General features: G+C 67.5%; 52 protein-coding genes (2 of these 52 running past the window's edge). 35 read left to right on the top strand and 17 right to left on the bottom strand.

Features of this window, described 5'->3' with window-relative positions; all coding sequences use genetic code 11:
- From GGQ63_RS04690 to GGQ63_RS04655, 8 genes are all read left to right on the top strand, one after another.
- Positions 1-148 carry the end of a sugar transferase gene (locus GGQ63_RS04690; RefSeq protein WP_246429618.1) on the top strand. The gene continues 1163 nt to the left of window position 1, outside the view, so the window shows 148 of its 1311 coding nt (coding positions 1164-1311); the start codon falls outside the window, past its left edge; the stop codon is at positions 146-148.
- Positions 149-175: 27 nt separating this feature from the next.
- The gene (locus tag GGQ63_RS04685; RefSeq protein WP_183853070.1) at positions 176-1162 is read left to right on the top strand and encodes a UDP-glucuronic acid decarboxylase family protein; all 987 of its coding nucleotides are present in this window, start codon (positions 176-178) and stop codon (positions 1160-1162) included.
- Positions 1163-1281: 119 nt separating this feature from the next.
- On the top strand, positions 1282-2076 hold the full coding sequence (locus tag GGQ63_RS04680; protein ID WP_183853068.1) for an FkbM family methyltransferase: 795 nt from the start codon (positions 1282-1284) through the stop codon (positions 2074-2076).
- 129 nt (positions 2077-2205) lie between these two features.
- Entirely contained in the window at positions 2206-4083 is a 1878-nt protein-coding gene (asnB, locus tag GGQ63_RS04675) for an asparagine synthase (glutamine-hydrolyzing) (protein WP_183853066.1), read from the top strand.
- A gap of 9 nt (positions 4084-4092) precedes the next feature.
- Positions 4093-5157 (top strand): glycosyltransferase family 4 protein, encoded by a 1065-nt coding sequence (locus GGQ63_RS04670; protein ID WP_183853064.1) that lies wholly within the window; start codon positions 4093-4095, stop codon positions 5155-5157.
- Between the two features lie 4 nt (positions 5158-5161).
- Positions 5162-6031, top strand: a complete 870-nt coding sequence (locus tag GGQ63_RS04665) for an ABC transporter permease (RefSeq protein ID WP_210308387.1) — start codon at positions 5162-5164, stop codon at positions 6029-6031.
- Positions 6031-7257, top strand: a complete 1227-nt coding sequence (locus GGQ63_RS04660; RefSeq protein WP_183853062.1) for an ABC transporter ATP-binding protein — start codon at positions 6031-6033, stop codon at positions 7255-7257. Before GGQ63_RS04665 ends, GGQ63_RS04660 begins: the two co-directional genes overlap by 1 nt.
- 120 nt (positions 7258-7377) lie before the next feature.
- Entirely contained in the window at positions 7378-8592 is a 1215-nt protein-coding gene (locus tag GGQ63_RS04655) for a peptidoglycan binding domain-containing protein (protein ID WP_183853060.1), read from the top strand.
- 74 nt (positions 8593-8666) lie between these two features.
- On the opposite strand, the gene GGQ63_RS04650 is transcribed toward GGQ63_RS04655, so the two are convergent.
- Positions 8667-8891, bottom strand: coding sequence for a hypothetical protein (locus tag GGQ63_RS04650; RefSeq protein WP_183853058.1), 225 nt, complete (start codon positions 8889-8891; stop codon positions 8667-8669).
- A gap of 53 nt (positions 8892-8944) precedes the next feature.
- Between GGQ63_RS04650 and GGQ63_RS04645 the strand changes: the two genes are divergently transcribed.
- The 25 genes from GGQ63_RS04645 to GGQ63_RS04525 all read left to right on the top strand — a co-directional run bounded on the left by GGQ63_RS04645 (position 8945) and on the right by GGQ63_RS04525 (position 34951).
- Positions 8945-9865 (top strand): hypothetical protein, encoded by a 921-nt coding sequence (locus tag GGQ63_RS04645; protein ID WP_183853056.1) that lies wholly within the window; start codon positions 8945-8947, stop codon positions 9863-9865.
- Complete coding sequence (locus tag GGQ63_RS04640; protein ID WP_210308386.1) at positions 9802-10935, top strand: glycosyltransferase; 1134 nt, start codon at positions 9802-9804, stop codon at positions 10933-10935. Before GGQ63_RS04645 ends, GGQ63_RS04640 begins: the two co-directional genes overlap by 64 nt.
- On the top strand, positions 10935-11951 hold the full coding sequence (locus GGQ63_RS04635; protein WP_183853054.1) for a glycosyltransferase family 2 protein: 1017 nt from the start codon (positions 10935-10937) through the stop codon (positions 11949-11951). The genes GGQ63_RS04640 and GGQ63_RS04635 overlap by 1 nt, the downstream gene beginning before the upstream one ends.
- The gene (locus GGQ63_RS04630) at positions 11948-13246 is read left to right on the top strand and encodes a glycosyltransferase family 4 protein (protein WP_183853051.1); all 1299 of its coding nucleotides are present in this window, start codon (positions 11948-11950) and stop codon (positions 13244-13246) included. The genes GGQ63_RS04635 and GGQ63_RS04630 overlap by 4 nt, the downstream gene beginning before the upstream one ends.
- The gene (locus GGQ63_RS04625) at positions 13239-14198 is read left to right on the top strand and encodes a glycosyltransferase family 2 protein (RefSeq protein WP_183853049.1); all 960 of its coding nucleotides are present in this window, start codon (positions 13239-13241) and stop codon (positions 14196-14198) included. Before GGQ63_RS04630 ends, GGQ63_RS04625 begins: the two co-directional genes overlap by 8 nt.
- Positions 14195-15232, top strand: a complete 1038-nt coding sequence (locus tag GGQ63_RS04620) for a glycosyl transferase (protein WP_183853047.1) — start codon at positions 14195-14197, stop codon at positions 15230-15232. The genes GGQ63_RS04625 and GGQ63_RS04620 overlap by 4 nt, the downstream gene beginning before the upstream one ends.
- A gap of 2 nt (positions 15233-15234) precedes the next feature.
- Complete coding sequence (gene glf / locus GGQ63_RS04615; RefSeq protein WP_183853046.1) at positions 15235-16401, top strand: UDP-galactopyranose mutase; 1167 nt, start codon at positions 15235-15237, stop codon at positions 16399-16401.
- The gene (locus GGQ63_RS04610) at positions 16398-17546 is read left to right on the top strand and encodes a hypothetical protein (RefSeq protein WP_183853044.1); all 1149 of its coding nucleotides are present in this window, start codon (positions 16398-16400) and stop codon (positions 17544-17546) included. Before glf ends, GGQ63_RS04610 begins: the two co-directional genes overlap by 4 nt.
- Complete coding sequence (locus tag GGQ63_RS04605) at positions 17543-18487, top strand: glycosyltransferase (RefSeq protein ID WP_183853042.1); 945 nt, start codon at positions 17543-17545, stop codon at positions 18485-18487. The genes GGQ63_RS04610 and GGQ63_RS04605 overlap by 4 nt, the downstream gene beginning before the upstream one ends.
- A gap of 1 nt (position 18488) precedes the next feature.
- Positions 18489-19517 carry a glycosyltransferase family 2 protein gene (locus GGQ63_RS04600; RefSeq protein WP_183853040.1) on the top strand — a complete coding sequence of 343 codons (1029 nt, stop codon included), beginning with the start codon at positions 18489-18491 and terminating at the stop codon, positions 19515-19517.
- Positions 19514-20389, top strand: a complete 876-nt coding sequence (locus GGQ63_RS04595) for a class I SAM-dependent methyltransferase (protein WP_183853038.1) — start codon at positions 19514-19516, stop codon at positions 20387-20389. Before GGQ63_RS04600 ends, GGQ63_RS04595 begins: the two co-directional genes overlap by 4 nt.
- A 3-nt stretch (positions 20390-20392) precedes the next feature.
- The gene (locus tag GGQ63_RS04590; RefSeq protein ID WP_183853036.1) at positions 20393-21415 is read left to right on the top strand and encodes a glycosyltransferase family 4 protein; all 1023 of its coding nucleotides are present in this window, start codon (positions 20393-20395) and stop codon (positions 21413-21415) included.
- A 100-nt stretch (positions 21416-21515) separates the two neighbouring features.
- Complete coding sequence (locus GGQ63_RS04585; RefSeq protein WP_183853033.1) at positions 21516-22757, top strand: glycosyltransferase family 4 protein; 1242 nt, start codon at positions 21516-21518, stop codon at positions 22755-22757.
- A 110-nt stretch (positions 22758-22867) separates the two neighbouring features.
- Entirely contained in the window at positions 22868-23965 is a 1098-nt protein-coding gene (locus GGQ63_RS22190; protein ID WP_183853031.1) for a glycosyltransferase, read from the top strand.
- A gap of 110 nt (positions 23966-24075) precedes the next feature.
- On the top strand, positions 24076-24261 hold the full coding sequence (locus GGQ63_RS04575) for a hypothetical protein (protein ID WP_183853029.1): 186 nt from the start codon (positions 24076-24078) through the stop codon (positions 24259-24261).
- Positions 24258-25547, top strand: a complete 1290-nt coding sequence (locus GGQ63_RS04570) for a glycosyltransferase (protein ID WP_183853027.1) — start codon at positions 24258-24260, stop codon at positions 25545-25547. Before GGQ63_RS04575 ends, GGQ63_RS04570 begins: the two co-directional genes overlap by 4 nt.
- Positions 25548-25585: 38 nt before the next feature.
- Complete coding sequence (locus tag GGQ63_RS04565; protein ID WP_183853025.1) at positions 25586-26737, top strand: glycosyltransferase; 1152 nt, start codon at positions 25586-25588, stop codon at positions 26735-26737.
- Positions 26738-26907: 170 nt separating this feature from the next.
- Positions 26908-28317 carry a hypothetical protein gene (locus GGQ63_RS04560; RefSeq protein ID WP_183853023.1) on the top strand — a complete coding sequence of 470 codons (1410 nt, stop codon included), beginning with the start codon at positions 26908-26910 and terminating at the stop codon, positions 28315-28317.
- An 11-nt stretch (positions 28318-28328) separates the two neighbouring features.
- The gene (locus GGQ63_RS04555) at positions 28329-29486 is read left to right on the top strand and encodes a glycosyltransferase (RefSeq protein WP_183853020.1); all 1158 of its coding nucleotides are present in this window, start codon (positions 28329-28331) and stop codon (positions 29484-29486) included.
- Between the two features lie 42 nt (positions 29487-29528).
- Positions 29529-30083: an LbetaH domain-containing protein gene (locus GGQ63_RS22310; RefSeq protein WP_210308385.1), complete on the top strand. Its 555-nt coding sequence runs from the start codon at positions 29529-29531 to the stop codon at positions 30081-30083.
- A gap of 64 nt (positions 30084-30147) precedes the next feature.
- Positions 30148-30996 carry a glycosyltransferase gene (locus GGQ63_RS04545; RefSeq protein ID WP_183853017.1) on the top strand — a complete coding sequence of 283 codons (849 nt, stop codon included), beginning with the start codon at positions 30148-30150 and terminating at the stop codon, positions 30994-30996.
- A gap of 1 nt (position 30997) precedes the next feature.
- Positions 30998-31981 (top strand): UDP-glucose 4-epimerase GalE, encoded by a 984-nt coding sequence (gene galE, locus GGQ63_RS04540; RefSeq protein ID WP_183853015.1) that lies wholly within the window; start codon positions 30998-31000, stop codon positions 31979-31981.
- A complete protein-coding gene (locus GGQ63_RS04535; RefSeq protein ID WP_183853013.1) occupies positions 31978-32169 on the top strand; it encodes a hypothetical protein in 192 nt (63 codons plus the stop codon). Before galE ends, GGQ63_RS04535 begins: the two co-directional genes overlap by 4 nt.
- A gap of 161 nt (positions 32170-32330) precedes the next feature.
- A complete protein-coding gene (locus GGQ63_RS04530; RefSeq protein ID WP_183853011.1) occupies positions 32331-33635 on the top strand; it encodes a hypothetical protein in 1305 nt (434 codons plus the stop codon).
- Positions 33636-33712: 77 nt separating this feature from the next.
- On the top strand, positions 33713-34951 hold the full coding sequence (locus GGQ63_RS04525; protein ID WP_183853998.1) for a glycosyltransferase: 1239 nt from the start codon (positions 33713-33715) through the stop codon (positions 34949-34951).
- 13 nt (positions 34952-34964) lie between these two features.
- On the opposite strand, the gene GGQ63_RS04520 is transcribed toward GGQ63_RS04525, so the two are convergent.
- The 11 genes from GGQ63_RS04520 to GGQ63_RS04470 form a co-directional block, all read right to left on the bottom strand.
- Positions 34965-35930, bottom strand: a complete 966-nt coding sequence (locus GGQ63_RS04520; protein ID WP_183853009.1) for an NAD-dependent epimerase/dehydratase family protein — start codon at positions 35928-35930, stop codon at positions 34965-34967.
- A 7-nt stretch (positions 35931-35937) separates the two neighbouring features.
- Positions 35938-36765, bottom strand: a complete 828-nt coding sequence (locus GGQ63_RS04515) for a creatininase family protein (protein ID WP_183853007.1) — start codon at positions 36763-36765, stop codon at positions 35938-35940.
- A gap of 2 nt (positions 36766-36767) precedes the next feature.
- The gene (locus GGQ63_RS04510; RefSeq protein ID WP_183853005.1) at positions 36768-37805 is read right to left on the bottom strand and encodes an ADP-ribosylglycohydrolase family protein; all 1038 of its coding nucleotides are present in this window, start codon (positions 37803-37805) and stop codon (positions 36768-36770) included.
- The gene (locus GGQ63_RS04505; protein WP_183853003.1) at positions 37802-38731 is read right to left on the bottom strand and encodes a carbohydrate kinase family protein; all 930 of its coding nucleotides are present in this window, start codon (positions 38729-38731) and stop codon (positions 37802-37804) included. Before GGQ63_RS04505 ends, GGQ63_RS04510 begins: the two co-directional genes overlap by 4 nt.
- A complete protein-coding gene (locus tag GGQ63_RS04500) occupies positions 38728-39816 on the bottom strand; it encodes an ABC transporter ATP-binding protein (RefSeq protein WP_183853000.1) in 1089 nt (362 codons plus the stop codon). Before GGQ63_RS04500 ends, GGQ63_RS04505 begins: the two co-directional genes overlap by 4 nt.
- Entirely contained in the window at positions 39813-40646 is an 834-nt protein-coding gene (locus GGQ63_RS04495; RefSeq protein ID WP_183852998.1) for a nucleoside phosphorylase, read from the bottom strand. Before GGQ63_RS04495 ends, GGQ63_RS04500 begins: the two co-directional genes overlap by 4 nt.
- Positions 40643-41449, bottom strand: coding sequence for an ABC transporter permease subunit (locus tag GGQ63_RS04490; RefSeq protein WP_183852996.1), 807 nt, complete (start codon positions 41447-41449; stop codon positions 40643-40645). Before GGQ63_RS04490 ends, GGQ63_RS04495 begins: the two co-directional genes overlap by 4 nt.
- Positions 41446-42306 (bottom strand): ABC transporter permease, encoded by an 861-nt coding sequence (locus GGQ63_RS04485; protein ID WP_183852994.1) that lies wholly within the window; start codon positions 42304-42306, stop codon positions 41446-41448. Before GGQ63_RS04485 ends, GGQ63_RS04490 begins: the two co-directional genes overlap by 4 nt.
- A 486-nt stretch (positions 42307-42792) precedes the next feature.
- A complete protein-coding gene (locus tag GGQ63_RS04480; protein ID WP_183852992.1) occupies positions 42793-43827 on the bottom strand; it encodes an extracellular solute-binding protein in 1035 nt (344 codons plus the stop codon).
- 78 nt (positions 43828-43905) lie between these two features.
- Positions 43906-45432: a class I adenylate-forming enzyme family protein gene (locus GGQ63_RS04475; RefSeq protein ID WP_183852991.1), complete on the bottom strand. Its 1527-nt coding sequence runs from the start codon at positions 45430-45432 to the stop codon at positions 43906-43908.
- An 87-nt stretch (positions 45433-45519) separates the two neighbouring features.
- The gene (locus tag GGQ63_RS04470; RefSeq protein ID WP_246429616.1) at positions 45520-46497 is read right to left on the bottom strand and encodes a LysR substrate-binding domain-containing protein; all 978 of its coding nucleotides are present in this window, start codon (positions 46495-46497) and stop codon (positions 45520-45522) included.
- A gap of 346 nt (positions 46498-46843) precedes the next feature.
- On the opposite strand from GGQ63_RS04470, the gene GGQ63_RS04465 reads away from it, so the two are divergent.
- A complete protein-coding gene (locus GGQ63_RS04465; RefSeq protein WP_183852988.1) occupies positions 46844-48388 on the top strand; it encodes an amidohydrolase family protein in 1545 nt (514 codons plus the stop codon).
- 1367 nt (positions 48389-49755) lie between these two features.
- Here the strand turns inward: GGQ63_RS04465 and GGQ63_RS04460 are convergent.
- On the bottom strand, positions 49756-50943 hold the full coding sequence (locus tag GGQ63_RS04460; RefSeq protein ID WP_183852986.1) for an MFS transporter: 1188 nt from the start codon (positions 50941-50943) through the stop codon (positions 49756-49758).
- 74 nt (positions 50944-51017) lie between these two features.
- On the opposite strand from GGQ63_RS04460, the gene GGQ63_RS04455 reads away from it, so the two are divergent.
- Positions 51018-51989 carry an AraC family transcriptional regulator gene (locus GGQ63_RS04455; protein ID WP_183852984.1) on the top strand — a complete coding sequence of 324 codons (972 nt, stop codon included), beginning with the start codon at positions 51018-51020 and terminating at the stop codon, positions 51987-51989.
- Between the two features lie 6 nt (positions 51990-51995).
- Here the strand turns inward: GGQ63_RS04455 and GGQ63_RS04450 are convergent, their stop codons facing one another.
- The 4 genes from GGQ63_RS04450 to pdxA form a co-directional block, all read right to left on the bottom strand.
- On the bottom strand, positions 51996-54107 hold the full coding sequence (locus GGQ63_RS04450; protein ID WP_183852982.1) for an MGH1-like glycoside hydrolase domain-containing protein: 2112 nt from the start codon (positions 54105-54107) through the stop codon (positions 51996-51998).
- A 144-nt stretch (positions 54108-54251) separates the two neighbouring features.
- A complete protein-coding gene (locus GGQ63_RS04445; RefSeq protein WP_425502059.1) occupies positions 54252-55892 on the bottom strand; it encodes an ABC transporter substrate-binding protein in 1641 nt (546 codons plus the stop codon).
- An 85-nt stretch (positions 55893-55977) separates the two neighbouring features.
- Complete coding sequence (locus tag GGQ63_RS04440; protein WP_183853992.1) at positions 55978-56883, bottom strand: dihydrodipicolinate synthase family protein; 906 nt, start codon at positions 56881-56883, stop codon at positions 55978-55980.
- Positions 56884-56888: 5 nt separating this feature from the next.
- Positions 56889-57494: the 3' portion of a 4-hydroxythreonine-4-phosphate dehydrogenase PdxA gene (pdxA, locus tag GGQ63_RS04435; RefSeq protein ID WP_183852980.1), read on the bottom strand. The gene runs 408 nt beyond the window's last position; 606 of the gene's 1014 nt are visible here — the last part of the coding sequence; its start codon lies beyond the right edge, outside the window; its stop codon occupies positions 56889-56891.

Raw genomic sequence — 57494 nt, 5'->3', positions numbered from 1 at the left:
CAACCAGGGCAATGTCGCCGAGGTCGCCGCGGCGACCGAGAAACTACATTACGACTTCTACTACATCAAATACTTCTCCCCCTGGCTCGACTTCCTGATCGCGCTGCGCACCATCCGGACAGTGTTGACCGGCCACGGCGTGCGCTGAGCCGTCCTCCGTTCTCCGGATCCCGAAATGTCCTCGCGTGCCGATCAAGCTCTCGCTGCCAACCGCCGCACCGTCCTCGTCACCGGCGGCGCCGGATTTCTCGGCTCGCATCTCTGCGACCGGCTGATTGCCGAGGGCCACGATGTCATATGCCTCGACAACTTCTTCACCGGCCGCAAGCAGAACATCGAACATCTGATCGGCCACCCGCGCTTCGAGCTGGTCCGCCACGACGTCACCTTCCCGCTCTATATCGAGGTCGATGAGATCTACAATCTCGCCTGTCCCGCCTCGCCGGTGCACTACCAGCACGACCCGGTGCAGACGACGAAGACGAGCGTGCACGGCGCCATCAACATGCTGGGCCTCGCCAAGCGCTTGAAGTGCCGGATCTTTCAGGCCTCGACCTCGGAGGTCTATGGCGACCCCTTCGTCCATCCGCAGACCGAGGATTACTGGGGCAACGTCAACCCGATCGGCCCCCGCTCCTGCTATGACGAGGGCAAGCGCTGCGCCGAGACGCTGTTCTTCGACTATCACCGGCAGCACGGCCTCGAGATCAAGGTCGCGCGCATCTTCAACACCTACGGCCCGCGCATGCATCCGAACGACGGCCGTGTCGTCTCGAACTTCGTCGTGCAGGCGCTGAAGGGCGAGCCGATCACGATCTATGGCGACGGCAGCCAGACCCGCTCCTTCTGCTATGTCGACGACCTGATCGAGGGCTTCGTCCGCCTGATGCGGTCGCCCGGGTCGGTCACCGGTCCCGTCAATCTCGGCAATCCGGGCGAGTTCACCATCCGCGAGCTCGCCGAACTGGCGATCGAGATGACCGGCTCGGCGTCGACGCTCACCTTCATGCCACTGCCCCAGGACGACCCGCGCCAGCGCCAGCCCGACATCACCCGCGCCCGCGACCAGATCGGCTGGGAGCCGAAAGTCGCGCTGCGTGACGGATTGCGCCACACGATCGGCTATTTCGACCGTCTGCTGTCCGCGGGCGTGCCGGCGTGAGGTCGCGCGTGAGGCCAGCCCGGGCGCGCCGCGAACGCTAGGACCGGCTCAGGACCTTGCGTACACCGTTCCCGACCTTGCGGTTCATCCTGGACCATCCGCTCGCCGCGCGACGACCCGTGGCTGCCCTTGGTCGCTACGTCGGCTGGCAGTTGCGCAGCCGCCTGCAGCAGGAGATCGAAGTCTCCTGGATCGAGGGGGCGAAGCTGGTCGTCCGGCGGGGGATGACGGGCGCGGCCGGCAATCTCTATTGCGGGCTGCACGAATGCGCCGACATGGCCTTTCTTCTCCATCTGCTCCGTCCCGGCGACCTTTTCGTCGATGTCGGAGCGAATGTCGGCAGCTACACGGTGCTCGCCTCCGCGGTCTGCGGCGCGCGATCGATCGCCATCGAGCCGGATCCGCTCACCGCGCAAGCCTTGCGGCGGAACGTCGAAGCCAACCGGATGGTGGACCGGGTGACGGTGGTCGAGGCGGCGGTCGGGGCGGATGAAGGGACCGTTTCCTTCACGACCGGGCACGATACGACCAATCATGTGGCACGGTCCGGTGAGGCGGGGACGCGCGAGGTTCCGCTGCGCACCCTCGACCGGCTGCTCGCCGGCGAGGATCCCCTGCTGATCAAGATCGACGTGGAAGGCTACGAGCCTTCTGTTTTCGCCGGCGCGCGGCGCGTGATCGAAGGCGATCGTCTCGCCGCCGTGATCGCCGAGACGGTCGACGCTGCGATGCGGTCGCAGCTCGCGCAGGCGGGCTTCGTCGAGGTCCGCTACGAGCCGTTTCAAAGGAAGATCGTGAGCGGGCGGGCCGGACCGGCTGCTGCTGAGGGAAACCGGCTTTTTGTCCGGGAGAATCTCATTCGCGGCCGGCTCGAAGCGGCTCCCCACCGTCGGATCGCCGGGGTCGCGGTGTGACCGCTTCCGCGTCCAACCCGATCTTGGCTTTCCACCTCCGGGCGGACGTTGGCGAACGGCCCGGGTCGATCTGTCGAGGCGAGCTCCTGTTTGCCGGGGCCGATCGCCGCTTGCGATCGGTGCCGTAGCGTGTGCGGCATCAACGGCATTTTCGCCTATCACTATGCGGCGAACCCGATCGGCGAGGCCGAACTGTTGCGCACGCGCGACCGGATGGCGGCGCGGGGGCCCGACAGCGCGAACGCCTGGTGCTCCGAGGACGGGCGCGTCGGCTTCGGCCATCGGCGACTGTCGATCATCGATCTGTCGGACGGCGGCCTGCAGCCGATGGCGAATGACGACGGGTCGCTACGGATCGTCTTCAACGGCGAGATCTACAATTATCGCGCCTTGAAGGCCGAGCTGACCGCCAAAGGGCACGTGTTCCGGACGAGTTCCGACACGGAAGTGCTGCTCCATCTCTATGCGGAGCGGGGCGCCGCGATGGTCGATGCGTTGCGGGGCATGTTCGCCTTCGCGATCTGGGACGAGCGCCGCCGGCAGCTCTTTCTCGCCCGCGACCCCTACGGCATCAAGCCGCTCTATTACGCCGACGACGGCTGGACCTTCCGCTTCGCCAGCCAGGTCAAGGCGTTGATCGCCGGCGGCGCGGTGTCCGCCGATCTCGATCCCGCCGGCCGGGTGGGCTTCTATCTCTGGGGCAGCGTCCCCGAACCCTTCACCATCCACGAGAGCATCCGGGCGCTTCCCGCCGGGGCGACACTGCTGGTCGACCGGCTCGGTGCGGGTGAGCCGCGCCGTTACCATTCGGTCGCCGAGGTCTATCGCGCTGCCGAAGAGGCGTCCGGGCGCGGGGTGCCCCCCTCCGCGGCGGGCGAGGCGATCCGCGAGGCGCTGCTCGACAGTGTCCGGCATCATCTGGTCGCGGACGTTCCGGTCGGCCTGTTCCTCTCGGCGGGAATCGATTCGGCAGCCCTGCTCGGTCTGATGCGGGATGCGGGGCAGGACGAGATCGAGACCGTGACGCTCGCCTTCGCGGAATTCCGGGGGCGGCCAGAGGACGAGGCGCCGCTCGCCGCCGAAGTGGCGCGGGTCTACGGCGCGCGCCATACCGTGCGGATCGTCGACCGAGCCGAGTTCGAAGCCGATCTCCCGCACATTCTCGATGCGATGGATCAGCCGACCATCGACGGGATCAACAGTTGGTTCGTCGCCAAGGCGGCGCGCGAGCGCGGGCTCAAGGTCGCCCTGTCGGGCCTCGGCGGCGACGAGCTGTTCGGCGGCTATCCGTCCTTCACCGACCTGCCCAAATGGGTGCGCCGCGCGGCCGTTCCGGCGCGGATCCCCTTCCTCGGCCGTGCGGTCCGGGAGGTGGCGCGCCGCAGCGGCTCGATCGGCCGATTGGGCCCCAAGGCGGCGGGCGCGCTCGAATATGGCGGCGACTATGCCGGGGCCTATCTGCTGCGCCGCGGTCTCTTCATGCCGTGGGAGCTCGACGGCCTGCTCGCCCCCGAAATCGTCGAGCGGGGCATGCGCCGGCTCGCGCCGCTCGCGCTCGTGCGACAGGCCCTCACCCCCGCGCCACGGACCGCATACGGCCGGGTCGCGACGCTCGAATCGACGCTCTACATGCGCAACCAGTTGCTGCGCGACACCGACTGGGCGACCATGGCCCATTCGCTCGAGGTCCGCACGCCGCTGGTCGACCCGGTGCTCCTCGCCGCGATCGCGCCCTATCTGGCCGCGGCCGGACGCCCGGCGGGCAAGGGCGATCTCGCCGCGGCGCCGCGCGTGCCGCTGCCGCAGGGGATTACGGGGCGCGCCAAGACCGGCTTCACGACGCCGATCCGCAACTGGATGCGGCAGGCCGCCGCGGCCGGGGCGGGCGCGTCGTCTGCGCGAGCGGAGCGCCCTTGGGCGCGCGACTGGGCGCTCCGTGTCGCAGCCGCCCCGAACGCGGCTCCGGCTCTCGTCGGTGTGGGCGGGACCGATCGGGCGGCCGCCTGAGTGCGGCTGTTGGCGCTGGTCACCGAGGCGTTCGGCGGTCATGGCGGCATCGCCCGTTACAATCGCGACCTGCTCACGGCCTTGTCGCGGTCCTCCCCGGTCGAGGCGGTGATCGTGGTGCCCCGGTTCGGCGATGTCGAGGCGGACTTGCCGCCCCGGGTCGCGCAGCGGGCTGCGAGGCCGGGCCGGCTCGGCTGGAGCGCCGCCGCGACCGAAGCGGCTCTGCGCATGCGCCCGGACGCGATCTTCTGCGGCCATCTCAACGCCGCGCCGCTCGCCGCCGCCCTGTCGCGGGTCCTGCGCCGCCCGCTCTGGCTGCAGCTGCACGGCATCGAGGCATGGCCCGATCGCGGCCGGACGATGCGGCGAGCCGCGCGGGCCGCGTCGCTCGTCACCGCGGTGAGCCGCCATACGCGGCGGCGCTTCCTCGGCTGGTCGGACCTTCCGCCCGAGCGGGTGCGGGTGCTGCCGAACACGCTCGATGCGGTCTACCGGCCGCGGCCGCGCCGGGCCGATCTCGTCGGGCGCTACGGGCTCGAGGGTCGCAGGGTGGTGCTGACGGTCGGCCGGCTCGCCCCGTCCGAGCGCTACAAGGGCCATGACCGGGTCATCGCGGCGCTGCCGCGGATCCTCGCCAGAGTGCCCGACATGGTCTATCTGATCGTCGGCGGCGGCGAGGACCGTGCCCGTCTGGAGGCGCTGGCGCGCACGGGCGGGGTCGCGTCCCATGTCGTCTTCGCCGGCCGGGTTGCCGATGGCGATCTGCCGGATCACTATGCGCTGGCCGACGTGTTCGCCATGCCCAGCACCGGAGAGGGTTTTGGAATTGTCTTTCTCGAAGCGGCCGCCTCGGGTCTCGCCGTCATCGGCGGTGACCGCGACGGCAGTCTCGACGCGCTCGCCGATGGGGCCATCGGCCGGGCGATCGATCCGGACGACCCGATCGCGCTCGGAGATGCGCTGGTGACCGCCCTGAAAACCGGCGAAGCGGCGGATCCGGCCGCGCTCCGCCGCTTCGCCTTCGACCATTTCGCGCGCCATGTCGACGCTCTCGTCCGAAGCCTCGGGCGCTGACGCGATGAGCCTCGGGACCATGCCCGCCGGCGCGGAGCCGGACGCGGCGGCCGATCGGCTGACCGTGATCGCGCCCGGCCTCGCGGCGCGCAATTACTGGCGCGATCTCTGGCACTATCGCGAGCTGTTCGCGATCCTCGCCTGGCGCGACGTGACGGTGCGCTACAAGCAGACCGTCGTCGGCGTGCTCTGGGCGCTGGTGCGCCCGCTCCTCACCATGATCGTCTTCACCGTCGTGTTCGGCCGGCTCGCCGGCCTGCCGAGCGATGGCGGCGTGCCCTATCCGGTGATGGTGATGGCCGGCATGCTGCCCTGGTTCCTCTTCTCCACCATCCTCGGCAGCGCCTCGAACAGCATCGTCAGCAACGGCAATCTGATCAGCAAGGTCTATTTCCCGCGTCTGATCGTGCCGCTCTCGGCCTGCGCCGTCGCGCTCGTCGATTCGGCGATCACCTTCGTGCTCCTCGTCGGCCTGATGCTCTCCTATGGCGTCGCGCCGGACTGGAGGATCGTGTTCCTGCCCGGCTTCGTGCTTCTCGCGGTGCTGGCGAGCGTCGGCCCGGCCCTCATCCTCACCGCGCTCAACATCCGCTATCGCGATTTCGGCTTCATCGTTCCCTTCATCATCCAGTTCGGCATGTATGTCTCGCCGGTCGGCTTCTCGAGCGCCGTTGTGCCCGAGGAATGGCGGCTCCTCTATTCTATCAATCCGGTGGTCGGCGTCATCGACGGCTTCCGCTGGTCGCTGCTCGGCGGCGACACGGCGATCCATTGGCCGGGCTTCGCGCTCGGCTGCCTGCTCGTGCTGGCGCTCCTGTGGGCGGGCATCCGCACCTTCCGCGCCACCGAGCGCACCTTCGCGGACCTGATCTGATGGCGGGCGATGTCGTCATCCGGGCCGAGGGGCTCGGCAAGAAATATCTGATCGGCCACCAGACCGAGGCGCGGGCGACGACGCTGCGCGAGGCGCTCGGCCGTTCGGCCCGCGGCCTCGCCCGTTCGGCCGGCGCGATGATGAAGGGAAGGCCGCTCGTCGCCGGCGACGCGGTCGAGGAGTTCTGGGCCCTGAAGGACGTCTCCTTCGAGGTGAAGCGGGGCGAGGTGGTCGGCGTGATCGGCCGCAACGGAGCCGGCAAGTCGACCCTCCTCAAGATCCTCTCCCGCATCACCGAGCCGACGGAAGGCCGCGTCGCGATCAAGGGCCGCGTCGCGAGCCTGCTCGAGGTCGGCACCGGCTTCCACCCCGAGCTGACGGGCCGCGAGAACATCTTCCTCAACGGCGCCATTCTCGGCATGACGCGCGCCGAGATCCGCAGGAAGTTCGACGAGATCGTCGATTTCGCCGGCATCGAGAAATTCCTCGACACCCCGGTGAAACGCTATTCGAGCGGCATGTATGTCCGCCTCGCCTTCGCCGTCGCCGCCCATCTGGAACCCGAGATCCTGATCGTCGACGAGGTCCTCGCGGTCGGCGACGCCGAATTCCAGAAGAAATGCCTCGGCAAGATGCAGGACGTCGCGGGACATGGGCGCACGGTGCTGTTTGTCAGCCATAATATGGCGGCTATAGATGGGCTATGTGATAGGGCCATTATATTAACCTTAGGAAAGATTAGGTATATCGGAAGTAAAACTAAAGCGATAGAGCTACTTAGATCGGACGTTGATGAGAAAAGTATAAAGTTAAGCTCTAGTCGGATCCGCAGGGCCGAGGTGCAAAGTGTGGTTGGGGAGACTCCCATTATGGGGGGCGACTTTAGGATTTGGGTGGAGCTGACAGATGTGGATGAACCACACTTGGGGTTTCAATTCCGCCGAAGATGGGACCAAATGCCTGTCTTCGGGTTTAACACAGAAATGATCGGCTATAAAGCTCCTTCAAATGAGCCGCGTGCAGTTATCTTTGAGGTTTCCAGAACTCCTCTTCTGGCCGGAGAGTATAGTGTCGACATTTCACTGAGATCAAATGGCGATCTTGTAGAGAAGATCGATTCGGCGATTTTATTCGAAATAATTGAGTCTGATGTATATGGAACAGGTCGTATACCCTTCGCTCACTCGGGTTCTATATTTCCTACGATCTCTGTTGTTTCCGAGTAGATATGTATGAGTGTCTCTCTTATTCATCGAGCCTCTGGGCGTATTGGACGAAATTTTGAACTAATAAGATATAGATGGCGGGAATGGAGGCTTTCTCAGAGGAGATCGAGTATAAGGCTGATGCAGATCGACTCGTTTATTCGCCATGCCGAATGGTTACCCTTTCCCCGGAAAGATCTTATTGATCAATGTGCGATAGATGGCGTAGCGTACAAGAGACTAACTCTTGACGGCCATCCTCGTGATTTTAGGGAGAGATCTCTGGGCTGCGTGAAAAAGAGTCCGGCTGAGGATGGGGTTCCGGTAGACGACGAAGTACTTGAGGCGATAATCTATTCTCTCTGCAATGAAATTGAGCGACTGCCTCATGAGGTCGATTTTACTGATCAAGCCGTGCGGGTGGCCGTTATGGAGTGGGCACTATATTATGAGAAAATAAGAAAGGATATAATAAGGGCTATATCTAAATTTAAGCCTAATAGAGTTATATACATACAGGGATTTTTGGTTGAAGAAGTGATTCTTAGGAGCTTGGCGGAAAAGTATAAATTTGAATGTTGCGCCTGGGAGATGGCTATACTGGGGGGGTATAGTCGAATGGCCCGAGGTGGTCCGGACGCCGTCTTCAATCCCAAGCTAAGCATCCCGCATTCGGTAGATAAATCGACCGGTGCGGATGATATAGGGGAAGTTACGCGCTGGAATAAGAATCAGCAACATGAATCCGGAAAGGGGCGATTTAGTTTTCCGAACGGTCGGCTTCGGTTGCTGTTAATCTGTCAGGTGTATACAGATGCATCTCAAATATTCGGGACTACTGCGGATATCAATCCGATCTCTCTTGTGAAGGGTGTGTTAGAAATATCGGTACGGCGAGGCGCGTTTGTATTTGTAAAACTTCATCCCAAGGAGATTCATGGGCGGTCTCCTATAGGCCCAGAGCTCAATGGTCTGACCTATCGGCGGCTAGTTGGTGCGGGGTTCCCTTGGGGTAAGAAAGAGTTTCATCATTTCCAGATTGATCGAGAGTCTCTTTATGATACTGGTTCCGCTATCCGGGATTGTGACGTGGTGATCACCATCAACTCGCAAACCGCACTCGAAGCTGCTGTGGCGGGTAAGGAGGTTATACTGCTTTCTTCTTCATACTTCTCTACTTTGCCGTGCTTTTGGCATGCTGATCGTGTTGAGGATATTGCGCCTATGCTTGATGAGATAGCGGGCGGTGACCGCCGAGCGGACGTCGGACTTGCACGACAAGCTCTTAGAGATCATATTCTTAAAGACTGTGTTATAAACTCATCCGAAGAATTTCTGAGGCGGATCACCTCGTAGGGCGCCTATTCTTCAACTAAGAATTTGCGCCTGTTATGGCTCGTGTCGGTTGGCTCCATATGGACACACGCAGCCTAGATCTCCGTGCGGCGATCGAGACGCTGCTCGCCGACGACGAACTCCGCGCCCGGCTCTCGGCGGAATGTCGGCGGGTCGTCGAGCGAGAATATACGCTCGAACTCCAGGCGGCGCGCTATCATGCGCTTTATGAGGAGCTTGTTTGCGCGGCTCGTCGCCGGCACATAGGTTCTTCCATGAGGAGATTTGATGTGTAGGCGCAGCCCGAGTGTCGGCCCCATTAAGGTTCCATGAGCTATTCTAGTCAGGGGGGTGGATAGGCCGCCAGGATTGGATGTTACTTAGTATGTCGCCATCTGATATCTCGATCTTTCCGGGCAACGTTCATCTTAGGAGCGAGTACGACTTCGAACTCCTTTGCGAAAAGCGGTTTCTCTCGGCTATGTTCTCGGAGCTCGCAAATATAATGAAAGCGGAATTTGCGCGTTTCCATTTCGTCATTTGCTCGGGAGGCTCTGGTGATGATCTTGAAATAGAGACGCCGGCGGAAACAACGGTCGTGATTGTTATCTCTGATGAGCACGCTCGAGTACCGCTCGGGCTTTGTTCTCGAACGCGGCTCGTTTTCAAGAGCTACCTGCCTGGCGAGGGATTGACGAAAAATCTGTATTCGTTCCCTCTCGGGTATGTCGAGAGTACGGCGTCTTCGCTGGAGAAGCTTTCGGCTGGTGCTCGGCCGATTCGTGTTTTTTTCTCCGGAAATCTGAACGGCCAGAGAGAACCGCTCTTGCGGGCCTTGGGAACCCCCATGTGGTGTCCTCGATTGCTTCCTGCGGCGGTCGTACGATCCATTCACCCGTCCCTTGATTACAGCGGCGCCTTTCGGAACTCCTACGTGAAGTTCACGTCCGGCTTTCGTCAGGGGCTGTCGGGCGAGGATTACGGGGCAATGCTGGAGCGGAGTAAGATCGTAATCTGCCCGCCCGGTTTCTATAGCGTAGAAACATTTCGTCATTTTGAAGCCATGCGTGCGGGTTGTGTCGTTGTTACAGCCCCCCTTCCTCCGCTCTATTTCTATGAAGGCGCCCCTCACATGGTTCTGCATTCTTGGAAAGATCTCAAGAGCCGCATCAATGGGCTTCTGGGGAATGCTGAGGCGCTTCAGGAACGTCAGAACCTCACACTCGAGTGGTGGCGTGCCAGATGCTCGGAGCAGGCAACGGCGCGCCGTATAGCGGCTGCATTGGCAACGTAGATGATATCTTCGAGCGCGGCATCTGTGATTGTCGTTGCGTTCCGCTGTCTGGTGATGGTGATGGCGTGATGTTCCTGACTCTCGCCGATCTGCCGCCGCCGCCGCCCGGCAGGACGGGCTGGCCCTGGACCGTCGGCTCTCGACCGCTGCCGGCGCGGATGCGCGATGGGCGGCCTTGGCCTCGGATCTCGATCGTCACCCCGAGCTTCAACCAGGGCGCCTTCATCGAGGAGACCATCCGCTCCGTTCTGCTGCAGGGTTATCCGGACCTCGACTATCAGGTGCTCGACGGCGGTTCGCGCGATGGGACGATCGAGATCCTGAGACGCTACGCGCCTTGGCTGTCGCGCTGGCGGTCGGCGCCCGATGGCGGGCAGGCGGCGGCGATCGGCGAGGGGCTCACGGCCGCGTCGGGTGCGATCTTCCAGTTCATCAACTCCGACGACTTTTTTTGTCCCGACAGCTTCGCCGCGGTGGCCGAGGCGTTCGTCGGAGCCGATGTCGTCGGGGGCGGGGTGATCCAGTTCTCTTCGCGCGAGGAGACGCTCTATCGGAACCGTCGCCTCTCCTGCGGGCATCTGCTGCGCCATCACGGGCTGACGGCTCTCTCGGATTATCACCAGCCCGGCGTCTTCCTCGATACGGCGAAGCTGCGATCGGTCGGTGGCTTCGAGCCGGGCTATCGTTACGTCTTCGACTTCGTCACCATGGTCCGCTATCTCGACCGGTTCCCGCGCGTGCGGACGCTCGGCCAGGCGCTCGCGCATTTTCGCCTGCACGAGACGACCAAATCGGTCAGCGAAGGCGACGGCTTCGGGGCCGAGTTCGAGCGCGCCCGCCGGGACTTCGCGGCCGGCGGGCTGGGCCGACGGCACCGGGCGCTCGCCGGCCGGATCGTGCGGCGGCAGGACTGGGCGGCCGAGGTGACGCAACTGCGGGCGAGCACGCCCTCGCGCGCGAGGTTTGTGGTCGAACTGGCGCGGCGCGCGCTGCTCGACCCGCGGGTTGGTCTCAACCGCTTCACCTTCGGCGCGATGCGGCGCGCGCTGTCGCCGGTGGGGGCAGGGTGATGCGGTCCGGCGCCGCCTCGCCGCTCGTCAGCGTCGTCGTCCCGACGCGGGACCGCAACGCGCTGCTCGCCGAGACGCTCGCTTCGGTCGCGGCGCAGAACTGGCCGCGGATCGAGGTCGTGATCGTCAACGATCGCGGCGCCGAAGATCCGCGCGCCGTGACGGCCCGGATCGTGCGGCCCGGGCTTGTCTCGACCGTCATCGATTTGACCGACGTTCCGGCCGACCGCGATGGCGCGCAGGTCGCGCGGAACGTCGGCTTCCAGCATGCCTCGGGCGCTTTCGTCCTGTTCCTCGACAGCGATGATCTGCTGGGGGAGGGATGCCTTGCGCGGCGCATGGCGGCCCTCGATGCCGATCCCGCGCTCGATTTCGTGGTCGGCAACTGCCTGTGCTTCGACGGCGTGCCGCGCCCGGACGATCCGCCCTGGTCGGTCTGGCGGCAGGAACAGGACGACCTGTTCCTCTTCGTCTCGGGGCGGGTGCCCTGGCAGACGAGCGGACCGCTCTGGCGCCGTGCTGCGCTCGATCGTCTCGGGCCGTGGGCCGAGACGCTTCGCGCGGGCCACGATTACGAGTTCCACATCCGGGCGCTCGCCCACGGCCTCCGTCATCGGCGTCTCGACGGGGCGGATTTCTTCTGGCGCAAGCCGCGCAGCGACTCCTATTCGGGTCATGAAGCCTTCAAACGCCAGCACCGGGAAGGGCAGCACATCGCCGCCTTCGAGCGGTCGGTCGATGCGGTCGACGCGCAGAACCGCTGGACGGGGGCCTTGCGTGACGCAGCCTGGCGGGAGGGGGTTCGCCTCGCCTTCCTCGCGCGCCTGTTCGGGGCGGGCCGAGCCGTGGCACAGTCGGTGCTCCAGCGCCTGTTAGCTCTCCATTGCGGCGGCGCGTTCGGCTATGTCGAGGCGACCGCCTGCAACCGGCTCTGGCTCGAGGCGTTCGGCCGCAATCCGGTGCAGAGCTATCTGAAGGCGCGGGGCTATCTGGGCCCCGGCGGTGTTCCGGCATGAACGCTGCGGCGCTCGCGAACCGTTCGGCTCTCGCTGGGCACATGCGGATTGCCTTCGTGTCCTACGAGTATGCCGGCATTCGCGACGGCGGCGGCATCGGCACCTATGTTCGCAACGCCGCCGCGATGCTGGCGGCGCGCGGCCATGCCGTCGAGGTCTTCACCTCGGCGGAAGGCGGTGTCACGAGTGGCCGGACGAGCGGCGGCGTGCAGATATTCAGCGTCGACGGCCCGCGTGTGGGTTTTGCGCGTGCCGTCCTGCCGGCCTTTCTGGCGCGGCACAAGGTGCTTCCTTTCGATGTGGTGGAGAGCGCCGAATACGGGGCGGATCTCGAAGCCGTTCAGACCGCCGTGCCCGATCTTCCGCGGGTCGTGAAGCTCGCGACGGCGAGCTATCAGATCGGTGCGATCAACGATGCCTATGTGACCCCGGCAGCGAAGCTCCGGTTCGTGGCGGGCGCGCTTCGCCGCGGGCAGTGGCCGCGCCCCTTCTGGGGCCGCTACGCCCCCGCGGTCGACCCGGAGCGGGCGATCACCCTCGCCGCCGACTTGGTGACGTCCCCTACTGCGGCCTTGCTTGAGTTGACCAGCCAGCGCTGGCCAATCGATGTTTCTCGTTCGTCGGTCGTGCCGTACGTTTTTCAGGCTCGCCCCGAATTGCTTTCCCTTGCAGCGAGCCGACCATCGTCGCTCGTGACGTTCATCGGCAAGCTCGAGGTACGCAAGGGCGTGCTCGAACTCGCCCGTGCGATCCCACGAATCCTGCGCGCAATGCCGGACGCACGGTTCCGTTTCGTCGGCCGAACGCTGCCCCATCCGGCAACACGCGAGCCGCTCGATCTCGTGATCCGGCGTCTCGCCGGCGCCGGGGCAGGCCACCGGATCGAGTTCACGGGCGCTCTGCCTTACGACGAGATTCCAGGGACCCTCGCCGATACGGCGGTGGGCGTTTTCCCGAGCTATTGGGAGGCGTTCGGTTTCGTCTGTCTCGAGGCGATGGCCGCGGGCTGCGGGGTCGTTGGCTCCTCGGCGGGCGGCATGGCCGAAATCATCGAGCACGGCCGCACCGGCCTGCTCGTGCCGCCGCGCAGCCCCCGCGCAATTGCGGACGCCGTCATCGCTCTGCTCCGCGACCCGGCGCAAAGGGCGCGGATGGGGGAGGCGGCGCGGACCCATGTGCTCGCGACCTACTCGGAAGCGGCGATCGGCCCCCTGCAGGAAGCAGCCTATCGGAGGGCGATCGAGCGGGCGCGGGGGCGGACTGATCGCACCCTTGTTCGAGCATCCGATGGCTGAGGCATTCACCGTCGCGATCTGCACGCGCAATCGCGCCGCCTTCCTGCGGCGTTGTCTGGAGGGTCTTGCGGCGTCGCTGAAGGGGTTGGACGCGCCGGTCCTCGTCGTCGACAATGGATCGACAGACGATACGGCGGCTGTGGTCGCCCAGTTCGGGTCCATGGCGCGGCGCATCGTCGAGCCGAGAGTCGGGCTGTCGCATGCGCGGAACGCCGCCATGGCCGCTTGTTCGACTGCATATCTCGTCTTTCTCGACGATGATGGGATCCCGTCGGCTGAATGGGGATCCGCCGTTGGTGCGGTCACGAAACGGGCCGAGGCGGATGTGTTCGGGGGGCCCTATACGCCGTTCTACACCTCTCCGAAGCCGGCCTGGTTCGACGATTCTTTCGGCAGTGCCCATCTGGAACTCGCCGACGGCCCACAGGCGGCGTCCGTTTGCTTCTCGGGCGGCAATATGGGCTGGCGTGTCTCAGTCTTGTCAGCAGCAGGAGGCTTCGATCCGACCCTTGGCGTCAGCGGTGATCGATTACGACTGGGGGAGGAAACCGCTCTTCAACTGGCACTTCGGCGGTCGAATCCCACCCTGCGCTTTGAGTTCAGTTCCTCGATGAGGATGGTACACCATGTCTCGCGGGAAAAGATGAGGCTCTCCTATATTCATAGGAGAAACTATATCTACGGGTATCAACTTCGAGACATCGATCCGGCCAACCCGATCAATGACTTGCCGCTGGCTATGTTCGTTCGCCAGACAAAGCTCGGGCTGCCGCTGTTGGCCCGGCTGATCTGGCGCCGCGGATTGACGGAGCGGGAGAGTTGGCGGCGTTACGCCGCGCGCTACCTTTCGCTCAATTCGATCCTGTTCGGTGCTCAGGTCCGGCGCTGGTTCGCGGGTGCGAGACGCCGTTCGCCGGCCGCAGCTCACATCGACAACGGCGCGGCCTCGTGAGCGGGCTTCGCGAGTTCGCCCGCCGCCTGGGTGTGGGGAAGGCCGCGCGGCTCGTCTATCACCGGCCCGTCGGGCTCGTGCGCCAGAGCATCCTCGAGGGGGGGCCGGTCGAGCAATGGCGGACGGCGGGTGGGCGAGCCGCGATGATCGAGGCGGCGGAGCGTTTGCCGCCGCTCGGTGAACCTCCCATCGGCTCCGCCGCTGAGGTGGCGTTTCTCACCGGGCCGAAATACTGGTTCCAGACGGTGTTCTGCTTCGTCTCGCTGCAGCTCGGTGTGCCCTTCAAGATCACGCCCGTCGTGTTCGACGATGGCGCGATGACCGCGGCGCTTCGTGATCGCCTCCGCCGAATCGTACCATGGGCCGAGTTCGTCGACCGCGATGCGACCGAGGCGCGGCTCGACCGCCTCTTGCCTCGGCACGCCTTTCCGGCGCTGCGGGCGCGGCGGGAGGTCTATCCGCATCTGCGCAAGCTGACGGACATGCAGCTCGGCCCGGCGCCGCGGCGCCTGATCCTCGATTCCGACATGCTGTTCTTCCGCCCGCCCGCCCGCCTGATCGAATGGTTTGAGGCGCCGCACGCGGTCTATATGCAGGATGTCGCGACGGCCTATGGCTATCCGCTCGACTTTCTTTCGCGGCTCGCCGGCGCGCCGGTTCCCGAGCGCGTCAATGTCGGGCTCTACGCGCTCGATGCGCACCCCATCGACTGGGAGCGGCTCGAGCACTGGTGCGCCGCGCAGAACGAGCATTATGGACCGAGCTATCTTCAGGAACAGGGCCTGACCGCCATGCTGTTCGCCGGTCGGCCGGCGGCGGCACTGCCGCGCACCGACTATGTCGTCATGCCCGGTCTCGACGAGGGCAGGGCGCCGGCGGCGGTGCTTCATCACTATGTCGCGCAGTCGAAGCGATCCTATTACCAGCACGGCTGGCAGCGGGTCTTCGAACGGGCCTGTGCGGCTGCGGCGGCCAGCTCCTTCCAGGGCCGTCCACCGGGGGGACGGTCCGAAGTGCAACAGGTGGTCGGCTGACGATGCGCAGAACATTGATAGTAGGAGCGGGCCTGACCGGGGCCGTGCTCGCCCGGGAGATCGCCGAACGTCTCGACGAGCGCGTCGTTGTGATCGATCGCCGCGAGCACATCGGCGGCAATACCTTCGACGGCCCAAACGGGCACGGCGTCGTCGTGCACCACTATGGCCCGCACATCTTCCATACCAACGCGCCGCAGGTGGCGAACTATCTGAGCCGCTATACGGACTGGCGGTCCTATGAGCACCGGGTCGTTGCGTGGTTCGACGACCGATGGGTGCCGCTGCCGTTCAACATGACGGCGATGGAAATCGTCTTCGGCGAGACAGAAGGTCGCCGGCTCAATGCGGTGCTCGCCGGAGAATACGGTCTCGGCGTCAAGGTTCCGATCCTGAAGATGCGGCAGTCCGGTTCGGCCGATGTCCGCCGTGTCGCCGATCTCGTCTATGAGAAGGTCTTCCTTCATTACACGATGAAGCAGTGGGGCGTCGCGCCCGACGCGCTCGACCCTTCCGTGTCCGCTCGTGTGCCGGTCTTCCTTTCACGCGACGACCGCTACTTCCAGGACACCTTCCAGGCGATGCCGCGTGATGGCTATGCCGCGCTGGTCGCCCGTATGCTCGACGATCCGCGGATCGAGCTGCGCTGTGGCCAGAGCTTCGAGGACGTCGACGGTGTCGAGCGGTTCGATCGCGTCGTCTTCACCGGCGCGATCGACGAGTTCTTCGATCATGTGCACGGGCCGCTTCCCTATCGCAGCATCCGCTTCGACATGGTGACGACGGAATCTGGACACACGATCCAGCGCGCCGCCCAGCAGAACTTTCCGACCCCTGCCGCGCAGCATGCCTTTACGCGGTCGACGGAATTCAGGCAGCTGACCGGCCAGGGCGACATCGGCCATACGACCCTGGCCTTCGAATATCCGGAAGACTATGTGCCGGGGCGCAACGAGCCCTATTATCCCATCCCGCACGAGGACAGCCGCAGGATCTACCGGCGCTATGCGGCGGAGGCGGCGAAGCTCGGCACCGTCTTCTTCGCCGGACGCCTCGCCGATTACAGCTATTACAACATGGACCAGGCGGTCGCGCGGGCGCTCGCCTGTTTCGAGAAGGAGATCGCGCCGCGCCGTCCGGCGTCCGCCGGCCGGGAGGCTTCCGCGTGACACCCGAGGTCGCATGGTTCAGGCACGGCCACGACCATCGCAACTTCCTGCTGCGCCACGGCTTCATGCGGCTGCACCGGGCGGGGGCGATCCGCTACCGCGAGCGCCCGCTCGCTTCGGCCGCGTCGGCGGGCTTCTCGGAGGCCGTCCTCGCCCATCCGCATCGCCACACCAGCCTGATCGCCGTGTCGCGCAGCAGCACGCGCAGGCGCTGCATCGTCGACAGCGAGGATTCGTTCCTCTGCATGGCGGGCATCATCGAGCACGCCGATGTCTATTTCTGCGCGGGCTATAACCGCGCCTTCTTCATCGACCGGCGCTTCAGTGCCCCTTATGGCTGGCTCGAGCCGCAGGAGACTGCCTTTTACGAGCGGCGCGCGGCTGCGCTCCTCGAGCGGCAAGCCGCCTATTTCGATCGGGTTCGCCCCTTCGTGCCGATCGGGCCGAATGCCGAGCGACGTCGGGGGCCGGGGCCGCTCGTACAGACGATGCGGAACGGCTATGACAAGCTCGTGCGCCGATTATCCGGCGATGAGCCATGGTTCGTTGCTTATCTCGATTTCGAGGCGCGCTATCGGGAGCTGCTCGCGCTGCGCGACCGGCCGCCGCTCCATGACGTCGTGCTCCTCGATACGCTGTGGGGGTGGCCGCGGCACCGGGTCGCCCTGCACCGGGAGCTCGCTAAGCTGGCCGAGCGAGGCCGTGCGATCCATGCGCGGCTCAACTGGGCGGAGCCTTCCGAATGGGACGGCAGCGCGGCGGCCCCGCTCGATAAGGCCGCCTTCCCGATGGCGGTCGGAGCCGTCGCGGACTATGAGACGATGCTCGCCGCGAGCCGTCTCGCCGTTTTCGCGTCCGGATTCCACTGGGGCTGGCGCAACATCATGACGCTCGCCATGATGCTCGGCCTGCCGATCTTCGCGGACCGCGCCTTCCTGGAGCCGTGGTTCGACCTGTCGCGCTTCGAGATCAGCTGGAACGACGAGGCGGGCTGGGCGGGTGTCGAAGAGGCGCTCGCGCGGACGACGGACGCCGAGCGCCGCCGCATCGCCGCCCGCAATCAGGCGGCGTATGATGCGTTGATGGCGCCCGAGAAGGTGGCGGAGTATGTGCTCGCGACGGCGCTCGATGAGGCGGCTCCGTGAGCCGACCGCTCGTCTCCGTCCTGATACCTTGTTTCAATGCGGAACGTTTCGTCGCCGCGGCGATCGAGAGTGTCCTCGAGCAGAGCTATCCGTCGATCGAGCTGATCGTCGTCGATGATGGCTCCACAGACGGCTCGGTCGAGAGGGTGCAGCGGTTCGCCGGTCGTGGCGTCCGGCTCATTCGGCAGGCCCGCGGCAGCGCCTCGGCGGCGCGCAACCGGGCCTTCGCGGCTTCGAGCGGTCGTCAGGTCCTCTTCCTCGATGCGGACGATCTGATCGGCCCCCGCCACATCGAAGCGCTCGCTGAACGGCTGGGCGGCGCAGACGATGTCGTCGCGACCGGTCCCTGGGCGCGGTTTCGCCACGATCCTGCCGAGGCGCAGTTCGTGCCCCGGCCGAACGATCGTGACGCCTCGGGCACCGACTGGCTCATCCGGGAATGGACCGGCGGCCAGCCGATGACACAGTGCGGGGCCTTCCTCATTCCGCGCGCTTTGATCGAGCGCCGCGGCGGATGGGACGAGCGCCTCACCCTGATCGACGATTTCGAGTTCTTCGCCCGCCTGCTCGCCGCGGCCGAGCGCGTTCTCTTCGCCCCCGAGGCCCGGCTGTACTATCGCTCCGGAGTGGCGGGCAGCCTGTCGGGGCGGAAGTCCCGAGTGGCGGTCGAGTCGGCCTATTTATCGTTGACCCTTGCCGTCGATCACCTTCTGACCCTCGACAGTTCTTCGGCTGCACGCAGGGCGAGCGCGAATATCCTCCAGTCGTTCGATTATGAGCACTACCCGTACCATGGCGATCTGCGCATCCTGGCTCGGGCGCGTGCCAAAGAACTCGGTGGAGCCGATATAGCTCCGGTGGGACCACCACGGTTCCACGCGTTGCGCCGGCTCGTCGGCTGGCGACTTGCGCGTCGGCTGCAGCTCTTGGCGAGGCGGTAGAATGAGTTCAGCCCAATCCCCCGGCGACCCGAGCGGCGCCGATCTCGTGGCGGTCTATATCGTGACGTATCGCCGGCATGAAATGTTGCGGCGGGCCATCGCGAGCGTGCTCGCGCAGACCCACACGATGTTGCTCGTCAAGGTTGTCAATGATGATCCGGCCGATGGCGAGGTTGGCGATATCATCGAGAGCTTCGCCGATCCGCGTCTCAGTCTGTTTCTCCCCCTTACAAAGCGTGGTCCGGTTAGCAGCTTCAACTTGGTGTTTCGGGAAGCGGAGGCGCGCTACGCCGCTTTGCTGGAGGACGACAACTGGTGGGAACCAACATTCCTCGCCGCGCAGATCGCCGTTCTGAAACATTTTCCAGACGCTCCGCTGGTTGTAGGCAACGAAAGGATCTGGCGCGAGCTGCCGGGCGGGCGATGGCACGACACGGAAACAACGATCTGGCCATTCTACGATGTGCGCCTTCATAGCTTCACGCTGACAGAGATCTGCGGCTCTGCGAAGATCTGTAACAGCTCCATGCTTGTTCGCGTCGAACGTCGATCGTCGCTCTTGACGCCTGAGACGATACCCGTCGACGTGACGGAGCACTTTAGGGAGCGATTGTTGCCCCGCTCCGTGCCACTCAACGGCGCGCCCCTCGTCAATTATGCAGAAACGCTCAGCAGCGCGCGCGATGTTGGCGACCGATGGGGCATGTATCAGGCGCTCCTGATCGGCAGCGTCTTTGCGGCCCTACGCAGCAAGACGAGTCGCCGACGTCTGGCCGGAGCGCTCTGGAATGGTGTATCGCCAATCTCACCGCGGGCTGTAGCGCTCGTCGAGGCGGGATTGGCAAACCGCGAGGCACATGCGTTGCTGTGGCGGGCGCCGGTCGTCGGACTGATGAGAGCTTGCCTCTCGTTCGGGCGGCGTCCGACGCGATGGCTCCGTCTGTTGCAGAGCCGGCGCCGATTGGCGCAGCACTTCCAGTTCCTTGCTGAGGCTCCGCTCACTCGCAACCTCGCCGGAGACGGTCAATGATCCCGCTGAAGGCCCATCTGCGAGACCTCCTGCGGGCGTCCATGCGCGGCGAGAGGGACGGACTGAGCCCGTTCGGACGCTTTGCCAAGAGGCTGGCTCACCATGTGGAGTTTCATGCCCGCGTCCTGGAACGCGAGGCCCGCTTCTCAGCTCCGGCTGCTGAGCCCTCGAACGGTTGGGGCGAAGAGGATATCAGGGGTCGCCTGGTCTATGACTTTGGCGCCAACCATGGACGAAACATTCCGTACTATCTGGCGCGCGGATTGAATGTGGTGGCCGTCGAGGCGAATCCCCTTTTATGTTCAGTCATTAGTGATAAGTATATTGATTATTGCAAGGAGGACCGCCTAAAGGTCATAAACGCATGTATTGTTCCCGATGAGTCTGTTCATCAGGTGGAATTTTACATTCATTCCGAGCAAGATTCACTTAGTACTTTTGTCGTGCCTGGATCTGAAAGGGCTGCGGACTTCAGGATGATCACGCTACCCTCCCTCACGCCGGGCGCGCTATTCGATCAATACGGCGATCCCTTCTACGTCAAGATCGACCTTGAAGGGCTTGATGGTCCAATTGTTCGCTCTATGACCCGGTCCGTTTCAGTTCCGTACGTTTCAGCCGAGATACATACACCTGACGTGTTCCTCGAGCTTGCTTCCGCCGGCTACACGAAATTTAAGATCGTTGAGGGAGAGTATGTGAATAACAGATACTTCGATATTGATTTACTTGACTTTAAATGGAAGTTCGAATATGACGCTGCTGGACCTTTCGGGGAGGATGTCCCGGGAAGATGGTTGAGCGCATCCGAGATGGCGCTGTATCTCGCCGCCAACGGCTATGGGTGGAAAGATATCCACGCGAAGCTCTGAGGAATGAAGATCGTCCTCACCGCCGATCCGGAGCTCCCCGTCCCGCCGGTCCATTATGGCGGCATCGAGCGGGTGGTGGACCTGCTCGCGCGGGGGCTCGTCGCGCGGGGACATGAAGTCGTCCTGTTCGCTGATCGGAATTCCAGATCGGCAGGGCGGCTCGTGCCTTGGCCGGGCGCCGACAGTCGGTCCCGTGTCGACACGGTCCGGAACGCGGCCGTTCTCGCCGGCGAAGTGCTGCGGGGGCGGTTCGATCTCGTGCACAGCTTCTCCCGCGTCGCCTATCTCGCGCCGCTCCTGCCGCTGTCGATCCCGAAGCTGATGACCTATCAGCGACCGGTCGCCCCCAGAACCATCCGCTTCGGAACCGCCCTGTCGCGTGGAACGCTCGGCTTCACCGCGGTGAGCGAGGCGATGATCCGGCCCGTGCGGTCGCTCGGGCGCTGGAGCGTCGTGCCGAACGGGGTGCCGCTTTCGACCTATGATTTCGTGCCGCGCGTGCCCGACGACGCGCCGCTCGTCTTTCTCGGCCGGGTCGAGGCGATCAAGGGACCCCACCTCGCCATCGAGATCGCCAGGCGCGCCGGCCGCCGGCTGGTCATCGCCGGCAACGTCCCCGACGCCCATCGTGCCTGGGCGCAGGCGCATGTCTTTCCGCATGTCGATGGCGCGGCCGTCGCCTATGTCGGGCCGGTCGACGACGCGCAAAAGAGCGCACTTCTCGGTTCGGCCGCGGCCTTCCTGATGCCGATCCTCTGGGACGAGCCGTTCGGCATCGTGATGGCGGAGGCGCTCGCCTGCGGCACGCCGGTGCTCGGCCTGCGCCGCGGATCGGTGCCGGAGGTCGTCGACGACGGCGTCACGGGCTTCGTGCGCGACGGCGTCGACGGCCTGGTCGGCGCGGTCGCCCGTCTGGCGGAGATCGACCGTGCCGCCTGCCGCCTGGCCGCCGAGACGCGCTACAGCGAGACCGTGGTGGTCGATGCCTATGAGGCGGTTTATCGTGCGGCGGTGCGCCATGGATAGCCGGGTGTCCGCTGCAGCATCCCCTATGGTCCGCGAGGGCCTTCCCGGGCCTCGGCAGAGGCTTGCGGTAAGGGCGCTCGTCGCCTTTCCGTCGACGGCGATGTTCGGCCAGCAAGCGGCGCTCGCCTTTGCGGAGCGTGACGCGCTCGAGGCCTATCTGACCAGCTTCGCCTTCGACCCCAGCGGCACGTTCGCGCGCTTGCTGAAGATGCTGCCCGACCGCTTGGGAGGTCGATTGCTCCGTGAACTCGCGCGCCGCTCGGTGACCGCGGTCCCGCGCGATCGGGTGGAGACGGCGGCCTTCTGGGAGGTGCTGCGCACGCTGGCGGACAAGGGGCGGCTCGATCGCCGGACGGTCGACCGCATCTGGGATCTCCAGTCCCGCCGTTTCGCCGCGGCCGCAGGGCGGCGCCTGCGGCGCGGAGGAACGGCCGTCTATGCCTATGAGTATACCGCGCTCGAGGCCTTCGAGGCCGCAGACCGGCTGGGGCTCGCCAAGATCCTCGACTTCCCGTCCTTGAACAGCCGCGCCTATCAGGAGTTGCAGCGCGTTCAGAAGGCGATCCATCCGGAACTGGCGTCGCCGCTCGACGGCTACTTCGAGACCCTCTTCGAAACCCGCCAGTCCCGCCGCGACGCCGAGATGCGGTCGGCCGACGTCGTCATTACCAACTCGTCCGTGACGCGGGCTTCCCATATCGCCGGCGGCGCCGACCCGGCGCGCACCTTTGCCGTTCCCTATGGCGCGCCGCCTGTCGTCGAAGGGCGGGCGCGGACGGGCGCCGACGGGCCGCTCCGGGTGATCTGGGCGGGAACCTTCTCGATCCGCAAGGCCGCGCATCTCTTCATCGACGCCTGGCGTCGGCTCGACGCCGGCCGGGCCATCGAGGCGGACGTGTTCGGCGCGCAGGCCCTGCCGGAGAACCTGTGGCGCCCGGCGCCCGAGGGAATGACGTTCCACGGTTCGGTCCCCCAGACGCGGCTCTTCGCGGCCTATGACGCCGCGGACGTGCTGATGTTCCCGACGCTGTCGGACGGCTTCGGCATGGTGGTGACGGAGGCCTTCTCCCGCGGGGTCCCGGTGATCACCACCGATCAGGCGGGCGCGAGCGATCTCGTCCGGCACGAGGTCAACGGGCTCATCATTCCCGCCGGGGACGCCGCGGCGATCGCCGCAGCGTTGCAGTGGTGCCTCGACAATCGGCGCCGGCTGGCGGCGATGAGGCGAGAGGCGCTCGAGACGGCGCGGAACTGGCAGTGGCGGGATTATCGCGCCGCGCTCTATGGGGCCATCCAAGCGGGCCTGGGGCGGCGCGACGATCGTGGATTGATTGAGATCTGAAGGTTCTTGTGTCATTACCCATCGTGCACACTAGAGCGTCGCGTTTCGCGCCTAGGGGCGCCGCCGATGCGGTTCTAACCAGAGAGACGCGCCCTCTCCGAGGGTTGTTTGTGTCCAATCATCGGTTCCTTGCCGATTCCCCGGGGGGTGTGCAGGTTGCGACGCGCGAATATATTCGTTTGCTGGCCGCGGCCAACATTGATGTGACGGTTATTCCTGTCGATATAGATATCCGGTTTGGCGTCAGGCTCAGGCGGCTGATCCGGACCTCGCCTTATCAGGGGAGTATATCGCCAGAAGATTTATTTAAAATTGTCGAAGCTGCGCAGCATGCGGACTTTGTTTTCCTTAATCAAGTCAATCTGGCGGGTTCGATCCGAGGCGAGGCGTTTGCTGATCTGCGTAGGAAGATCGTTCTTCTGTCTCATGGTGCAGAAGTTACTGATCTGCTCAATCATGTTCGGGTTGTTCGAAAGCTTCCACTCTCGGGGCGTCTGAGACCGTCGCCGATTCGGGCCGTGCACAATGTCCTGTCTGATGAGATCGCAGCGCGGGAAGGAATTCGAGCGGCCGTCTGCCTTTCGCCCTTCGACGCCGATTTCGAGCGCTGGCTCGGCGTTTCGCATGTAGTCTGGATCCCCCGCACGGTCGTGTTCGATCCGCTGGACTGGATTCCGGTGCCGAAGCGATATGGTTTCCTCGGCACATTGGATCATGCCCCTAATCTTGCGGGACTAGTATCCGTCCTAGAGGCGCTCGAAGCTTCGAAGACCTGGAGGCCCGACGTGCGGGTGGTCGGCGGTCCCGAGCGGTTGGGCGCTTGGTTAACGGAGCGCTTTGCCAGCGTCACCTATTTGGGGCCGCTCGACGAGGAAGCAGTCAGATGCGAGGTATCCTCTTGGACGGCCTTACTCAATCCGATCTTTTGCCAAGGACGTGGCTGTAGCACCAAGCTTGCCGTCGCGCTCGGATGGCATATACCGATCGTTACAACGACGGTGGGGCGGCGAGGATACCTATACCGACAGGGAGCTATCCTCACCGCCGACCAACCAGAGAGTTTCATCCGAGCGATGAAGTCGCTGGAAGATCGCGATGTGCTCGCCGGCGTCCGCCGAGACCTAGGGCGCGCCGCTGAATCAACACCGAGCATAATGGAAAACGCTGTGCAATTTCAAAGATTTATGATGGACGCTTTCGACATCTAGTGTTGTTTAGATTATTGGGGGGCTGATCGCTTTGGCATAATGATCAATGTCGAATTGGGATGGTGAAGAAATACATTGCAGGATGTCGGAGATTTTTCATGAATTGACTCATGATGGCGGTCTTAGAAATCCTGTTCAGAATCTTGCCAAGTCGGAAGGATAGAAATGTCGGGGATATCGTCCTGAACAATGGACGCCGCCGCGCCTGGGAACTGGGCCAGGGCCGCTTCAGCTGGGAGGAGGAGCAGTCCGTTCTGCTCGCCGTGGTCGACAAGGCTCTGCGCGGCGCCCCGTGAAGACCGTGCTCATCCTGTCGCCGCATTTCCCGCCGTCCTCGCTCGCCGGCGTCCACCGCGCGCGGCATCTCGCCAAACATCTGCCGGCGCATGGCTGGCGGCCGATCATCGTGCGGGTGGACGAGCGGCACTATCCCGAGGTGCCCGACCGGGCCTTGGCGGCGCTCGTGCCGGAGACGGTCGAGCAGATCCGCACCGGCGCCGTCCCGGCGCGGCTCGCGCGGTTCGCGGGCATCGGCGACATCGGCCTGCGCGGCTATCCCTTCTTCGGCCGGGCGCTCGCCGAGGCCGCCGCGCGCTTCGAGGCGCAGCTCGTTCTGATCACCGGCTCGCCCTATTATCCGATGCTGCTCGCAGCCGGTATCCGGCGGAGGCTCCGCCTGCCCGTCGTGCTCGATTTTCAGGACCCCTGGGTTTCGGCGGACGGCGCCACCCGGCCTTGGCCGTCGAAGGGACGCCTCGCGCACCAGCTCGCCGTCGCGCTCGAGCCGCGGGCGGTCAAGGCCGCCGCGTGGATCACCTCGGTCTCGGAGACGCAGAACGCCGAGATGGCCGCCCGCTATCCCTGGCTCGACGCGCGCCGCATGACCGCCATTCCGATCGGCGGCGACGCCGAGGATTTCGCGGCGCTGCGGGCCGCGCCGGCCGGCGCGGCGGACGCGCTTCTCGAGCCCGGCCGTATCAACCTCTGCTATGTCGGAACCTTCCTGCCGCATGGCGGCGCCGTGATGCGGACGCTGTTCCGCGCGGTCGGCTGGCTCGCCGCGCACCATCCCGCAGCGGCGGAGCGGCTCCGTCTCGTCTTCGTGGGAACGAGCAACCAGCCTGCCGGCACCGCCACGGGATCGCCGGCCCATCGCGTCGCCCGCCTGGCCGAGGAGGAGGGCGTCGCCGCACTCGTCCGGGAACACCCGGCGCGTGTGCCCTTCGTCGACGCGCTCACGTTGCTCGCCCGGTCGGACGGGGTGATGATGCTCGGATCGGACGAGCCGCACTACACCGCCTCGAAGATCTATCCCGGCCTGATGTCGGGCCGGCCCTGGCTTTCGATCTTTCACGCCCGCTCGAGCGCGCATGCGATCCTGACGGAGGCCGGCGGTGGTGCCGCCTTCGGCTTCTCCGATCCGGCCGCGCTTCCCGGCCTCGTGCCCGCTCTCGGCGCGACGCTCCTCGATCTCGTCGAGGCGCCGGGGCGTTTTGGGCAGGTCGACCCGGCGGCTTACGCGCCCTACTCGGCACATGCCGTCGCCGGCCGGTTCGCGGCCGTGTTCGAGGCGGCGTCGTGAGGGGCGGGGGGCGACGATCATCGGCCGGAGCCTCTAACGTGCGGCTCGCCGTGCTTTCGTCGCACCCGATCCAGTACTATGCGCCGCTTTTCCGCGCCTTGGCGCATCGCCTCGATCTGCACGTCTTCTTCGCCCATCGGGCGACGCCCGAGCAGCAGGCCGCCGCCGGCTTCGGCGCGGCCTTCGACTGGGACATCGATCTCACCGCCGGCTACCCGCACTCCTTCCTGCGCAACGTCGCATCGGAGCCGAGCGCTGCCCGGTTCGCCGGCTGCGACACGCCGGAGATCGGTGCCGCCTTGCGAGACGGCCGCTTCGATGTCGTCCTGGCGCTCGGCTGGCACCTGAAGTCGATGCTGCAGGGGATTGTCGCGGCGAAGCGCGCCGGCATGCGGGTGATGGTGCGCGGCGACAGCCATCTCGACACGCCGCGCTCGCGGCTGAAGCGGGTCGCGAAGGCGGTCGGCTATCCGCCGTTGCTGCGCATCTTCGATGCCGCGCTCTTCGTCGGCGCCCGGAACAAGGCCTATTACGAACACTATCGCTATCCGTCCGAGCGGCTGTTCCGGTCGCCGCACTGCGTCGATACCGAGCGGTTCGGCCGGGCGGCGACGGTGGAGGCGCGCCACCGCCTGAGGGCGCGGCTCGGGGTGGGCGAGGCGGCCCGTCTCGTCCTCTTCGCCGGCAAGCTCGTCGACTTCAAGCGGCCGCTCGATGCCGTCGATGCGATCGCCTTGTTGCGACGCCGGGGCATCGACGCGGCACTTCTCGTCGCGGGCGCGGGGCCGCTCGAACCGCTGCTGCGGGCGCGCGCGGCCGAGGCCGGGGTTCCGATCCATCCGCTCGGCTTCCGCAATCAGACGGAGATGCCGGAGGCCTATGCGGCCGCCGACGCCCTCGTCCTGCCCTCGGACGGCCGCGAGAGCTGGGGCCTCGTCTGCAACGAGGCGCTCGCCTCCGGCTGCCCGATCGTCGTCTCGGAGGCGGTCGGCTGTGCGCCCGATCTCGCCGCCGACGGGCTGGTCGGCCGCACTTTCCCGCTCGGCGATACGGGTGCGCTCGCGGCCGCCCTGGCAGCGCTCTGCGCGACGCCTCCGTCACGAAGCGCCATCGATGCCGTATCGGCACGGTTCTCGATCGACGCCGCCGCCGATGGCATCATCGCGGCCGCGGGCGCGGCGGAGACTTGAGGCGGTGCGCCACAACCGCCCGCGCCTGTCCGGACTTCGGTCGTAGAATGGTCAGTGGCTGCCGGGGCGGGCCTCTGGTATGCTTGAAGGGCTTTCACCATGTCTGAGTGGCGGGCGAGCGGCCGTCGATCGTCGAAGTGGGGCCCATGCTAGCGTCCCGGTTCATCGTAGTGCTCGTCATCGCTGCCGGCTCGATCGCGGCCCTGATGAGCCCCAATTCCCTGCTCGTCTTTGCGACGGGCGCTGTGCTGGCCGGAAGCATATTGCTTCTCTGGACACCGCGGGACGTACCCGTCCTGCTCCTTCCCGTCGCAATGCAATGGCTGTCGGTCGCGATCAAACCGATCCAGACGGCCGTCTTCGGCGTGGAGTTGAACGACCTGCCGCGAATTGGCGCTGACTTGGTGTCTGCGGCGTGGTTCGCGCTTGCTGGCATAGCGGCGCTGGCCGTCGGCATGCGATTGGGACTTGGTCTCCGGCCGGGCGACGTACAGCGCAGGCTGCTGGCCGAGGCACAACGCTGGCAGCCGCGTCGGGTGATTGGCGCCTCGCTTGCTGCAATCGCCGGAGGCCATGCGGCCGACATGAGCACCGCCTATGCCGGGGGGCTGGGGCAGCTGTTTCTTGCTTTCGCGAATCTGCGCTTGGCCGGGGTCTTCGTCCTGACCTTCTGGTGCGTGGCGACGGGGCGTCGCCTTGGGCTCCTGAGCGCGGTGGTTCTCGTCGAAACAGCTTTCGGGATGACCGGGTTTTTCTCCGACTTCAAGATGGTCGTGTTCACTTTCGCTGTGGCAGCGGCCTCGGCAAAACCGAAACTCAGCTTGGCGACGCTGTCTCTTTCGGCGATCGCTGCCATCTCTTTGATTTGCCTCGGTGTCTTCTGGAATGCGGTAAAAGGCGAGTATCGCACGTTCCTCAATGCAGGATCGGGTGCTCAAGTGGTCGTTCAGCCTCTCGATAAGCGGATCGAGTATATGGCCTCTATGATTAGCTCTTTTGATTCCGAGAGGTTCTCAGATGGCTTCTCGGCTCTTGTTGATCGTCTATCCTATATTGATTTTCTTGCGAGTACAATGGAGTATGTTCCTCAGGTCAAACCTTATGGTAATGGGGAGCGTCTCGCTGCGGCCATCTCGCATATTCTAACGCCCCGATTCCTCTTTCCTGGAAAGCCGCCTCTGCCAAACGATACTATTGTTACGGAACAATACACCGGACTTCGATTTTCCGACACAATAAATACGTCCATTAGTATTGGGTATCTCGGCGAAATTTATACAGATTTTGGCGTTTTTGGTGCGCTTCCTATAGTCGGCCTCTTGGGCTGGGCGATGGGGCGTTCGATTTCTGTGTTGCTGAACTACAGAAAGATACCTTTAATTTTGAGCTTGTCGCTGGCCGCGGTAGCGGTTATGCCCGCCCTGTTCTTCGAGCGCGCTCTCGTCAAGCTCGTCGGTTCGATGCTGACGACCTTCATCGCCACCCTGCTCATCCAGCGCGTGCTGGCGCCGCGCGTGCTGCGGATGGCGTTCGGCGGCCGGATCTTCCGTGGGCCCCGCCGGCCGGCGCTGGGTCGGTAAGGCCGCATCGGATGCCCGGTCCCGCCTCGGTTCATTTCCTCGCTTCCGTGCGCGATCCCGGGGCTGGGCCGTCCTACAGCGTGGTGGGCTTGGCGGCGGCGCTTCGGCGCGCCGGCCTCGACGCCGACATCCACTCCGTCGCGGGTTGGCGCGATGCCGGAGGAGGCGCCGGCGAGGGGGTGAGCCATCCGCTCGGCACAGGCCCTATGCGCCGGTTCTGTGCCTCGCCCGCGATGCGCCGGTTCGCGTTCGACGCGTCGCATCGGCCCGTCGTTCTCCACAGCCACGGGCTCTGGCTGATGCCGAACCGCTATCCGGCTGAGGCGCGGCGCCGGGCGGAGAGCAAGGCCCGGCTCATTCACGCGCCGCGCGGCATGCTCGGCGCCGAGGCGCTCCGGATCTCGCGCCGGAAAAAGCAACTCGTCTGGCATTGGTGGCAGCGGGCGGCGCTCGCGGCTGCGGACTGTCTGCACGCTACCGCTCCGTCCGAATATGAGGAGATCCGGGCGGCCGGCCTTCGCCAGCCCGTCGCGGTGATCCCGAACGGCATCGATCTGCCGGAGCGCGTGCGGCGGCAGGCGGGCGCAGGGGGGGTGAAGGAGGTGCTGTCGCTCGGCCGGGTGCATCCCAAGAAGGGGCTCGATCGGCTGGTCCGCGCCTGGGCGCTCGTCGAGACGGAATTTCCGGACTGGCGGCTCCGGATCGTCGGTCCTGCTGAAGAGGGCCATGACGAGGCGCTCCGCCGGCTCGCCGCCGAACTCGGCCTGACGCGCGTATCGATCGAAGGGCCGGCCTATGGCGCCGAGAAGCAGGCCGCGCTCGCGGGAGCGGCGCTCTTTGCGTTGCCGACCCTCAACGAGAACTTCGCGATGACCGTCGCCGAGGCGCTCGCCGCCGAAGTGCCGGTGATCGCGACGAAAGGGGCGCCCTGGCGCGGCCTCGTCGAGGAACGTTGCGGCTGGTGGATCGATCACGGCCCGGAGCCGCTCGCCGCCACGTTCCGCGCGGCCATGGCCCTGCCCGAGGCGGAGCGGCGCGCCATGGGCGCGCGCGGCCGCGCCTGGATGGCGCGCGACTTCTCATGGGCGCGAATTGCCGGCGAGTTCGAGGCCGTCTATCGCTGGATGCTCGAAGGTGGCGCGCCCCCCGACTGCGTGTGGTTCGACTGAAGCGTCGGGTGGCGCGCGTGCGTTGTTGCGATCGGAGGAGCCGTGACGGAAGTGCGGGAGACGCTCGACATCGCCGCGAACCGCCGCGCCCGCAAGTGGAGCCGCAGGGCGCTCGCCGGGCGGCTCGCGTGGGAGACGGTCGGTGTTCTCCTGTTCCGCATAGCCCCGCGGCCCTTCTGGGCCTGGCGGCGGGGCGTGCTCCGTCTCTTCGGCGCGCGGATCGGGCGTGCGGTGCACATCCATCCGACGGTGCGGATCACGATCCCCTGGACCCTCACGGTCGGCGACGAGGTCGGGATCGGCGACCGGGTCGTTCTCTACAGCCTCGGCCCGATCACCATCGGCGCCCGGGCGACGATCTCGCAGCACGTCCATCTGTGCGCCGGCAGCCATGACTTCCGGCGGCCCGACATGCCCTTGCTGAAGCCGCCGATCGCCGTCGGCGAGGAAGCATGGCTTTGCGCCGATGCCTTCATCGGGCCCGGCGTCACGGTGGGCCGAGGCGCCGTGGTCGGCGCGCGCGCCGTCGTAGTGAGGGACGTCGCGGAGCGGACGGTCGTGGCCGGCAATCCGGCCCGGCCAATCGGTGTGCGATGAGTCCTCCGGTCTGGAAGGACGGCGCTCTGCACGGGCGATGCCGAGCCCCCCGGGAGTGCGCGTCGTGAAGGTCTCGGTCTTGCTGCTCGCCTTCAACGAGGAGAAGAACCTCCCGGCCTGTCTCGACGCCCTGGAATGGTGTGACGACATCGTCCTTGTGGATTCGGGAAGCCTCGACCGGAGCGTCGAGGTCGCGCGGGCGCGTGGCGTCCGCGTCTTGCAGAGGCCCTTCGACGACTTCGCCGGGCAGAGAAACTGGGGTCTCGACCACGCGGCCTTTCGCCATGAATGGGTGTTGCATCTCGATGCCGACGAGATCGTCACCGAGGAATTTCGGCGCGCGCTCGATGCGCTGGAGGCCGGTGAGACCCTCGACGGCTATTTCGTTCCGTCGAAGATGATGCTGTTCGGTCGCTGGCTGAAATATGCCGGCTCCTATCCGAGCTATCAGGTCCGGCTCGGCCATCGGGACCGGTTGCGCTTCGTCCAGGTCGGACACGGCCAGCGCGAGGCGGTGCCGCCTTCGCGGGTCGGCACCTTCGATGTGCCCTACCTGCACTACTCCTTTTCGCACGGGCTCTTCTCATGGCTGAACAAGCATGTCCGCTATGCGCGGGACGAGGCCCGGCTCATCCTGGCCGATCGTGCCGCCGCTGGCGGGAGCGCGGCGGCCGGCGGGGCGGTCGGCCGCCGCCGCGCCGTCAAGCGGCTCGCCGCGCGGGTGCCCGTCCTGCTGCGGCCGTTGCTTCGCTTCTTCTATGTCTATGTGGTCCGGCAGGGTTTTCGGGACGGCCGGGCCGGGCTTGCCTATGCGTTCATGCTCTCCGTCTATGAGGGAATGACCGCGATCTTCGTTCTGGAAGCGACGCTCGGTGACCGCACGGCGGCCGAGGAACGACCCGGGGAGCATTGACGTGAACATTCTTGTGACGGGCGGGGCGGGCTTCATCGGCTCGCATGCCTGCAAGGCCCTCGCGGCCGCGGGGCATCATCCCGTCGTGCTCGACGATCTGCGCACCGGCCATCGCCGGGCGGTTCGGTTCGGTCCGTTCGTCGAGGGCGACATCGCGGACCGGATAAAGGTCGAAGCGGTCCTGCGCGAGCACCGGATCGATACCGTCATGCACTTCGCCGCCTCGGCCTATGTCGGCGAATCGGTCCTGCGACCCGACCTCTATTATGCGAACAATGTCGCGGGGTTGCTCGCGCTGCTCGATGCGGTGCGCGCCGCGGGGGTGGGCCGGATCGTGTTCTCCTCGACATGCGCCACCTTCGGTCCGGCCGATCACAAGATCGGCGAGAACGATCGGCAGGCGCCGATCAATCCCTATGGCCGTTCGAAGCTGATGGCGGAGCGGATCCTCGCCGACTACGCCGCGGCCTTCGGTCTCGGCGCGGTCGTGCTCCGTTACTTCAATGCGGCGGGGTCCGACCCGGATGGCGAACTCGGCGAGGACCACGATCCCGAGACGCATCTCATTCCGGCCGCTCTCCTCGCCGCGGCCGGGCTGCGGCCGCATCTCGACGTGTTCGGCATCGATTATCCGACCCCCGACGGCACCTGTGTCCGCGATTTCGTCCATGTCTGCGATCTTGCGGACGCGCATGTCGCGGCGCTCGGCGCGATCGAGCCGGGGCTCTTCAAGGCCTTCAATCTCGGCAATGGTGACGGCATCTCGGTGCGTCAGATCATCGATCGCGTCGAAGCGGTGACCGGCCGGCCGGTCCCGTGGCGCGCCTCGCCGCGTCGTCCGGGCGATCCCCCCTCGCTCGTCGCCGATGCGAGCGCCGCGCGGCGGGAACTCGGCTGGATCCCGCGCTTCGGCGAACTCGACGAGATGATCGGTCATGCCTGGGCTTATATGAGCGGGCCCGGTAGGATGGCTCGTTTAAGTTGAGGATAGCTCTCTTTCTTAATCACTTCGTCTTTCCCGATCATTCGGCGACGACGCAGCTCCTCGTCGAGCTCGACTTCGATCTCGCCGCAGAATGGCAGCGGGTGGTCGTGATCGCCTCGCGGCAGCGCTATGATGCGCCGCAGGAGCGCCTTCCCACGCGGGAGTGGATCGGGGGCGTCGAGGTCTAGAGGATATGCAGCTTATACCCGGGTCGAGGGTCTTTTTTGCCGTTCATTGGCGGCAATTCATTAGTTGCCTGTCCTGAAATCACCCGTAACGCTTTTTTAATTTCTATGCCGCGTCCGGGTTCCCAGCGAATATGGAATCTCCTTTTACGGTAATCTCTGAATTGAAAAACGAAGGCCATCCAACTTCTCGTGCGAGATCAGTCTTTGCGGTCGCCGGATTCCTTCTGACCTATGTCCTTATTGTCTTTAGCCTTCACGGCTTTTCAACGGGCGGCGGCTGGGCAGCACAGGATTCAAGGTTCGCCCATTTTCCAATCATTAACTATTTCATACAAAATGGCTTTGATCTCGGGTATCCGCCAGACCGTATTGCGATGTTTCCGGGCATGCATGCTGTCTTCGCACTGGTGGCCATCTTGTTCCGCCTTCCAGAGTTGCGGTTCGACGGCATCTCGGCGCTGCTGATCCAATCGGTATTTGGTGTATTCTTCTTATCGGGGGTAATCCGAATTGCTTCAAAGCTCAGGCTTGAGCCGGGATCTGCGACGGTATTGTATCTTCCAGTATTTTCATCGAGCTATCCACTGTTCTCGTGGGTTTGGCCTACGACGGACCTGGGATCACTGGCGTTCTACGTCTGGATGCTGGTGCTGTTGATACCCCCGCGGCGATGGAACGCGTCGTCCGCAGGTGCCTATAGTTTGCTCACGGCGTTGTCGCTCCTGTTCCGCCAGAGCAACGCGCTGCTCGGCGCGGCACCGTTGGCAGATCTTCTCGTTCGACGTTGGCGGAGGGGAGGAGGAGGGGCTGGTCTCTCGGTGCTCGCCTGGGCGACGTTCCCGCTTCTTGTGGCAGGGCTTGGTGCCATCCTGTTGCTCTCGATTTGGGGCGCATTGGTGCCACCGGGCTTCGCAGGCATGTCCGCCGTCGGGCCCAACCTTGTTGCGGGTGCGCATATTCTCGCCCTGACGGGACTGATCGGGTGGCCCTTCGCGCTCGTGCTGCTTGGTCAGTTCGGCTTCGCCTCGCGAACGAGCCTGATTGTGGGACTCGCCGGCCTCGCCACGACCGTTCTCTGCGTCGCCACGATGCCGCTCAACTTCGACCCGGCCAGCGGGCGCTTCGGGTCCATTGTCTGGACCCTGCAAGGGCCGCTCTCGGCCCTTCATTTCGAGATCGTCCTCGTGAGTCTCTCAATTTTTGTCGGCAGTCTCATAGTTATTGCGATGGGAGTCGATTGTTACAGAAAAAAATCCATCTATCCTGAGATAGTTATGTTTTTCATGTTTTCAGTAAGCCTGATTGCACAAAGATATTCATGGCAACGCTATGTCGAGCCGCAACTTCTCCTCACGCTCGGCGTTTATTGCTCGCGTTTGCCAATGATCCGTATCGTGCTATGGATCGTCATCGTATGGTTCGCACTTTATGGGACTCTATCGATATTTAAAGGGTTTATGATGTGATCAAGGATATATATAGAGATAATGCCGCCATTTTAGATATATATACTGTTTCGTATAATAATAAAGAGTGACGTGCGATTCCTTCCGTCGTCTTTCTCAACCGCTTCTTCTTTCCCGATCATGCGGCGACGGCGCAGATTGTCGCCGAGCTCGCCTTCGATCTCGCCGCCGAGGGGCGGCGGGTGGTCGTGATCGCCTCGCGGCAGCGCTATGATGCGCCGCAGGAGCGCCTTCCCGCCGTCGAGCGGGTCGGTGGCGTCGAGGTCCACCGGGTCTCGACCTCACGCTTCGGCCGGGCGAACCTCGCCGGCCGCAGCCTCGACTATCTCACCTTCTATCTCTCCGCCGCCTGGCGGCTGGCGCGGCTCGTCCGGCGCGGCGACATCGTCGTCGTCAAGACCGATCCGCCGCTCCTCTCGCTCGTTGTCGGCCCGATCGCGGCGCTTCGCGGCGCGCGGCGGATCGACTGGCTGCAGGATCTGTTCCCCGAGGTCGCCGGCGCGCTCGGTATCGGCGCGGGACGGCTCGGCAAGGCCGGACAGCGGCTCCTCGCCCGGCTGCGCGACCGGTCGCTCCGCCGTGCCGCGGCGGTCGTCGCGATCGGTGACCGGATGGCCGCGCGGGTCGCCGCGGCCGGGGTACCGCAGGGCCGCATCCATGTCCTGCCCAACTGGGCCGACGGTCGGCTCATCCGTCCGATCGACCGGGACGCCAATCCGCTCCGCGCGGCCTGGGGATTGGGCGAGGCCTTCGTCGTCGGCTATTCGGGCAATCTCGGCCGCGCCCACGATTACCGGACGCTCCTCGACGCCATCGGCCGCATCGAGCGGGCGGTGTCCGACGGACCGCCGATCCTCTTCCTCTTCATCGGCGGTGGCGCGCAATACGAGGCGTTCCGCCGCGCCGTCGCCGCGGAGGGGCTCGGCTCGGTGCGGTTCGAGCCCTATCAGCCGCGCGAGCGGCTCGCCGAAAGTCTGTCGGCCGCCGATCTGCATCTCGTTTCGCTGCGGCCGGCCCTCGAAGGGCTGATCGTGCCGAGCAAGTTTTACGGCATCGCCGCCGCCGGCCGGCCGACCCTCTTCATCGGAGCCGCGGACGGCGAGGTCGCGAGGCTGCTCGCGGCGCATCGATGCGGCGCGACCGCGCCCGAGGGCGACGGCGCCGCGCTCGCCGCGACCGTGCTCGACCTCGCCCGGCATCCCGATCGGGCCGCCGCGATGGGCGCGCGGGCGCGGGCCGTCTTCGAGCGGGAATGGGACCGTCCGGTCGCGCTCGCCCGCTGGCGGGCGCTGCTCGACGACATCGCGCCGCCGTAGCGAGGAGATCCGCTCAGCCGAAATCGTCCTCGATGTGGAAGCGGAGCACATCGTCGAAGCTGCGCTCGGCGAGCGCGAAGCCGAGCGCGCGGGCGCGGTCCGCAGCGAAAGCGGCGGGGTAGGCCGCACCGGAGAGTACCGCGTCCGGCTCGAACCGGACGCGCGCCAACGCCGCCGGCCCGGCGATCCGCTCGAGCGCCTCGAGCTCCTCCGCGACCGAGACCGAGAGCCCCGGCAGGGTGAGCGTCCGCTCCGCCCCGAGCACGCCGCCGTCGAGCGCCGCCGCGTGGAGGAGAAAGCCGACCGCCGACCGCGGGCTCGCCATCCAGTGGCGGACAGTCGGGGCGACCGGCAGCACGGCCTCCCGTCCGGCGAGCGGCTCGCGGACGATGTTCGAGAAGAAGCCGGAATTGCCGAAGGTCGGCGGCCCCGGCCGCACGGCGAGCGTCGGCAGGCGCAGCCCGACGGCGTCGACGAAGCCGCGCCGGGCATAATCGTCGAGCAGCAGCTCGCACATCGCCTTCTGGACGCCATACGAACTGTCCGGCCGGACGGGGAAATCGTCCGGGATCAGCGCCGGGAAGGGCGGCGCATAGACGCCGATCGAGGAGGCGTAGACGAAGCGCGGCAGCGGCCCGCCATCCCTTGTCCGGATCGCCTCGAGGAGGCTGCGCGTCGTGTCGAAATTGATCCGGTAGCCCGCCGCGAAGTCGGAATCCGCCTGCCCCATCGCCGTCGCCGCGATGTGGAAGAGGATGTCGGGCGCGGTGGCGATGAGCGCGGCGGCGGTCTCGGGCCGGGCGATGTCGGCGGTTCGGACCATGATCGGGACGGCCGCCGGCTCGGGCGCGGGCGCGGGGACGACATCGACGAGGGTGAGACGCGTCGGCGCCACCCCGCCGATCGGCACCCCGGCGGCGAGCGCCGCGGCGAGCTTGCGGCCGAGCATGCCGGCCGCACCGACGATCGCGACGTGCATGGAGGGCTCAGTCTCCATCCGAGAGGAAGGTGTCCGCGACGAGGAAGTCGGCGCCGATGCCGGCGATCTCGGAGAGCAGCGTGGCGAGCTTCTCGGCCGCGTGCTCGACCAGGCGCCGGCCCGCCTCCGGTGTCGCGGCGGAGGCGTCGCCGCTGACGCCGTAGCGGTTGAGATCCTGCGCCATCCAGCCGAAGCCGCCGAGCCGTCCATTGCCGGGATCGGCCTGCAGCTCGGAGAAGGCGGTGCGAAAATCGAGCGCCCGCGACGGAAAATCGGCGAGCGCCGCGCGGTCGACCAGCTCGGGCCGCAGATGCAGCATCATCGCCGTCTCGATCGCGCCGCCATGGATGCCGTAAGCCTCCTCCTCGGGCGAGAACAGGCCGGGCGGATAGCCGGCGTCGAACCAGCTCGCATAGGCGCAGAGCATGCCGAGGCGGCGGCGGATGTCGAGCGCGACCGGCTGGAGGAGCCCGACCTGGCCGCCATGGCTGTTGAAGATCAACAGCTTGCCGATGCCGGCGCGCGCCGCGCCTTCGAGCACCGTGGTCCAGATGCCGATCAGCGCCGAGGGCGCATGCGACAGCGTGCCCGGATAGGAGAGGTGTTCCGACGAGGTGCCGACCGCCTGCTCGGGCAGGACGAGCACCGAGAGATCGGGCGCGAGCTGCTCGAGCGCGCGGGCGATGATGCCGCGATTGATCAGCGTGTCGGTGCCGAGCGGCATGTGCGGGCCGTGCTGCTCCACGGCGGCGACCGGCAGGATGGCGATCGTGTCGGGCGGCAGGGCGGCGATGTCGCGGGTCGACAGTTCGATCCAGTAGCGGCTCTTCGGCATTCTCAATTCCTCCCTCGCGCCGCCTCGGCGAGGCGCGCCGCGGTGTCCCGCAGGTCGAGCGCGTTGACCCGCTCGATGTCGCGGACGATCTCTTCGGGCAGATCGTCCGCGCCATAGGCGGCGGCGACGGCGCCGGCGAGCATGGCGATCGTGTCGCTGTCATTGCCGCCGTTCACGGCCGCGACGAGCGCGGCCCAGGGCGAGAAGCCGGCGGCGACGACGAGGCCGAGCGCGGTCGGCACCGCCTCCGCCATCGCGACACCATTGCCGATCACGGCTTCCAGTTCGGCCATCGCGGTCTCGGCATCGCCCGGGAACCGCGCGCCGATCTCGGCGGCGAGGGCGATCCGCCGGGCGAGGCTCGGTCCGCCGACGACGCGGCCGCGCAGGGCGGCGATCCGCTCGCCGGCCGCGGCGCCTTCGAGCGCCGCGCCGATCATCCCGGCGGGCGCGCCGCCGCCGAGCCCGTGCGCCACCGCCGCGGCGATCGCGCCGGCGCCGGCGAAGGCGATCTGGGTGTCGTGGGTGGGTGCGGCGAGGAGGGCGGCGATCTCCGCCGCGCCCTCCGGATCGCCGGGCCGCACCGCGCCGGCGACGGGCGCCCGCATCGCGGCGCCGTTCGAGGTCCCGAAGACGCAGGAATAGACGCCGGGGTCGGCGACCGAGGCGGCCGGCGCGCCGCGCTTCAGCGCCTCGACGGCGATCCGTGTCGTCGGGCCGGCGAAGCGGGCGAAGGTCTCCTCATCGCCCGCCCAGGCGAGCAGGCCGCGCACCGCGTCGGACGGCTCGGGGGCGCCGCCCGTCTCGATCAGGATCTCCGCCATGGCGAGCATCTGCGTCGCGTCGTCGGTCAGCCGGCCCGGCGTCAGGCCGCGGGCGAAGGGCGCCTTCTCGGGCGGCGGCGTCAGCGCCGTCACCCTTCCGCCGAAGACGCTGCGGATCTCGGCCGCGCTCATCCCCTCTGTCGCCGCACCGAGCGCATCGCCGACGCAAGCCGCAGCCAGCACGGCGCGGATCCGGTCGGTGTCGGGAAGCATCATCGGGCGGTCTCCAGAGGGCGGGGTACGAGCGTCGTGGCCGCGGCGCGGACGGCCGCCCAGCCGGCCGGCGAGCCGGCGAGGAAGAGGCCGGCCGCCGCGGCGGCGAGCGGCGCAGCGGCGTCGAGGCGGAGGCCGTCCGAGAGCGCGCAGGCGAGGCCGGCGAGGAAGGTGTCGCCGGCGCCGGTGGTGTCGCGCGGGGCGACCGCGAGCGCCGGCACGTGACGCGCCGCCCCGCCCGCAGAGATCACCGCCCCGGCTGCGCCGAGCGTCACGCAGGCGCCGAGCCGGCCTTCGGCGAGGCGGGCGGCGAGATCGGCCGCGGCGGCGATCGCCGTCGAACCCGCCTCCGCCGAAAGCACCTGCGCATTGGTGCAGATCACCGCGCAATCCTTCGCCGCCGCGAGGGCCGCATCGAAGCCGAAACGCTCGATCTCCGGCCTTTCGAGGTCGAGCAGCGCCGCCGCGCCGGCTTGCCGCGCCCGCTCCGCTGCGGCCGAGACGGCGGCCGGATGGAAGAGCTGGGTGGCGAGCACGTCGCCCGCCGCGAAGGTGAGGCCGCGGCCGAGCCCGGCGAGCACAGGCTCGGCGATCGGATCGATGACGATCGCCTTCTCGCCCGTGTGGTCGACGATCACCACCGTCGTGCCGGTCTTCGCCCGCGGGTCGCGCAGGATCGCCCCCGTGTCGATGCCGCGCGCCGACAGTTCGGCGACGAGGGCGTCGCCGGCGGGGTCCGTCCCGAGCACGGTGGCGAGCGCGACCGGCCGGCCGAAGCGGGCGACGGCCGAGGCGACATGGCTCGCCGGGCCGCCGAGCACCTCGCGGCTCGCGGTGGCGAAGGCCTTCTCGTCATGGCCGGGCAGCCGGTCGACCTCATAGACCCGGTCGAGCACCACCGTGCCGAGCACATGGACGCGGCCGGTCATGCCGGAAGCCTCGCGCCGGTCTCGGCGTCGAAGAGGAGCGGCGGCCCCTCGGGCAGGAGCACGCCGACCGATCCGCCGCCGAGGTCGACGGCACCGTCGACGCGGACGAGCAGGCGCTGGCCGGCCGCCTCGACATGCACGATGCGGTCGCTGCCGAGATATTCGACCGCCCGGATCTCGGCCGGCAGCGCGCCCGGCGCGTCGGGAGCACCGAGCCGCAGCCGCTCCGGCCGCAGCGCGAGATCGACCTGCCGGCGCTTCGCCCCGCCGCAGGCCGCGACGAAGCCGGCGGGCGCCGTCCAGGGCTGTTCGCCGAGGCGCAGGCCGCCATCGGCGGCGACCGTGATGCGCAGGAGGCTCGCCGGCGGGCTGCCGACGAAGGTCGCGACGAAGGCCGTCGCCGGCGTCTCGTAGACGTCCCGCGGCGTGCCGTGCTGCAGCACGCGGCCGGCCGACATGACGGCCACCCGGTCGGCGAGGGTGAGCGCCTCGGCCTGATCGTGCGTCACCATGATGGTGGTGAGGCCGGTCCGCTCGTGCAGTTCGCGCAGTTCCACCCGCACGCTCGTCCGCAGCACCGCATCGAGATTGGAGAGCGGCTCGTCGAGCAACAGCAGCCGCGGCTTGATCGCGATGGCGCGGGCGATCGCGACGCGCTGCTGCTGGCCGCCGGAGAGCTCCGCCGGCCGCCGCTCGGCGAGGCCGCCGAGCCGCACGGTGTCGAGCGCCTCGTCGACCATGCGGTCGGCCGTGGCGCGGTCGATCTTGCGCATCTCGAGGCCGAAGCGGACATTGCCGCGCACCGTCATGTGCGGGAAGAGCGCATAGTTCTGGAAGACGAGGCCGATGTCGCGCCGCCAGGGCGGCATCGCGGTGACGTCGGCGCCGTCGAGCGTCACCCGGCCCTCATCCGCGGCGAGCAGACCGGCGAGGATGCGCAGCAGGGTGGACTTGCCGCAGCCCGACGGCCCGAGCAGAGCGAGAAACTCGCCGCGCCGGATGGCGAGCGCGATGTCGGCGAGCGCCGGCGTGCCGCGATAACGCTTCGCGACGCCCTCGATCGCGAGATGCGGCGTGTCGCTCATCGTCCCTCTCGCGCATCCGCCTCGGCGAGCCGGGCGAGCGCCTCGAGCCCGACCCGGATCGCCTCCGCATGGCCGGCACCGGAGCGATGCGGCTCGCCGGTGACGACATTGTCGCCGACCGAGCAGATCGAGCCGCCGCGCCGGCCGTAGAGCCGGGAGAGGGTGAGCACGGCGGCGGTCTCGCGGTCGGTGTTGAGGATGCCGGCGCGGCGCCAATAGTCGATGATCTCGGTGTGCTCGCGCTGCAGATAGCCTCCCGGCCCCGGCCGGCCCCAGCCGGTATATTCGCTGTCGCCCGAACGGGTGATGCCGACATGATGCGGCGCGCCGGCATCGGCGGCCGCCGCGGCGAGCAGGCCGACGAGACGGTGGTCGGCGACGGCCGGATACTCGGCCCGGACATGCGCCTTCGTCATGCCCTCGTCGCGCACCGCGCCGGCCGAGATGACGAGATCGCCGACCCGGACCTTTTCGCTCCAGGCGCCGCAGCCGCCGATCCTGAGCACGGCGTCGGCGTCTGTGAAGTTGAAGAGGTCCATCAGCGCGAGCTCGGCCTCGGGCGAGCCGCTGCCGCCCGAGACGACGCTGATCGGCACGCTGCGCCACGTCCCGGTGACGGTGGTGAAGAGCCCGGTCTGGGCGACGATCTCGGGCGCATCGAGGAAGGAGCCGATATCGCCCTCCATGCCGTCCGGCGAGATGCAGAGCGGGTCGCGCACCGCGAGCACGACATAGCGGGCGACGGTCTCGCGCCGGAATCGGGTGAGCGAGGGCACGCCGTCGCTCTCGAATTTCGGCATGGTGGCGCGGTAGGGATAGTCCTCGATCATGCGCGGGTCCGCTTCCAGCGTTTGGAGATGAGCTCGCCGACGAGCACGGCGAGGAGGATGGCGCCGACGATCATCGCGCCGATGGCCAGCGTAATCGGGTCGACGCCCTGGCTGCGCAGCTGCGAATAGAGCCGCACCGGGAAGGTGATCCAGCGCGATCCGGCGATGAAGGTGGAGACGATCACGTCGTTGAAGGAGACGAGGAAGGAGAAGGCCGCGCTCGTCAGCAGGCCGGGCAGCACGATCGGCAGCGTCACGCGGCGAAAGGCCGTGAAGGGCGGTGCGCCGAGGCTGCGCGCCGCCGCGTCGAGATGCGGGTCGATGCCCGCGAAGGCGGCGATCATGATCCGCACCGTATAGGGCAGCGTGATCGTCGCGTGCGCGAGCACGAGCCCGCCGAGCGAGCCGTTGATGCCGAGAAAGGCGTAGATCTGCAGGAGCGCGATCGACCAGACGATGAGCGGCAGGGTGAGCGGCGCGAGGAGCAGGAGCTCGATCGCGCGACGGCGGCGCACGGCGCCGCGCGCGAGCGGCAGCGCCGCCATGGTGCCGATGACTACCGAGAGCGCCGCGGCGATCATGCCGATCAGCGTGCTGCTGGCGAGCGAGGAGCGGTATTCCGCGCTCGCGAAGGCCGCCTCGAACCAGCGCAGCGAATAGGCCTGCGGGGGAAAGCGGAAGGCCCGGCCGTCATTGAAGGCGGAGAAGATCAGCACGGCGATCGGCGAGAGCACGGCGAGGATGACGAGCACCGTGAAGGCGTCCCAGAGGAGGCCGCGCCCGCGGCTCTGCCCGGCGATCACGGCGCCCGCTCCGCGGCGAGAAGGGCGCGCCGGCCGAGCGCGACGAGGAGACCGGCGGCGCCGATCAGCGCGAGCATGACGACGGCGAGCGCCGAGGCGAAGGGCCAGTCGAGCACCAGCGCCGCCTGCTGATAGGCGATCGTCGCGAAGGTCGCGACCTTGCCCTGGCCGAGGATCTGCGGCGTCACGAAGGAGGTGAGCGCGGCGCAGAAGACGAGCAGCGCACCGGCGAGCATGCCGGGCGCGGCGAGCGGCAGGATCACCCGGCGCCAGACCTTCGGTCGCGTCGCCCCGAGCGACATCGCCGCCTCCTCGAGGCTCACGGGCAACCGGTCGAGCACGGTGGCGAGCGGCAGGATCATCAGCGGCAGGAAGGATTGCACGAGGCCGATCAGGATGCCGGAATCGTTGCCGAGGAAGGGGATCGACCGGTCGATCAGGCCGAGCGCCTTCAGCGTTCCATTGAGGACGCCGAGCGTGCCGAGGATGTTGACGAGGCCGAGCGTCGGCAGCAGCGCGCCGCAGACGAGCGGCACCAGGATGAGCGCGGTGACGAGGGCGCGCGTGCGTCGTGCGCGGCGCACCAGCCACTGCGCGACGGGAAAGCCGATGAGGAGGCAGAGGATCGTGGTCGCCGCGCTCAGGCCGAGCGTCCGGCCGAGGCCGCGCCAGTAATAGAGGTCGGCCGCGATGCGGACGTAATTGTCGAGCGTGAAGCTCCGCTCGACGATCAGCGAGCCCTTCGGCTGGGACCAGAACCCGGTCGCGACGAGCAGACCGAACGGCGCGAGGAACACGACGCCGGTCAATAGGAGCGCCGGTGTGAGCAGCAGAACGGCGGGATCGGGGCGCTTCATCGGGTGTTCCGCTGGTCGAGGGCGAGTGTTTGCCGGGGCGCGGCGAAGCTCCCCGACTATCGAGATCGGCGGCCGGGCATTCCCCTCTCCCGCTCGCGGGAGAGGGCTTTCGGCCTTGGCATCGCAGGCCGCGGCGCGGCCGAGATGCTTAGGCCGGAAGGGTGAGGGTGCCCTCTTCGCCAACCGAAGGAAGGCCCTCACCCCAACCCTCTCCCGCGAAGCGGGAGAGGGGGCCTGGTGCTCTCGTCCCTCTCCCGCGAGCGGGGGCTTGGTGCGCCCGACCCTCTCCCGCTTGCGGGAGAGGGCTTCGCCTCTTGGCGAGGCGAAGCCGAGCCTAGATGCGAAGGGTGAGGGTGCCCTCTTCGCCGACCGGAGAAAGGCCCTCACCCCGACCCTCTCCCGCGGAGCGGGAGAGGGGGCTTGGCGCTCACCTCCCCCTCTCGCGAGCGGGAGAGGGAGGTTCCGAACCTCGAGACGTCGATCGGGCTACTGACCGAGGATTTCCTTGTTCCAGCGCTCGGTCCAGGCGGCGCGCTGCTCGATCACATAGGGCCAGTCGAGCTGGAGCAGGGAGTCGACCTCCTCGGGCTTGTCGATCACGTCGGCGGACACTTCCGGCGACAGCTTCACGGTCTTGTTGGTCGGGCCGAAATAGAGCTGCTCGGCATAGTCGGTCTGGTTCTTGACGCCGAGCGCCAGCGCCACGAAACGCTTGGCGAGATCGGGGTTGGGCGCGCCCTTGACGATGCAGACCATGTCGCGGACGAGCACGGGGCCGGGGCTCTTCGGGAAGGAGAAGCCGATGTTCTTCCACTGCTTGAGGCCGGCGAGCACATAGCCGCTGATCATCGGTGCGGCGACGACCTCGCCGGCATCCATCTGCGCGAACACCTCGTCGAGGCTCGTATAGGTGAGGGCGGGCGGCCCGAGTTCGGCGAGCTTCTTGAACGCGGCGTCGGCATCGTGCTCGTCCTTGCCGGCGAGCCGGGCCGCGACGCCGAGGATGCCGTCGCCTTCCGAGCCGGGATAGGTCGCCTGCGCGATCTTGCCCTTATATTCCGGCTTCCACAGGTCCGCCCATTCCGGCGGGGTGGCGAAGGCCTCCTTGTTGTAGGCGATGCCGAGGCCGACGAGGGACATGGCGTAGCAGCCCTTGTTCATCCCGTCCCAGACGTCCTTGAACATCGCGCTGTCGGGATCGGGCGCCTCGACGAGACCGTCCTTCAGGAGCTGCGGCGCCTCGTAGATGTTGACGAAGGCGACGTCCATGGTCGGGTTGGAGCGTTCCGCATAGATCTTCGAGACGCGGTCGCCGCTGCCGCCGAGCAGGAACTCGACCTTGGCGCCGGTGTCGGCCTCGAGCGGGCCGGCGGCGTTCTGCTTCAGCAGCCGCTCGATGTCGCCGCCCCAGGTGCCGACGACCAGCGTCTTGCCGGCGCCGTCCTGTGCCGATGCGGCGCCCGGCAGGACGGCCGCGGAGAGAAGGAGCGCGAGGCTCCCGATCAGTCGTTTCGCGTTCATGTTCAGTCCCTCTGGAAAGACGGTCCTTCGTCTCGACGGCCCCGGGCGAGGACCTTTTGCGTCCCGGCATCGCCTCCTTCAGTTCGTGCCGCGCTCCACGCGTTCGGCGAGCTGCGCCTTCGAGATCTTGCCCGTCGGCGTCATCGGCAGGCTGTCGGTGATCCGGATCTCGAGCACGGCGAGATCGTAGGCGACCGTGCCGGCGATCGCATCCCTCATCGTGGCGGGATCGGCCTGCGCGCCCTCGGCGAGCGTCACGAAGGCGAGCGGTCGCCGGCCGAGCGCGGCGTCGGCGATGCCGATCAGTGCGGCCTGGCGGATGCCGGCGAGGCCGCACAGAGCCTCCTCGACATCGCGCGGATACCAGGAGACGCCGGCGACGGGGATCAGCTCGGACCGCCGGCCGCGCAGCGTGACGCAGCCGTCGCGGTCGATGAAGCCGATGTCGCCGGTGCGCAGCCAGCCGCCGCGGGTCGCCTCCGCCGTCTTCTCCGGCCGGCCCCAATAGCCCTTCATGAAGCCGCCGCGCAGCACCAGTTCGCCGACGGCACCGGGTCCGAGCGGTCGGTCCTCGAGATCGAACACCGCCACTTCCTTGTCCGGCAGCGGCGGACCGATGCGCATCAGCCGTCCGTCGTCCGGCTCGATCTCGGGCGCGCCGAGCCCGACGAAGCCGCCGAGCTCGCTCTGGCCGTAGCTCTCGGCGAGCGGCAGGCCGAGCGTGTCGCGCAGTCCCTTCTTCAACGTCGGCGGCACCGGCCCGCCGCCCGACACCGCGACGCGCAGCCGCCCCGGCGACCGGCCGCGGAGGCCACTTTCGGTGAGCAGTTCCTCGAGCACCGGCGGGTTGGCGATCAGCATGGTCGCGCCGGCCGCGTCGACCGCGTCCCAGCCGGTCGCCTGCGTCCAGCGGCCCATGACGTGGATCGACGCCGTGCGGTCGAGCTGCGGCAGCAGGTTGCCGACGAGCTGGTAGGAACTCGACAGTGCCGTCGGCCCGAAGGAGACGTCGTCCGCGCCGATCCGCAGCCGCTCGGCGATGCAACGCGCCGCCCGCACGGTCGGCTCGTGCGCGAGGCAGGCACCCTTCGGCCGGCCCGTCGTGCCGGATGTGTAGGAGAGATGCGCGATCGCGTCCTCGTCCCACGGATCGTCGGGCACGGGAAGGCGCGCCGCGACCATCTCGGGCAGCGACAGCGCGCCGTCCTTCGGCCCGTCCATGCAGAGGAGGGCGGCGACGCCCGGCGTCTTCTGTGCCGCGGCACGGACCTTGTCGTGCAGGTCGTGCGTGTAGACGATCACCTTCGGCCGGTGGTCGTCGAAATAATAGTCGAGCTCGTCGGCGAAGCGGACATTGACGAGCGCGGCGATCGCGCCGAGCCGCCAGGCGGCGAAGAGGGTGAGCAGGTAGTCGAGCCCGTTATGGGCGACGACCGTGACCCGGTCACCCGGGCCGATGCCGGCATCGGCGAGCGCGCCGGCGAAGGCCTCCATGCCGGCGACGGCCTCGGCATAGCTGACGGCGCGATCTCGATCGACCCAGCGAAAGGCGAGCTTGTCCGGCCGCCGTTCCGCGCCGCGCAGCAGGAGCTGGTGCATCAACATGGATTCGCCTCGTCGCTCGCCCGGCCTTTTCGCCCCGATTGAAAATGAGGGCGGGAGAGCTGGCGAGACGGGCGGGCGGAATAGAGTCTATACGCCGGCGCTTATGGGGTGGCGCGCTGCTCCGCCGGGAAACGGGGCCTCGGCGTTCATGTCCGCCGCCGCCTGCCGGACGAGGCCGCGCAGCCAGCGGCCGGCGCCGGACTGGTGCGCCCGCTCGTGCCACAGCATGTAGAAGCGCATCGGCCCGAACTCGCGCGGCGCGCCGACGAGGGCGAGCGGCATCTGCGCCGCGACATGCTCGGCGAAGGCCCTCCCGGTGGTGAAGACCACGTCGTTGCGCGCCAGAACATAGGGCACGGCATTGTATTCCGGCACCGTCACCGCGACCCGGCGGTGCAGGCCGAGCTGGCCGAGCCGGCCGCTGATCGGATTGAGCGCACCGCCCTTGATGGCGGTCGGCGAGAGGTGGTCGAGGTCGAGATACTCGGCCATGGTCAGCCGCGTCCGCCGGGCGAGCGGATGGGCCGGCCGCATCATGCAGACGATCTCGCTGTCGAAGAGCGGCGCCATGCGCAGGCTGTCGGGGGGCACCGGGCCGTTCCCGATGACGAGATCGAGTTCGCCCTGTTCGAGCGGGCGGAGGATGTCGCCATCCTCCGGCATGCGTCCGAAATGCACCTCGATGTCGGGCGCCGCTCGGCGGGCGAGCTCGACGATGCGCGGCATCAGGAAGGTGCCGTAGCAATTGGCGGCGAGGATGCGGAGCCGCCCGCGCTGCGCCGCCGGTGCGAAGGCCTCGGCCGCATCGAGCAGCCGGTCCATTTCGTCCAGGATCCGGCCGAGACCGTCGCGGAATTCGAGCCCGCGCTCGGTCGGCACCAGCCGGGCGCCGCTGCGCACCAGAAGGGGATCGCCGGTGATCTGGCGCAGCCGCTTCAGCGCGGCGCTCACCGCCGGCTGGCTCTGCCCGGTCAGGAGCGCGGTGCGCGAAACGCTCCCTTCGGTGAGCAGCAGATGGGCGAGACGCATCAGCCGCAGGTCGAGCGGCGCGTCCTGGACCTTCATCGCCGGGCCTCCTCGGCTTTTCGTCTGGTGGCGCTGCGGGCCGGGAAGCATGCGCCGTGCCAGCCGCCGCCGGCGGATCCTTCGGACGAAGCGTGAGGCGCCCTGCTCAATCCTTGATCAACCGTGCCGGCCCTCCTGCCCGGCCGGCGGCGACGGCCGGGCGCCCGGTGCGCTGGCGCGGCTCTTGCTCGTCCGGCGGCGGACCACGCGGCCGTCTCCTCCCGGAGGCCATGGCCGCGAAGCCGTCGGCTCGAGGGATCGAGATCCCTCCGTCCTCCCGGAAACCATGGAAACCGGCACGCGGCGCCTTGGCGCGTCGCCGCCCTTTCTTCGCGAGGCGCACCTGATGTCCATCCTGATCCGCCAGGGCCACATCGTCACCAATGACGCGGCCGGCACAATCCACGAACGCGGCGACGTGCTGATCGTCGGCGACCGTATCGCCGCGGTCGGCGCCGACCTGTCGCGCGAGGCGGCGGCCCACCCCGATCTCGAGGTGATCGAGGCCGGCAACCGCATCGTCATGCCCGGCTTCGTCGACGCCCACATGCACTCGAACGAGGGGTTCGAGATGGGGCGCTACGACAACCTGCCGCTCGAGATCTGGCTTTCCGAGGTCTACCCGCCCTTCCACCGATCGGGCCTGTCGAAGCGCGCCAAATATCTGCGCGCGCTTCTCGTCGGCATCGTCTCGATCCGCTCGGGCGTGACGACCCTGCAGGACGACGTGATCAATCTCGCCTTCACGCCCGATATGGTCGACGCGACCGCGAGCGCCTATCGCGATCTCGGCCTGCGCGGCTGGATCACCGCTTCGATGTGGGACGAAAAGTTCTGCGACAGCCTGCCTTATCTGCGCCGGTCGATGCCGGCCGACCTCGTCGCCGCGCTCGATGCGCTGCCTCTGCCCGGCCGCGCCGACCAGATCGCGCTCTTCGAGGAACTCCGGGCGCTCTGGCACGGCCGGGACAATATGCGGATCATCCTCGGCCCCTGCGGGCCGCAGCGCTGCTCCGCCGCCCTGCTCGAGGAGGTCGCGGCCCTGTCGGAGAGCCTCGACCTGCCGATCCACTGCCATGTGCTCGAGACGAAGACGCAGGCCGTCACCGGCGCGGAGAAATACGGCCGCACGCTGGTTCAGTATCTGAAGGATGTCGGCTGCATGACGCACCGGCTCACCATGAACCACGCGATCTGGCTCTCCGAGCGCGACATCGCGATCATGGGCGAGGCGGGCTGCTCGATCACCCACAACCCGCTCGCCAATCTGAAGCTCGGTTCGGGCGTCGCGCCGGTGCGGCTCCTGAAGCGGGCCGGCGTCAATGTCGCGCTCGGCTGCGACGGCGTCGCCTCGGCCGACACGGCGGATATGTTCCAGGCCTTCAAGGCGGCGGCGATGCTGCACAAGATCGGCACGCACGATTATCGCGAATGGGTTTCCGCGCACGACGTGATGGAGATGGCGACCCGTGCCGGCGCGCGCTCGAGCCTGATGGAGAAGGAGGTCGGCGCGCTCGAAGCGGGCATGCAGGCCGATGTGATCCTGCTCGACCGGTACGAATGGGGTTTCATCCCGTTGCACGATCCGGTGCAGCAGATCGCCTTCAGCGCCGCGTCCGAGGCGGTCCGCACCTCGATCATCGCCGGTCGCGTCGTGATGCGGGAGCGGCGGCTGACGCTCGCCGACGAGGATGCGGTGCGGGCGGAGATCGTCGAGGCCGCCGAGGCCTTCCGCCGCGACGAGTGCCCCGCGATGAGCCGGCACGCCGCGACCGTGCGGCCCTGGCTCGACGCGATGCACGCGACGGCGACGGGGCAGACCGTCGACGCCGGCCATCTGCCGCTCCGCATGCCGCCGGCGGCGGCGAAGGCGCGCGCGCTCGCCGGCTGAGCATTCTAGGGATGCTCGGGGGAAGGGTGTTCTGGCGCCCTGAGCCTGCTGTCGCTTCTCGAGCGGTTCCCTCCACCCGTCATTCCGGCCTCCGTGCCGGCATCCATAATCGTGCCGGTCGGCCTTCCGGACGGCCGCGCGCCATCCCCGCGGCCTCGCCGCAAGGGGCCATGCGTTCGGCGGGGCGATGGTGGTGCCGCTCGCGCCGCGTCACGATTATGGACCCCGGCACGGAGGCCGGGGTGACGGGTGCTCGGGGGGGTGGAAGGGTGCTCGGGCGGAAAGGGTGTTCTGACGCCCTGAACCTGCTGTCGCTTCTGCACGGTCCCCTCCATCCGTCATGCCGGCCTCCGTGCCGGCATCCATAATCGTGCCGGTCGGCCTTCCGGACGGCCGCGCGCCATCCCCGCGGCTTGCCGCAAGGGGCCACGGGGTCGGCGGGGCGGTGGTGGTGCCGTTCGCCCCGCGTCACGATTATGGACCCCGGCACGGAGGCCGGGGTGACGGGTGCTCGGGCGGGTGGAAGGGTGCTCGGGGGGTGCTCGCGAGGCAAGGGTGTTCTGACGCCCTGAGCCTGCTGTCGCTTCTCGAGCGGTTCCCTCCACCCGTCATGCCGGCCTCCGTGCCGGCATCCATAATCGTGACTGTCGGCCTTCCGGATGGCCGCGCGCCATCCCCGCGGCCTTGCCGCAAGCGGCCACGGGTTCGGCGGGGCGGTGGTGCTGCCGCTCGCGCCGCGTCACGATTATGGACCCCGGCACAGAGGCCGGGGTGACGGGTGCTCGGGGGGTGGAAGGGTACTCGGGTGGAAAGGGTGTTCTGGCGCCCTGAGCCTGCTGTCGCTTCTTGAACGGTCCCCTCCATCCGTCATGCCGGCCTCCGTGCCGGCATCCATAATCGTGATGGTGGGCATGCGGATGGCCGCGCGCCATCACCGCGATCGTCCAGACCAACCATTACGAGATCGTCGCGACGGTCGAGCCGCGCCGGATCGAGGTGCGCAAACTCTGCGGACCGGCCCCCTCTCCCGCCGCGCGGGAGAGGGCTTCCGGCCTTGGCGTCGCAGGGAGCGGCAGCGACCGAGACGCGTAGGCCGGAAGGGTGAGGGCGCTCTCCTTCGTCAACCGAGAGAAGGCCCTCACCCCAACCCTCTCCCGCGGAGCGGGAGAGGGGGGAGCCCGGCCGACGCTCTCATCCGTGTCCGTTCGGCCGATCTGCCGACCGCCATGCTCAGCCCGTTCCGCCTCTCCTCTCCCGCGCGGCGGGAGAGGGGGAGCCCTGCGTTGCGCTCCTTCGCCCCGCGCATGCTCGGTCGCAGGGCTGTACCCGGCGCGCTCGATCTGGAAGCGACCCCTGCCGGTTGCCTGCTAACGGAGGCGGCGGGCGAGGACGGCGGTCGTCGCGGCGATCGCCGCCGCCATGGCGCCGTAGACGATCGGGCCGAGCGGGCCGAAGCCGTCGACGAGCAGGCCGCCGGTGCCCGCGCCGAGCGTGATCGCCACCTGGAAGGCGACGAGCATCAGGCCGCCCGCACTCTCCGCCTGATCGGCGGCGGCGCGGGTGATCCAGCTCTGCGCCGCGACCGGGATGGCGCCGAAGCCGAAGCCCCACACCGCGGTCGCCACCGCGGCGATGCCGACCGAGCCGCCGAGCGCGGCGAGGGCGAGGGCGCCGAGCGCGATCAGCGCCGCGGCCGCCGCGGCGGCGAGCGGCGCGCTGCGGCCGGCGAGCACGCCGCCGGCGAGATTGCCGAAGAAGCCGCCGATGCCGAAGGCGAGAAGCGTCGCCGAGATCGTCTCGATCGGCATGCGCGGCACGCTCTCGAGGAAGGGCCGGATATAGGTGAAGCCGGCGAAATGGGCCGAGACGACGAGCAGCACGACGAGCAGGCCGGCGCGGATCGCCGGCCGGTGGAAGAGCGCGGCGAAGGTGCCGAGCGTCGCGCGGCCGCGCGGCGGCAGAGCGGGTACGGTGGCGAGCTGCGCGACGAGGGCGAGCACGGCGAGGGCGCCGGCGACGATGAAGGCCGTCCGCCAGCCATAGCGGTCGCCGATGAAGGCGCCGACCGGCGCGGCGCAGACCGTGGCGAGCGAGACGCCCGTCAGGATCACCGCCATCGCCCGCGGCATCAGGGCCGGCGGGGCGAGCCGCATGGCGAGGGCGGCCGACATCGACCAGAAGCCGCCGAGCCCGATACCGAGCAGGACGCGGGAGACGAGGAGCGGCGCGAGGCTCTCGGCGGTGGCCGCGATGGCGTTGGAAACGACGAGCAGCACGGTGAGCGCGAGCAGCACGATCCGCCGGTCGAACCGGCCGGTGCCGAGCACGACGGCAGGCCCGGCGATCGCGCCGACGATCGCGGTCGCGGTCACCGCCTGCCCGGCGAGGCCCTCGCTCACCGAGAGATCCGCCGCCATCGGCGTCAGGATCGAAGCCGGCAGGAATTCGGCCGTGACGAGGCCGAACACGCCGAGCGACAGCGAGACGATGGCCGGCCAGGCGGCGTCGGCCCGCTCGGGCGTCGCGCGGGAAATGGGCAGGGTCAGATCCGACATGGGCGAGCCTCGGTGTGGAATGTGGCGCGACATTAGGCGCGAGGTCGTGGCGTTTCCATGCTATAAACGCGACTATGCATGATCATTCGTCCAAATCCTTCGAGCCGAAGGCCGGCGATGCGCTGACCGAGATGCTGCGCGGGCTGCGGCTCGACGGCGTCGATTACAGCCGGTATCGCATGGCAGAGCCGTGGTCGCTCGCCTTCCCGGCGCAGCCGGCGGCGCGGCTCTATTTCGTCTCGCATGTCGGCTGCTATCTGCGCTGTGGCGACGGTCCATGGATGGCGCTGCGGCCCGGCGACGGCATCCTCTTGCCGCACGGCACGGCCCACCGGCTGGCGAGTACGCCGGATCTGCCGCCGGCCGAGCCCGAGAGCTGCCGGCGTGCGCCGATCTGCGGCAATGTCTATGCGGTCGACGGCGGCGCCCCGGATGCGGCGGACGGCTCGGTCGCGACGCTGTTCTGCGCGATCCTGCATTTCAACATGGACCCGATGCATCCGCTGATGCGGCTGATGCCGGAGGTGATGCGGACGTGGGACCTCGCCCAATACGAGCCGGCGCTGCCGCATCTGATGGAGGCGATGGCGCGTGAGGCGGAGCTCGACCGGGTCGGCGCCGCCGGCATCCTCGCCCGGCTCGCCGATGTGCTCGCGGCGAGCCTCATCCGCACCTGGGTCGAGCGGGGCTGTGGCGAGCCGACCGGCTGGCTCGCCGCGGTGCGCGAGCCCGATGTCGGCCGGGTGCTCGCCGCGATTCACCTGAAGCCGGACGAGGACTGGACGGTCGAGGCGCTGGCGCAGGTGATGGGCGCCTCGCGCTCCGGTTTCGCGAAGCGCTTTGCGGACGTGGTGGGCGAGACCCCGGCGCGCTACGTGCTCGGGGTCAGGATGCATCAGGCGCGGCTCTGGCTGGAGCGCGACCGGATGCGCGTCACGACGGTCGCCGAGCGGCTCGGCTATGAATCGGAGGCCGCCTTCAGCCGCGCCTTCAAGCGCGTCGTCGGCGCGCCGCCGAGCCGGTTCCGCGCCGCCGCCGAGGCCTGAAGCGGCTCAGGCGCGGCCGAGCGCCGGCCCTTCCCAGGCGAGCGGGCCGAGATCGGGCCGCTCCGCCACGATCGTCCCGTCGACCGCGAGCGAAAAGCCCGCACCCTTCTCATAGGCGACCGCGAGCGTCCGGCCGCGATAGGGAAGGTTGTCGATCCGGAACCGGTCGAGCCCGATGTCGATCGGGTCGAGCCGCAGCATCGCGCCGGTGTCGATCGCGAGGCCGGCGACCCAGCGGACGACGAGGTCGATGAAATAGGAGTGGCTGTAGTCCGGCTCGTCGCTGATCGGCTCGCCGCTCGCGCTGTCGTAGTGCTCGACGAGATAGGGCGTCCGGCCGTCCTGATCCTTGAAATGCAGGGCGACGTATTTCCAGAAATACTTGGCGAACAGGTCGTCATGCGCATGGCCGGCCTCGCGGCTCAGCCGGCCGAGCGCGTCGATGGCGATGGCGTTGGTATAGGGCCAGGTCGGCCCGTCCCACATGCAGCCATTGCGGCCCTTGAGGAAGCGGCCCTTCCAGCTGCCGCCCGGCTGATGGACCGGGCAGTCGCGCGAAACCGAGGGGAAGGGCAGGCGGGTGTCGAAGAATTCGGGCGTCAGCGTCGCGAGGAGGCCGGGGACGTGCTCCGGCCCGGTCAGCCCGGCCCAATAGGGATAGAAGCCGACGACGTTGCGCACCATCGCCTTCTCGTCCGTCTCCGGGTGGAGGTCATAGAAGAAGCCGGTCGCCGCATCCCACTGCTTGGTGAGGATGTCGGCCGCGACCTCCTCGGCGAGCGCGGTGAAGCGGGCTTCCTCATCGTCGCCGACGAGGGCGCAGAGCGCCGCGACGCCGCGCGCGTTCCGATACTGGTAGACGGCGCGGTCGACCCGCTTCACCGGCGTGTAGGTGCTCTTGTCGAGCGGGTCGTCGGGATAGCCGTGGAAATACCAGTAGCTCGGCTGGTATTCCTTGCCGGTCAGCCGGTGGTCGACCTGCACGGGCAGGGAATCGCCCGCCATCGCGATATTTTCCCGTTCGCCCACCACCTGCCGCTTGAGGAGCGGCAGCGCCGCGGCGACCGCCTCGGTCAGCCCGTGCACGAGGGCATATTGATAGGCGCCCCAGCCGGTGAAATTGGCATAGGGGTGCATGATCTCGTTGAGCGTGCGGCTGTAGAGCTGGCCGTCGGGTCCTTGCGCCGATTCGAGCGTCCGGAGGGCCGCGGCGCCGAGCCCGGCATCGGCGTGCCAGCGCGTATCGATCAGATGCATCGGCGTCGACAGCGGGATGAGCTTCGAAAACTCCCAGCCGACCGGCGCCCAGGGCGTCTTCGTCATCTTGTGCGAGCGGCCCTCATAGAAGAGCGGCCCCTCGAAGGGCGCGACGCCCGGCACGGCGAGGGTGTGGCGATAGAGGAACCAGCGATAGGCGACGGTCCGGTCGAGCAGCGCACTGCTGCTCGAAAAGCGCGGAGCGCCGTCGAACCAGGCCGCATAGCCGGCGACCTGCGCGGCGAGCCGGTCGGCCGGCGCCGGCCCGTCGGCGAGATCGGCGAGCTTGGCCGCGAGCGTCTCGAAGGGATCGGTCTGCGCGAGGCCGAGCGCCGCCACGACGGTGAAAGCGAGCGTCGCGCCGGGTGCGAGCGTCACGCCGTCCCAGAGCGCCGGATCGCTCGCCCCGATCGCCGCGCGGATCGTGAAGCCGCGCGCCGGGATCGCCCGCTCGCCGGTCGCGACGCCGTCGACCGCGGCGCCGATCCAGTCCGGATCGCTGACGAGGCGGAGCGTCGCGGCGGTATCGTCCTCGTTCCGCCAGCGCTGCAGCGAGACGGCGCGGTCGTCCCAGGTGACGTATTTCCGCTCCTCGAGCACCAGCCCGCCGAAGCGCTGCCGCACCGTGAGATGGCTCGGCCGCCATTCGGCCTCGGCCGGCTCGGGCGGCGCGCCGATGCCGTGCTCGATCGTGAAGAGGAGCGGGATGTTGAGCTTGTGGATGAAGTCGATCGCACCGACGAAGCCCGGCCGCTCCTCGAGATAGTCGGCCCAGAGCCGGGCGCCGGTCGGCCCGAGCAGCAGCGAGCCCGGCAGGGTGCGCAGGCCGCGCCGGCCGCAGGCGAGGGCGTCGTCGATCATCGCGTCATTCCAAGGTGAGGGCCGCGGCGCCGGTCGTCATCCTCGCCTTTGCGGGGAAAACGGACGGGAATGCCTCGCCATGGCCGGCTGCCTCCCCCGCGGCGGCCGCGGGGGAGGGGAGGGACGTGCGAGGGGATGGGCCGGTCAGCTCCGCTCGACCGACAGCTTCCAGGGCTCGTAGACCTGCCAGTCGAGGTTCTTGACGATGCCCTTCACCTGCGGCATCGCCCATTTCGACATGCCCTCGAAATACCAGGGGATGAAGGCCCAGTCCTCGCGGAAGGCGCGCTGCGCCTCCTGCGCCAGGCGCTGCCGGTCGGGATCGTCGACCGACTTCACCGCCGCCTCTTCGAGCTTGGCGTCGACGTCGGCGTTCTTGTAGCCGCCGAGCTTGTTCTTGGCGTTCGAGGAGCCGGAATAGATCGAGCCGAGCAGATAGACGACCGCGTCCGGCACGCGGGTGCCGACGTCGTCGCGGAAGATCTGCACATTCGCCTGATCGGGGCCGCTATAGGCGTCGATCTGCGGCTTCATCTGCACCGCGGCGATGCCGAGATTCTGGCGCCACTGCTCGGCGATATACTGCGCGGCGAGCTGGCTCGCCGGCGTCGAGATGCCGACCATCATGATCGTCGGCAGCCGGTCCGGCCCGCCATAGGAGGATTCGGCGAGCAGCTTCTTCGCGCCTTCCGGATCGAAGGGATAGGCCTCGAAGGCCTCGTCGACGCCCGGCACGGCGTTGAGGATCTGGTCGGCCTTCTCCATCGGGCCGCTCGGATAGCTCGCCTTCAGCCCGTCGCGGTCGATCGCCATGATCAGCGCCTGCCGCACCTTCGGATCGTCGGTCGGCGCACGGTTGACGTTGAGCCAGAAGTGCTGGCCCTTCGGGATCATCACGCCGGAGGCGAAGTCCTTGCCGAGATCCTGGTCCATCGTCGGCGTCGCGAAGGCGGTGTGCGCGTCGAACTGGCCGTTCTGCATCAGCGCCGTCGCCGTCACCGGGTCTTCGACGGTCTGGATCTCGATCCGCTTCAGGAGCGGCTTCGGTCCGAAGAAGTTCTCGTTCGGCTCGAAGGCGAGCTTGCCGGCGTCGAGATCCATCTCGACCGGCTTGAACGGGCCGCTCACCACGACGCCGTTCTGCGCCGTCCACCATTCGAGCACTTCCTCGCCGTTCTCGTCGCGCGCCTGCGACGCCTTGACGATCGGCACGACCTGGGTCGCGATGCGCTGGAAGAAGATCGGATCGACGGCGGAGAGCTGCACTTCGAGGGTCTTGTCGTCCTTGACGACGAGACCCGGCATCTCCTTCGCCTGACCGCCGATCATCTCCTGATAGCCGGTGACGCTCGACAGCGCGAGGTCGACGCGCTGGTTGCGCGTGGAGGGCATCGCCGACAGCTCCCACGAGCCCTTGACGTCGGCCGCGGTGATCGGGCTGCCGTCGGAGAACACGGCGTCGTCGGCGATCGCGAGCGTCCAGACCGTGTTGTCGGCGTTCGGCGTCCAGCTCTTGACGACATAGGGATGCAGCGTGTTGTCGCTGTCGAAATACATCGCCGACGCCCACCACAGCGAGTTCCAGCGCAGATAGTCGCCGCCACCGCGCAGCGGCGACCAGTCCATGTTGAACACCGGGTGCGCGATGCGCAGCACGCCCTCGCCCTCGGCTGCGAACGCCACGCCGAGCCCGGCGGGCATGGCGGCCGTCGACAGCAGAGCGGCGGCGAGCTTGAACGTGCCGCGGCGCGTCACGGCGCCGAGCGGCTTCACGAGATCAGACACGGATATCCTCCCACTTCGATCGTCGGTCCGACGTATCGCTGACAAGTTTGCCGCAATTTGTCGTCTTGTCAAATCCCGGGACGGATCATCCGGCCGCGGCGACCAGCGCGTCGAGGGAGGCGCGTTCCTCGTCCGAGAGGGAGACGAAAGGCGGGCGGACGCGCAGCCAGCCGTCGTCGCCGGTGCGCCGTGCGATCAGCGCCTTGATGGTGGGCAGCTGCGCATAGGTGTTGCTGATGGTTCGGAGCCCGACGATCCGTGCCTGCGCGGCCTCGACATCGAGGGTTCGGCCGGGATCGTCGTAGAAATCGAAGACGGTCCGCAGATCGCGCGCGAGCAGGTTCGAGGTCGCCGTGATGCAGCCCGCGCCGCCCTTCTGGAGCAGCGGCAGCATCAGCGGATCGGCACCCGGCAGCACGGCGAGCCCGGGGAAGCGCTCGACGAGCCCGAGCATGTTGTCGAGTTGTCCACCGGAATCCTTGATGCCGACGAAGCTGCCCGGATAGCGCCCGAGCAGCGCCTCGATCACCGGGAACGGGATCGGGATCTGGGCGATCGGCGGGATGTGGTAGAAGATCACGCCGAGCCGCGGATCGGCGACCTCTTCGACGATGCGGGCGTAGCTGTCGATCATGCCCTGATCGGGGATGCCCTTGTAATAGAAGGGCGGCAGCATGACGACGCGGGTGACGCCGAGCGACAGGGCGTGGCGGGTCAGCGCGACCGTCTCCGGATAGGCGCTGACGCCGGTTCCGGGCAGCAGCCGGTCGGGCGGAATGCCCGCCTCGACGACCCGTTCGAGCAGCGCCATCCGCTCGTCGAGCGACAGCGAGTTCGCCTCGCCCGTCGAGCCGAGCAAAGCGATGCCGTGGCAGCCCTCGTCGAGCAGGAAGCGGCAATGCGCGATCAGCCGGTCGGCATCGGGCTTCAGATCGGCGTCGAAGGGCGTCGCGGCGGCGCAGAACACGCCGCGGAAGGGGGGCTCCGCCATCGCCGTCATGCCGCCCGCGCCTCGATCCGGCGCGAGGCCGCGAGCCGCCGCGCATAGGCGATCGCCGCCAGCATGTTGACGTGGTTCGCCTTGCCGGTGCCGGCGATGTCGAAGGCGGTGCCGTGATCGACCGAGGTGCGGTCGATCGGCAGGCCGAGCGAGACGTTCACCGTCGTGTCGAAGGCGACCAGCTTCATCGGAATATGGCCCTGGTCGTGATACTCGGCGACGACGAGGTCGAAGGCGCCGTTATAGGCGCGGTAATAGACCGTGTCGGCCGAGATCGGCCCCTCGACGTCGATGCCTTCGGCCTTCGCCTGCTCGACCGCCGGCAGGATTCGCTCGACATCCTCGCTGCCGAACAGGCCGTTCTCGCCGCAATGCGGGTTGAGGCCGGCGACCGCGATGCGCGGCCGGGCGTAGCCGACGCGCTGCAGATGCGCATGGCCGGCGCGGATGGTGGCGAGCACGCGCTCGGTGGACGCGCGCTCGATCGCCGTCTTCAGCGAGACATGGGTCGAGACGTGGATCGCCTTCAGCCGTTCCGAGGCGAGCAGCATGAAGGAGGATTTCGAGCCGGTCAGCGCGGCGAGCATGCCGGTATGGCCGTC

Origin of the sequence: Prosthecomicrobium pneumaticum (genome assembly GCF_014199915.1) — a bacterium.
Taxonomy (GTDB): Bacteria; Pseudomonadota; Alphaproteobacteria; order Rhizobiales; family Kaistiaceae; genus Prosthecomicrobium; species Prosthecomicrobium pneumaticum.
The sequence above is the reverse complement of the archived record's forward strand: the minus strand, read 5'-3'. Positions and strand labels throughout refer to the sequence as shown.

Bases quoted from the DNA above. Each gene is read 5' to 3' on its own strand.
- GGQ63_RS04555 (WP_183853020.1), top strand. From the start codon at position 28,329: ATGCCCGGTCCCGCCTCGGTTCATTTCCTCGCTTCCGTGCGCGATCCC.
- glf (WP_183853046.1), top strand. From the start codon at position 15,235: ATGCGCAGAACATTGATAGTAGGAGCGGGCCTGACCGGGGCCGTGCTC.
- GGQ63_RS04655 (WP_183853060.1), top strand. From the start codon at position 7,378: ATGCAGATCGACTCGTTTATTCGCCATGCCGAATGGTTACCCTTTCCC.
- GGQ63_RS04630 (WP_183853051.1), top strand. From the start codon at position 11,948: ATGAACGCTGCGGCGCTCGCGAACCGTTCGGCTCTCGCTGGGCACATG.
- GGQ63_RS04590 (WP_183853036.1), top strand. From the start codon at position 20,393: ATGAAGATCGTCCTCACCGCCGATCCGGAGCTCCCCGTCCCGCCGGTC.
- GGQ63_RS04455 (WP_183852984.1), top strand. From the start codon at position 51,018: ATGCATGATCATTCGTCCAAATCCTTCGAGCCGAAGGCCGGCGATGCG.
- GGQ63_RS04600 (WP_183853040.1), top strand. From the start codon at position 18,489: ATGAGTTCAGCCCAATCCCCCGGCGACCCGAGCGGCGCCGATCTCGTG.
- GGQ63_RS04440 (WP_183853992.1), bottom strand. From the start codon at position 56,883: ATGGCGGAGCCCCCCTTCCGCGGCGTGTTCTGCGCCGCCGCGACGCCC.
- GGQ63_RS04480 (WP_183852992.1), bottom strand. From the start codon at position 43,827: ATGAACGCGAAACGACTGATCGGGAGCCTCGCGCTCCTTCTCTCCGCG.
- GGQ63_RS04650 (WP_183853058.1), bottom strand. From the start codon at position 8,891: ATGGGGCCGACACTCGGGCTGCGCCTACACATCAAATCTCCTCATGGA.
- GGQ63_RS04470 (WP_246429616.1), bottom strand. From the start codon at position 46,497: ATGAAGGTCCAGGACGCGCCGCTCGACCTGCGGCTGATGCGTCTCGCC.
- GGQ63_RS04660 (WP_183853062.1), top strand. From the start codon at position 6,031: ATGGCGGGCGATGTCGTCATCCGGGCCGAGGGGCTCGGCAAGAAATAT.
- GGQ63_RS04575 (WP_183853029.1), top strand. From the start codon at position 24,076: ATGATGGCGGTCTTAGAAATCCTGTTCAGAATCTTGCCAAGTCGGAAG.
- GGQ63_RS04505 (WP_183853003.1), bottom strand. From the start codon at position 38,731: ATGACCGGCCGCGTCCATGTGCTCGGCACGGTGGTGCTCGACCGGGTC.
- GGQ63_RS04645 (WP_183853056.1), top strand. From the start codon at position 8,945: ATGTTACTTAGTATGTCGCCATCTGATATCTCGATCTTTCCGGGCAAC.
- GGQ63_RS04485 (WP_183852994.1), bottom strand. From the start codon at position 42,306: ATGAAGCGCCCCGATCCCGCCGTTCTGCTGCTCACACCGGCGCTCCTA.
- GGQ63_RS04515 (WP_183853007.1), bottom strand. From the start codon at position 36,765: ATGCCGAAGAGCCGCTACTGGATCGAACTGTCGACCCGCGACATCGCC.
- GGQ63_RS04685 (WP_183853070.1), top strand. From the start codon at position 176: ATGTCCTCGCGTGCCGATCAAGCTCTCGCTGCCAACCGCCGCACCGTC.
- GGQ63_RS04595 (WP_183853038.1), top strand. From the start codon at position 19,514: ATGATCCCGCTGAAGGCCCATCTGCGAGACCTCCTGCGGGCGTCCATG.
- GGQ63_RS04465 (WP_183852988.1), top strand. From the start codon at position 46,844: ATGTCCATCCTGATCCGCCAGGGCCACATCGTCACCAATGACGCGGCC.
- GGQ63_RS04665 (WP_210308387.1), top strand. From the start codon at position 5,162: ATGAGCCTCGGGACCATGCCCGCCGGCGCGGAGCCGGACGCGGCGGCC.
- GGQ63_RS04625 (WP_183853049.1), top strand. From the start codon at position 13,239: ATGGCTGAGGCATTCACCGTCGCGATCTGCACGCGCAATCGCGCCGCC.
- GGQ63_RS04500 (WP_183853000.1), bottom strand. From the start codon at position 39,816: ATGAGCGACACGCCGCATCTCGCGATCGAGGGCGTCGCGAAGCGTTAT.
- GGQ63_RS04510 (WP_183853005.1), bottom strand. From the start codon at position 37,805: ATGATGCTTCCCGACACCGACCGGATCCGCGCCGTGCTGGCTGCGGCT.
- GGQ63_RS04585 (WP_183853033.1), top strand. From the start codon at position 21,516: ATGTTCGGCCAGCAAGCGGCGCTCGCCTTTGCGGAGCGTGACGCGCTC.
- GGQ63_RS04475 (WP_183852991.1), bottom strand. From the start codon at position 45,432: ATGTTGATGCACCAGCTCCTGCTGCGCGGCGCGGAACGGCGGCCGGAC.
- GGQ63_RS04450 (WP_183852982.1), bottom strand. From the start codon at position 54,107: ATGATCGACGACGCCCTCGCCTGCGGCCGGCGCGGCCTGCGCACCCTG.
- GGQ63_RS04635 (WP_183853054.1), top strand. From the start codon at position 10,935: ATGCGGTCCGGCGCCGCCTCGCCGCTCGTCAGCGTCGTCGTCCCGACG.
- GGQ63_RS04495 (WP_183852998.1), bottom strand. From the start codon at position 40,646: ATGATCGAGGACTATCCCTACCGCGCCACCATGCCGAAATTCGAGAGC.
- GGQ63_RS04460 (WP_183852986.1), bottom strand. From the start codon at position 50,943: ATGTCGGATCTGACCCTGCCCATTTCCCGCGCGACGCCCGAGCGGGCC.
- GGQ63_RS04520 (WP_183853009.1), bottom strand. From the start codon at position 35,930: ATGCACGTCGCGATCGTCGGTGCGGCCGGCATGCTCGGCCGCAAGCTC.